Origin of the sequence: Enterococcus sp. AZ067 (assembly GCF_051715005.1) — a bacterium.
GTDB lineage: Bacteria > Bacillota > Bacilli > Lactobacillales > Enterococcaceae > Enterococcus_D > Enterococcus_D casseliflavus.
In genome coordinates this window covers 943187-1000857 of record NZ_JBIOSY010000001.1, presented here as the reverse complement: position 1 = coordinate 1000857, position 57671 = coordinate 943187, and the positions used below count along the sequence as shown (strand labels likewise).

Here is a 57671-nt window from a genome sequence, read left to right as displayed (position 1 = left end):
CCTAAGAAGCCTGCGTTAATGTCTTTTACTAACATACCTCCAACAAGACCAGGGGCAATCCCTAGCTTATCGGAAATCGAATAAGCAATAAATGCCGATATTACGGGAAACATCAATCCTAAAGCAATGCCACCGAATCCATCTAAGCTATGGAGTAATCGGATGATCGTATTCGCACTTTCTCCATGAGAGGCGTCCCAAATATCGACGATCCCAAATATTGATCCGCCTACTCGAGAAATCGCCATGATAACTGCTCCGGCAATCACCAGAGGAATCATATAAGATATTCCTGTTAAAACATGATTTTTCATTTCACTTGCCAACTTTTTCATCTGATTTTCCTCCTCTTTATTGATCAATCAGCTTTAATGCATCTTCAATTACTTTTTCTGCATTTTTTATAGGGGCTGCTACCGGGACTTTGAGGATCTCCTTGCCATTGAAACGCTCTTCATTTCTCACTTTCGTATCAACGGCAAAAATCACGACTTCTCCAATTTGACAATCCCGCTCGTTCAATTCATTTTCGATACCTGTTGCTCCTTGTGTCTCAACCTTGATTAAATCCCCACGTTTCGCTGCTGCTTTTTTTAGCGCCTGTGCCGCCATAAAGGTATGGGCAACTCCTGTGGCACACGCCGTTACTGCAATAATTTTTCTTTTCATTCTTCTTTCTCCTTTTCTTCGTTTTATTCGCTTAATAGTTTCGCGATAATCTCTTTATCTGTTTCGCTTTTCAGCGCTTCTGTGATGTCTTCATCCATCAATTTCATGGCAATTTCTGATAAAATCCGTAAATGGGTGTCTCCTTGATGTTCTTCAGGAATAGCAAGCATAATCACAACCGTTACTGGTTCATCATCTAAGGATTGCCATTCTAATGGTGCCTTTAACCGAGCAAAAACGATTGCGGGTTCAGAAACTGCACGACTTTTTCCATGGGGGATTGCTATATTATTGCCTATTCCTGTGGTCGAGTGATCTTCTCTTTCCATAACTGATTGAACATACTCATTTTCGGATTGAACAATTCCTTCAGTTACCAATATTTTTGCTAATTGACGGACCACTTCTTCTTTAGTGGTTGCCTCTAGACCAAGAACAATATGTTCAAAAGGTAGCAGTGTTTCTATATTCATTTTATGTTCCCCCTTGTAAATACTTTTTTAATTCCTCTTTCGTCCCTTTAAGGAGGAAGGTTCGCTCATCTGATTCCATCACATTAAGCATCGTGTCATAGATTTCCTCAAGTTCTTGTACAGATTCATCTTTGATACAGATGAAAAAGACATATTTCACCTTTGTTTCTCCCCAGTGGATCTCATTATGAAGACGTAAAAATACAATCGCTGATTTTTTCACGTATTCTGGTGTACCATGAGGTGTTGCGAATCGTCCAAAAGAAGTAAAGGAAAGCTGTTCCCTTTTTAGCGAAGAGTCAATCATTTCCTCGTTTACATACCCACGAGTAATCAATTGCTCCCCAATAAATGTAATCACCTCTTGATAATCTTCAAAATGATGATCTAAAAAAATCAAGTCCTCATGAATCAATTTCGCAAACTGGTTGAAAGAACCATTTTGTTTTTCTTCGATTTTTCCTAAAAAGGCTTCTATTTTTCGCTGCTCATCTTTATTCAGTACAGGTGAAACATGGATTGTTGGAATCGAATCGATTTTTAAATCCACTGTCGATAAAATCAAGTCCTCATAAATATTGGTCTGAATCAACTCTTGAATTGAAAGAATCCTGGAAATATCGATTTGCTCATAATTTCTCCGAATACGAGCAGCTAATAGCTGTGAAGTGCCTTTCCCACTGCTACAAACTAATAAGACACTCACTTTCTTCGGTTGTTTTTCTTCTCGTTGTTCTTTCATCACTTGGATGTGTACGGCCAGAAAGGCAACCTCATCTTCGGGGATCGAAATCGAAAAATGCCAATTTAAGGCATGAGCTAATCGAAGCGCTTCCTCAAAAGACAAAGGGAAATTCTTCTTCACATCATTTAGAAAAGGGTTATGAATGACTAATCCTTTTTGAATGCGATAAATAGCTTCTTTGATATGTGATACCAATCCTAACAAAAGACTTTCATTGCGTAGGGAGATCGTTTCATGAATCAATTTGCGTATCGTTTCATCAAGCAAATCATCGGAGTCATTCTTCTTCACCAACGAATCCCCATAGATATGAAGCGAAATATAATGAACTTCCGAAACTGGCAACGACAGAGAAAACGTTTCTTCTATTGAAGCAATAAAACGATAAAAAGCTCTATTCTCCATCAAAGGATGTCTTCTTTCTTCGAAAGTCAGATAATTCTTCTCTTTGACCCGATCAATCATGATGATTAGATGAAGCAATAGTGAGTGATAGGCAGCATCATTAAGCGTAATTTGTTCTTTTTTCAAATACTCTTGTAAGAGCGTATCAACTAAAGAAATCTTTGTCAGGTCAATAAAATCATTAACAAACTGAGGAATTCCTTGAATCGAATGCAAATAGCGTTGCTGCTCTTGTGTTATTTTCCAATTTCCACCCCAGAAATAGTAGATCAAATCAAATGCTAAACGACGTTTTTCTTGTTCTGACAAATTCAAAAAGGAACCCTTCCCCGGTAAAACTTCAATCGTAACGTTAAAATGACGAAAGATCTCGCTTACCTGCCCCATGTCATTTTCTAAAGTTGATTTACTGATGTAAAGTGCATCTTGTAGTTGTTGACGCGTAAAATACGTTTTTTGTTTCAATATTTCAAAGCAAAGAAACTGAATACGATCTTTTTTGCTCGTCGGTAAGTTTGATTCCTCGTGCCCATCAAGATACTTTAGAATTTCAGCTGAATCGCCATCAAGAAATACCCCTACTCTAGGTTTGCGAACAAGCCTTATTGCTGTTTCCTGCAAAAATTCATCAATTCTCTTTAGCGATTGCGAAACTGTCTTTTGCGAAAGCGACATATGCAACCCAATTTTAGCAACCGTTGTTGGTCCATTTTCTAAGAGATATCGAATAATTTCTTTTTCCCGTTCACTGATCATGAAACTATCACCTCATCTACATTACTAATGGTAGCTTTTTCTTAAAAAAATGAAAACACTTACTTTTACTGCATTCATTACAGTAAATCATAGGCACTGAATATATTGCGCCGTTTTTTTCATGTGTACTTTTTCGTTTAATCCAGATTATTTACATGTCCCTTGGTATTTTCATAGTATAGAGGATATTACTCAGTGGGAACAGAAAAAAAATACCAATGAACAAACGAACTGTCGTCTGTATCATTGGTATTTTAACTTTTGATTCTCTAATAACGAGACACGCTTGAAAAATTCCTTCGTTTAACGCCCCAACACCTCCGCCACCGAATATACGCCTGGGGCAAAGGTCTTGCCTGTTAGCTTCTTCGTCATGGCATTAAAGGTATAGTGCTCTTCTAAGACGACGACTTCATCGTATTGCTTTAATAGCGAGCGAAATTCTGCATCGGATAAGAGGAAATTCTCTCGGCCATCGACATTAGGTGAAAACAAGTAATATTTTCCGACATAGCCAACTAAGTAGCTATCTACTGCTTCTTTGTTAGTACTGACCACCAAATATTTTTTCTCGTTTAGGTCAAAGTGATCGCCAGTAACGGCTGAAACTTGTGCTGGAATCGAAGCAGCATATTCACGATTGGTATAACGCATGCCATTATTCTCTGAAAGGATCAGCAATGTCGCAAAAAATAACAGAATCAAGGTACTGTATTGATAGATTTTTTTCGTGGTCAAGCTGGCAAAACTACGGTAGTTTCGCCGATCGATCGCTTGTTCATGATACAAATGATCAATGCCTCTGACCATGAAAAAGGTCATTAAGCCAAGTGCTAAAATCACGATACTTGAGGCATAGCGATCGAACCCTGCCAAAGACAATGCTTCATCAGTGGGCATCGAGAACAAGAACATGGCATAGATTCCTAAATAATACCCCCCAATGATACCATCGATCAACAGCAGTTCTTTTAAAAATGGATTGCGTTTTTTCATGATAAATCGGACAAATAGCCAACTGCCCAACAGGATGACCTGGATCAAGAGAATCCCTTGCGTGGAGATCGTCGCAACATCCGTGATCGTTTTGACAAACACATCCGTAATCTGCTGCAGTATCTGAGAATCCTTTTCGCCAAAAATCTGTTTATAAGCGGTCACGCTGACTTCATGCTTCGATTTAGGAAAATTCGCTTTGACATGCAGGTTCCAAAGAATCGCTGGCAGGACAGATAGCCCAATGGCAGCTAATCCTACAATCATCATGCCCAGCCGTTGCCGCCAACGAACTGATGCCTGCCACAAGCAGACTAGTAAATAGCCGCCTAAAATCAGCAGAAAAAAGACCGCACTATTTTTGACCAAATCAAGAGAGGCGCCAATCAAAAGAAAGAAACCGATCGACGGTAGTACTTTGCCTTTTAAAGCGAATAAGCCAGCGATGCCAGCTAAAGTCAACACTGGCAGGATAAAGTCTACTAACAAATTATTCATTCGAATCGCAATATTAAAATAATTGAAAACCGCCATACTGGTGAAGATCAGGGCAAAAGCCAGCTTTCTTTTCGGATCACGAATAATCGCAAAGAAACTATACAGACTACAGAAAATCAAAATCAATTGACCAATCAGCAAGACATTCTCATGATAGCCAACGATGATCGCTGTATAAGTAACAAATAGCGAGCTGCCTAAAGGATAGGAAGTAAAACTGATGATGGCATCGGCTGCCGTTGGCAATTGTCCCTGCGTATAAAGGAATTTAACGATCGTCGCCCAATGGGAGAAGTTGTCATAGTGGGTCAAATGACTGTGAAGCAATGTTAAAACGAACAAAGCAAAATAGCCGTAAAACCACAGCATGATGGGCTCTTGTAAGCCCCACCGTACCTGATAGCGCTCCTGCCAAAAACGCCAAACGCATAATAGTAAGCCAAGACCAAATAAAACCCATGCCCCCCAGATCAACCATCCTTTGGGACCATATGCGACAAAGGAAAGAACGAGGATCGGCAAACAGCAAGCAGCGATCCAGCTGATGTGTTTGGGAAAATGGCAAACTCGTACAAAAAGATAGGCATAGCCAGCTAATGATAAACCAAAGAGACTAAATCGCAGCAGGATCTCGATCATCATCTTCCTCCTTTCTCAGCAAGCTGTCTACCCATTCTTGAAAGGCTGCTGTAAAACGCAGCTCGGAAAGATTGCTTACTTGATAAATCACTTGATTTTCTTTTGGTTGAAGCGTTGCTTTTTCAGCGTGAAGCACAAGATTACTGATCGGTAAGGTTAGATGGGCAGGCATCTCGACTTCTTCTGTTTTTACCAACGTGAGCTGGTCAAAACCAAACGTTGTGACCGCAAAGGTTCCTTCATCAAAGTTCCATTTTTGATCAATGGTCAGTATGGGCACTCGTTGAGGCGGCAATGGCTTTTGTTTGGCTTGCAGCAGATGCTTACCGAGATTTTCAAAAAGACTGTCAAAGAAGGTCATCCACGGGTCACGCAGAACTGGCAGGCTTTGATTGAAGCCATCATAAATGATCTGCAAATAAGCCAAGTAGTCTTTTTCTGATAATTGGTGTAAAGCAACCCCATAGACCCAGCGATCCTTGCCTGAAAAGACGCGGACGACGTTTCCCGTCATCTCTGCTTGGTAGCCGTTACGGGTGATTTTAAAAGTCAGTGGCACATCTGGCGGAAAATAAAGAGGAACGTCAGAAACGAAGGACAAGCCGTTTTCTGAGATATTTTCTGTCATCAAAGAATAGCTGGCGTCTTGGTCGGAAACTTCAACAGGATAATGGGCTCTGAACCGTTCCGTCGTTCGGTAAATCGGGCGACCGAGATAAAATAAGACCGCAAAGGTTAAGTTAAAGAAATGGGTCAGCAGCCAGAAGGTCAACACGCTGCCATAGAAAATCTCTGAACCGAATTTGCCGTAATTAAACTTCACTAAGCCGATAATCGTCAAAATCAACAGCAACAAATGCGGCACCACAAACAACAAGTCTTTTTTAGACTGAGTTGCTGCTTTATTGGTCACTTTGAAACGGGTCTCTTTGATGCCAATGGCTTGTAAAAAGACAGGAATCACTAGGTAAGGTGCAAAAATCGTTTCCTGGATCTCGCCCCAGCGCTGCGTTCGAATATCACTGCTCAAATCCTGCATCGCCAAATGCAAGAACGTATAGCTTGGCAGCCAAAACAGCAGCAAGACCCAAAAGTTGGTCTCTACGACCCTTACATTAAAAACGGTGTACAAAATCGGCGCGAAAATAAACAGCAACCGACGCAAAAACGACCACCAATACAAATAACTGTTTAAGAAAACCATTTTTTGCGCCAAAGACAACGTTTTGTTCTTAAAAAGATGGAGATTGTGGACACTTTGGACCACTCCTCTTCCCCAGCGAATCCGCTGCTTTAAGGCACTTGGGATATCAATGGGAGACAGACCGCTGGCCATGGGCTGCAGTGTTGATAAACTGCGATAACCTTGGCAATTGATCAAGGCACCTAATTCAAAATCCTCCGTGATCGTGTCCGTCGGAAATCCGCCGGCGGCTTCGATCGCTTCTCGTGCGATCACCGTATTGGATCCTGTATAAATAGCTGTATCATGGGCATTGTTCAAAACATTGACTTCTCTGGAAAAGAAGTCCTGCTCGTTAGGAATCGCCGCTTCTGAAAAAAGATTGTACTGAAAAAGATCCGCATTGTAAAAGCTTTGCGGTGTTTGGACAAAGCCCAACGGTTTGATGGTCTGATCTTTGCGGCGTTCCTGCTGATTTGCCACAAAATATGGCACTGTTTCCAGCAAAAAATCTGAGTAAGGGATCATATCTGCATCAAAGGTCGCCACTAGCGGCGAATTGGTTTTTGACAATGCATGATTGAGATTGCCTGATTTGGCATGCTGATTGCCTGTCAATCCGATATAGCCGATGCCAAATTTATCTGCCAGTGCTTTGACCTCTGGACGGTTGGTGTCATCTGACAAGTAGATGTGAACTTTTTTGGGATCGGGGTATTTCATATGAACTGCCGCATTGACTGTTTTTAATAAAAGCGGCACTTCTTCATTATGGGTAGCAATCAACACATCGATCGCTGGATAGTCGGCTTCTGGCACGATCGGTTTTTCAAAAGGCTTTGCTTTGTTTTTGTTCCAAATCAACAGCAAGCCCGTAAAGTTCGATACGATCTCACTGCCCCAAAGCAGCAAACCAAACAGCAGGGCAAACCAAGACTCGTGCCATGGCAATGTATACAGCCCCCGCCATGATAAATAGATCAGTGAGAAGACAAACGCCAGAAAGTAAACGACTTTTTTCGCCCAAGGCAAACGTTTTTGTTCCACCTCAATCACTCCTTAAAGATGACATTTTTTTGCACATGGTAACTAAAGAAAAAGAGCAGGCAATCGACGCCTATTTTTAACAACACAGAATCCCCGATCGGCAGGATCAAATAGATCAGGTAGACGAGGAAAGAGGACAGCAAAATCTGTACGATCACTAATAAAAAATACTGCAGCATACTGTTCTTTGTCCGTTGACCAAAAACAAGCTCGCGATTGATGTAGTAATTGACGATCGCCGAAATCAAGCGGGCACCCAACGAAGCGATCACGATGGAGGACAGATCGATGACAGACAAGAAATGGATCAATAACGCATAGGCGATCACATCGACAAAAAAGGAGACCACAGATGAAAACAAGTACTTCAAAAAGACGCTATAGATAGCGACGGAATCTGCCAAGACCCGAAAATGGGAAGAGGCATTTTCTTCAATATAGATAGTGGCGATCGGTTGCGAGAGAATCGGCCACCCCCGTTTCTGGGCTTCGATCAGCATCCGCGTTTCATATTCAAAGCGCTCACCTGAGATCGCCAACAAATCTGTCATGAATTTCCGAGGGAAAACCCTTAAGCCCGTCTGCGAATCCTCGATGGCAAGACCAGTCGCTAAACGTAGGATATTTCGGGTCAAAATGTTGCCGAACTTACTCCGCAAGGGCACTTCTTTGCCAAAGGATCGGGTCCCTAAAATAATACTGTCGGGATGGGCTTGGGCCTTTGCTAAGCAAGCCATCATATCGGTATACTCATGCTGCCCATCCGAATCAATGGTCACCATAAATTCAACAGCTGGCTGGTTTGTCAGCACTTCGGTGAGGGCGGTTTTGATGGCTGCGCCTTTTCCAAGATTCTTTGGATGGGTCAAAACCTGACAACCAAACTGCTGTGCCAATGCCGAAAAGACAGGCTGATAAGCTGCCCCACTGCCATCATCCACGACCAAAATCGGCAGGTGCTGGTTATGCAAACGAATTTTCTCCACCAGAGCCAGCAGTTTGTGGTCAGGTTCTAGCGAAGGAATCATGATTAAACTATTTTCCATATGCGCTCCTCATTTAAGGTAGTATTTTTGAAAATAAAAAAGAAAAGAAGCCAACTCCATCAGTAAAGACAGAGTTGGTCGCGACCGCTGCGCTTGGCTCGATACAATGCTTGATCGGCTCGTTCTTGTGTTTGCTGTAGCAACTCGCCCTTTTGCCGTTGTGCGATCCCAATCGACAACGTGATGCTGACCGAATCGCCTGCATCCAAGATGATCTCTTGGTAACGGATGCGCTTTTGGATTTTTTCGAGGAGATAAGCAGCAGCCTGTGCGTCTCCTTGGATCAAGATCGCAAACTCTTCCCCACCGATGCGATAGACAGGATTGCTCGCCGTACAGTAGGTCGAAAAAATACGAGCGATTTCTTGCAAAATCACATCCCCAGCACGGTGTCCGTAACGGTCATTGTAATTTTTGAAATGATCGATATCGATCAAAGCGATCGATAAGTCCACCTCGGTCGTGTCTAGGCGTTGGCGGTCATCTTGAAATTTACGGAAGTTGTTCAACTGCGTAAGATCATCGATTTTGACCAATGCCAAAATGCGCTGCATATCATTTACTATCGAGTAAAGGAAAAACGCCAATGTATAGGCGAGAATGCCATAAACTATATAAATTAGGGTCGTTTTTTGAATATCACCCGTCAGATAAAAACCAAAAAGAAAGGAGATAGCGATCAAGTAGGTAATTGATAGGAATAACTCTTGTTTGTCAGTAAATCGCCGTTTGGCCCAGGCATGCAGAAATGTCAGTGTCACTATCAAAAAAAACGTAAGATATAAGTTCAACCAAGACGATTTTGATACTTCAAACAAGAAACGCCCTAACGCTAGATTGACCATCGTCGGTACGGTCACCTTCCACCCCAGATATTTCATGGAAAAAGCGTAAAGCAAAAAGCGCAGGTCAAATCGCGTTTCATATACGACGTAAGAGAAATTCATCATCAGCATCCCCACCACGGTTTCACAAGCAATCGCAGCTGCGATCTGTTTCGCTTTGAACGTCCCTTGGCCAACGAATCCGTCACTGATTTTGAATAACAAATAAATATTGATGATAATTGCGCCTAAATTTGCGAGTGTATTGACAACCAGCGTATTTGCCATTTCCTGTGCTTCCTTTCTAAAAAAAAGAACCCTTACTTGCTGATTCGACGGGACAATTCCAGAAACATTTCATTGGAAAAGCGGACAAAGCATCAAGTAAGAATCACTATTTATTATTGACAGTTTTTATCACTCTTGATTTAGAATAATTTACCAGAAATTATACATAGTTTCAATCTTTTTGTTGATATGCGAAGATTCTCAAGATAAACAAAAAAAGCAAAATGTATATTTTTTAAATAAATAACATTATTTCTTTATTATTACTAACTTTTTGTGCATAAAGATTTAATTCTTTGTGAATTTGTGCAAATCATTTTTTCATTATTTTTTTACGTCTCAGGTAAGGTGCACACCCGATTTCGACCGCTTTGTTTTGCGAGATAGAGTGCTTGATCGGCTCTTTCGACGGCTGCCAAGATATCGCCATGACAAACGGTGCTCGCTTCAACGCCGCAAGACAAAGACATCGTCCCTTTTTCAAAATTGGCGACAGGAAACATACTGCTGGAAATAGTTTGACACAGCGTCGTCATCGCAGCTACGGTCTTTTCTTTGACATCCCCTTCGATCACGACACAGAACTCTTCGCCGCCATAACGATAAAAGGAAAAGGTCTCGGCAAAATGCGCCTCTAAAAAAATAGTTGTCCGTGTGGCAAAGGTTCTCAACAGCTCATTTCCAGCGATATGACCATAACGGTCGTTGACCTTTTTGAAGTGATCGAGATCGATCATGGCGATCGTCACAGTCTTTTTCTGTGAAACGGCTTGAAGCAGATCGTGGTTATAGGTCCCATAGTTGAAGCAGCCGGTCAACGCATCGATCTTACTATTCGCCAACTCTGCCAGTACTTGGTACTCTTCGCCTTCAATCAACCGATGCAGCCACATAAAGCCGCCCAACAGCACAAAAGAACCAACAAGTACTGCCAACATAGCTTCCCAGTCATAGGTCGTCGTATGATGGACCAACATCGAAAAACGCGGTGAGATCAGACAGGTCAAAAAATACATCAAATAAAATTGCTGTTGCGGACGCAGCGGCTTGATTTTTGATAAGAGAAAATCAAGGACAAAGACGCCGACACCTAATAGCGGTAAATAAAAGGCTTTGCCAATGTCAGAAAAACCGACAAACAGTAAATAGAAAACGACCATACACGGCGTTATCAAAATCAAGATCTTGCCACGATCACCATAGAAAAAATGACTCGCAATAAAAGCAGTTGTGTATTGATAACAGATAAACCCAACTGAATTCATTGAAAAAGAAAGAATAAAATACAAATGCGTAAACGTCAGAATACCAATAATAAAATACTTAAATGGACGAGAAACCGATATTTTTTGCACACTTCGTACAAAAACATCTGCGGTCACCAGTAAACTGGCAATCATCAGCGGCAAACCAAACGCCAAGAGCACGCCTCGTTCTAACATTCCATCACAATCGCTCTCCTTTAGACCATAAATATCCTTGTTGTAAATGAACCCCCATCTCAAGCAGCTGCGCCATCTTATCGCGGGTCTCGATGCCTTCAACGATCAACTCAAGCTGATACTTTTTGGCGACCTTCAACCAACAAGTCAAGAAACTAAACCCGATCTCCTCATCGAGCTGAATAAACGGCAGTAGTGAAAATTTCAAACAATCCACATTTTCAAGATTGGCAAAGACCAATGACAGGGTATTTTGGCCACAGCCGATGTCATCGACAGCGATCACATAGCCATAGGCTTTGATTTTTGCAAGGGCAGTAGACAAATCAAAAGAATCATGCTGACCTTTTACAGGATGCTCTGTTAATTCGATCTGCAACTGCTCTTTGTGGGCAGTCATCCCCTCAAAAAAAGTCCACGTTGACTGCCACAGCAGCTGTTGTGGATGAATATTGACACTAAAGCGGGTTTTCGGCTTTTTTTGGCACAACCGTTGCAACTCCTGGGCATACCACCCCATCAACTGCTGATTGCCGCTTTCAGATTGAATCATTGCGCTGAATTCTTGTTGCGGAAAGCGGTTGTTTTTCTCGCTGCGCAGCAAGACCTCATAGCCGTTCACCTCTTGCTGACTTAGCGATTCTACCTGCATGATTGGTTGACATAACAGATAAAAATTGTCTGTGTTTTCCCAAATTGTTTCATTTCCCATCTTCGTTAAGCCCCCATCTAGTAAAGTTATCACTTCCGAAAATTGGTCATATTTGTATCATCGCTCGTTCATAGTCCTTAGAAAAAGAAGCTTCAAAGGAACTGACTTGCCTAAGTATACCAAATAGAGCCGCAGTTCCCCAACTATTTTAGATGATTGGGCAGAAATTTTTGTGAACGATTGGACAGAGATTGTAGCTTTCACCCATAGTTCCTCTTTCTTCTGACAGTTGGAATTCTGCGCTTTTCTTGTATCAAAAACGCTGTTTCTGGCTGACTTACACGTTGGTCGATTGGCGGTTTTGACAGCTTCTTCTGCTCATCCTCATAAAAAAGCCAGCTGAACAGGAATTGTTCAGCTGGCTTCCTTTTTCTGTTAATAAATTAAATAGTCAGAGGCACCGGCTTGCTTGATCTCGATCACCAGCTTATGAGGCAGGCAAATGCTCGTCTGCCCATTGCGATAGATCCAGCTGGTTTTGACAGCAATCTGGTCGGGACTATTGTCTTCACGAACTCGGATCGCGCCATCTTTGATCTCGACGATATTGTACTGACCTTCTGCTGGATAGTAGGTTTTTTCCATCGCATCGATTTCTTCTAAGTTAAAACGGTCAACCTCTTCTCCATTGATCCGCACGATTGCATACCGATCGCCGGTATCACTTTGAGCTTGTGCTTCAAATAGAAAAAGCGGTAAAAAAGAGCCGACAACTAACAGAACAAACAGCAGATAATCATAGGGCTTTAAAAGTTTTAAAAATGGCTGGATCGTCTTTTTCATCACATGTACGCCTTTCACGGTTCATTCACTGTTGCTTTTTAGAAGGTAATCGCTCTTCAAAAAAAGCAGTTAGGTCGATGATCTCTTCCTCTGTGAAGGTTTCTTGCTCCCATTGGGCAAGAATTTGTTCTTGCAAAGCCAAATCCATTTCCCAAAAATGCTCGATCTTCTTGAAATGCTTTGAGTCAAAGGAACGAAACACGGGGTAGATCATCAAAAATTCTTCAAAGGTAAGATCCCAGTCCTCAGTATAATCTTTAACGACCCCTTCTGACAAGGCTTTTTCCGTCGGATCGCCGTTTTCTTTGATCAAGCCCGCTTCGTAAAAATGGCGATAGATTGCCTCTTTGGTGATCTCTGGATGAAATTTTTTACTGTGACGATAGGCTTCTTCAATCAATGACGGATAGATGATCTCCATTTTCCCCCTGCTTTCTGGACGGCGTCATAAGACGCCGTTAATTCTTTTCGATCGGGTGCTGCGCTTTATATTCTGCTAATGATACATGGTGGCTGCGCTTGAAGGTTCCTGTTGTCCCATCAAACGAAATCGCTGGTGCTTTGACGCCATAGTGGGTCCGGCGCTTATTCTTTTTTGCTTTTGATGTTTTTCTTGCAGGTACTGCCATGTCATTTCCAACTTTCTTTCACTTTCTCATTATGCACGCAGCTGCAATGCATTTTTTCGTTTATTTCGCTTAAATTCATGAATGATCTTTAATGCGCGTTTCCTTGTTTTGATGTTCGGGCTCTTTAAACGTCGATACGCACTAGACAAGTCCGTTTTTTCCATATTGACTCCTTTCTGTTACCAGCTTGCTTTTGTAACGCCGGGAATTTCTCCGAGATGTGCATGCTTACGGAAATTGATCCGTGACATGCCGAATTTATTCATGTAGCCGCGCGGACGACCATCGATCATATCCCGTTTCTTCAAACGAGTCGGAATCGAATCCTTCGGTAGTTTGGCCAATGCTTGGGTATCTCCTTGTGCTTTTAGTTCTTGACGTACTGCTCGGTATTGTTCGATGAGTTGTACTTGTTTGTTGTATTTTGCAATTTTTGATTTTTTTGCCATTCAGTTATTTTCCTTCCTATTTCTTGATTTCACGAAAAATCGCTCTGCGCCGCAACTTTGGTGAATATTTTTTTAATTCTAAACGTTCCGGCGTATTGCGCTGGTTCTTATTGGTCAAATAAAGTCTTTCCCCTGTCTCCACACATGCCAAAATAATATTGTTTCTCATAATAACCAGCTCCTTTCTCTTGCGTCACACCAAAAGAACAGTCAAAGTGTAACGATTACGTTTTGTATCATATCACACTAAAACACAGGAAGCAAGCAAAACTATTTCTTCTTTTTGTTATTTAACACGTGAAGAAAACGTCATATGAATTTGTTTTCAACCGTCGCTGTCATTGGTGGCAAGATAACAGAAACCTATAGCTTTTGATCCCGCAAAAAAATCACCTGATCTTTAAGGAATCACTGGTCGGTCTTTTCAAGCAGCCCAAGTCGTGATTCTTTGTCAGGTGATTTCATTCGGTTAATTTACTGATTGGTTCTCATGTGATGCAAGCCATTCACTGATCGCCTGCAAGCGTTCTATCCGCAGGTTCGGCAAGCCATTGCGTGATAAACCATGAGAGGATTGAGGAAACAGCATCAGCTTCGTATCGACGCCTTGACGTTGCAATGCCATGTAAAACTGCTGACCTTGTTCTTGCGGACATCGCAAATCATTTTCCCCATGGAGGACTAGCGTGGGTGTCTTGACTTGGCTGGCATAGGCCAAAGGCGACATCTTCCAAAGTCCTTCGGTCTGATCAAGTTCCCGCAACAATTGAAATTTGACAAAGGCAGGTCCAATGTCACTCGTCCCATAAAAGCTGATCCAATTTGAGATCGAGCGTTGCGTAACGGCCGCACAAAAACGATCGGTATGGCCAACGATCCAGTTGGTCATAAAGCCACCATAACTGCCGCCAGCCACATGGATGGTGTTCGTATCGATTTCTGGATGGTTTGCCACCACGGCATCCATCCCCAACAGCAAGTCTTGATAATCTTTATTGCCATAATCACCTAAAATCGATTTGACAAATGTTTGACCGTATCCTTGCCCGCCACGAGGGTTCAACAAGATGACCCCATAGCCATTAGCGGCATGGACTTGCATCTCATGGAAAAATGTTTCCCCATAACAGACCTGCGGACCGCCATGAATGTACAAAATCGCTGGATGATTCTCTTTTGTTTCGGTCGGAGGCAAATACCAGCCTTGAATTTGCCAGCCATCTGCTCCTTCGTACCAAAACGCTTCAGGTTTACTGATCGTTAATTGTGACATAACTGCTTGGTTGGGATCATAGAGATCGGTTACTTCGCCACTTGTTAAGTCAATCAACGCTAAGCGACTAGGGATCGTTGGCGTCGCATAAGCAACAGCAAGTTTGGCTTCTGAATAGATCGCCGCATCGAGGATATCCATTTTTTCATCAAGTAGTTTGGTCCATTCTCCTTGGGTCGTGGCACGGTACAATTGTAGCTTGCCATGTTCTGTTACGGGTACAAGGAATGTGTCATCCGTCAACCAGGTGATCGCTACGCCACGATTTTTTTGTTGAAAATCACTGATGATCGCATTGCCAAAGGCAACATCTAACTCCTTGGAAAGATTTTTGACTGCTTTCGTTTTTAAGTCGATCAAAAACAAATCATCCAAGGTCACAAATCCGTAAGAGAGATCATTGCCTAATAGTAACAGCTGATCATTGCGCGCAGCAGCAAAAGTGTAGGTTCCTTCTGGCAGGATGTTTTCTAAACTTTCTGTCTTTTTCGTCTGGCTATCAAGGAGACAAACCTTCGAGCCATAGTCCCATTCATCTTCTTCCTCTTTGTCAAAGGTGAGGAACAACGTCTTCTGATCATCCGCGATGCCAGAAAAAACAAAGGGAGAATCATGCTCAAAAATCAGTTCCGTTTCTTGTGTCGCGATCGTTTTTTTGATGATCGAATGTTTTTTTTCTTTTAAAAATCCGACGCCATCCGCCAAATAATTGACTTTCGTAGTAGCTTTTACTTCTGGAAATTCCTTTTGCTTGTCCGTCTTTTCTGTGTCGTCTTGATTCTCTGAGACCGGCTCTTCTTGTGCCAGCTTATAATAGACCGCAGTTGCGTCTTGCTTCCAAAAATAGTCCCCCAGACCCTTCTCAGTGACAAGTGCTTGGGGCTTGCCTCCGGACACTGGCATCGTCCATAACGTACTTTCACCTTTCTTTGGATCGGTCGTCACAAAACTGAGCCTTTGCTCATCTGGCGAGACCTTTAGGTTGTTGTGGGTCGACGCTTCGGTGCCCCACTCACGCCGTTCGTTGGTCTTTGGGTCAATACTATAAATCGCTGAATCATACGTATTGGTCTCTTGGTTGACTGCCGTTTCCAAGTAAAAAACTTGATTTTGCCCCACTGCAGGCTGCGCAATCGTTTTCAGTTCAAACAGTGTCTCATTCGTTATTTTTTCCATCCGTTTCCCTCCAAAGATACGTGTTTTCGCAGTAACTATCTACTAGTATATCAAAAGAAACGAATTTTTCTGCTTTTTTCCCGCCTTTTTTTAATAGTGAAATCCTCGCAGATTCGCTACTTCTTCAAAACCAGCCGACGTCCCTGTCTGCCGCAAGATCTCCTGCCCATTTTCTAAAAGGGTCAAGGCAATTTCCGTACTGGCGCTTTCGCGAATGATCCGATTCATTTGCCCAATAGAAGGTGCTAACAACGAATGGCCTTCTTTCGTCAACACTTCGATCGTCAGCAGCCACTGTTTTTGTTTGAGATGGATCACTAAACGGTCTTCCGTACGTTTGACATCATGAATCTTTGCACCATGATAAGTAGCAAAACGATATTCTTGGCTGCCGACTTGCAGAACACAAATCGTTCCCAAAAAAGCAAAACCAGCAAAGGGAATGTCGGCTGCGGAGAAAAAGAACCGAACATCTGGCGCATCAAAGCTATTGCACTGAACCCAAATATAAGCTGCTGGAAAGGAGGTACCCCAGTCTTTTTCCAAATAACCGATCCCGTTCGTAAAATCGATTGGTTCTTCGTTCCAGTACAGTGTACCTTCTAAGGTATGACTCATGCTCAAGACACCGTGGTAGCATTCCATAAATGACAGATACGAAAAAGGCCCCATGATACTCGGCGCATAACGTGTCCGCTGAATCGGTTTGTGGTCGTTGTATTTTACTGCTCCTTGTACTTGGAGATCGTTATTTTTTAAAGAAACTTGAATACCTGCTTCACTAAAGATATTGTCACCAATCGTTACTTTTCGCTCCTCTTCTGAAACCTGAAAATCAGTTTCTGGAAAGGAGAAGTAATGCGCGCCCTCATGATTGATCACTTGAATGAACACTTCTTTGGTACCGTCTTCTTGAATCGAAAGACCAGGAATAAAAGCATAGACTTCTTCACCAATTTGGTGCTTATGGTACCAGCCTTCAAAAAAAGCGGTCTGCTTGTCGTGGCCGTGAAAGAACCGATCTGTTGTCAACATCTTGATTTCCCTCCGTTTCTTTTTTAAGTGTAGCATGAAGCAGAAAGATTCCTCAGGATAATGCTTTTGTCCATGTAAAAAAGCCAGAAACAAGCAACACACTTGTTTCGGGCTTTGCTTATTGCTTTTTCATCACTCGACGGGTCCACCAGAGAAAAATAAGAAACCCTACAACGAGCAGTGTCAAAAGTCCGCCGGTCATCCACGATGGATCCCCAATGTGATAAAATGCCATGGCTTTTTGCAGGCAACCAAGCAACACAAATACCCCCAGTAGAAAAACGATCGGATAAAAAGCTTTTTCTTTGCGTGATACAACAAAAACGATCGCCGCTACCAGCAAACTGCCAACCAATACTACATCAAAAGGAAATGCGATCGTCAGGAGCCACCAGTTTGGGGTCATCAGATTGATCAGCAGTGAAAGACCAATCCAGCCACTCACAACGAGCCAAAGGGAGCCGAAACGAATCACCTTGCTTGTGCCCTTCTTTTGATAGATGGTTTTGCTGATGATCGCAAAAATCCCGATGACCGCTACCACAGTTCCCAATCCTGTTAAAAGATAATCCAGCAGGTTAAGAACCAGTGGTCCTTGATTTGTAAAATCAGCTATAAACTTGATCCCCCAACTGATACCAACCGCTAGATATGCCAATTTGAGACGCTCTTTGAGATTGCTCTTTGGCGTGTTTGCCAACAGTTCATCTGCCACCCCTTTCGGATCATTGCCAAAATAGTGTTGCGCCTCTTCTCCATGAGTTTGTGCTTCTAATAAATCCATTGCAATCGCGTATACCTGCTCTGTTACTTTATGCTCATCGTAAAAAAGGCTGGAAAGTAAGAGGTAACTTCGAAAATCATCAAAAAATTGGCGATTTTTCTCATTGAATTGTTGCTCGATCAGATTGGTTTGCTCTCGCCAATAGGTCGTCTCTTGTTTATCTGCCATGTTTCCTCACTCCTTAAATAATCCTTCGACTTTCTTCATTAGGTTCGTCCATTGTTCTCTAAATTGTGCCAAATAGTCTATGCCTTTCGGGGTGATCGAGAAATACTTGCGATCAGGTCCTTCAGGTGATTTTTTCATCTCAGAGGTAATAAGTTCTTGTTTTTCCAACTTCTGCAGCAAAGGATAGATCGTGCCGCCAACGATCGTTTCAAATCCTCTTTGCTTCAGTTCCTGTACCAGTTCATAACCATAAATCTCTTTTTGAGCAATCACTTGCAAAACACACCCTTCCAAAACCCCTTTTAGCAATTGCGTCTCTTTCACGATTTCCCTCCTTTGGCTCCCTTTATCTAGTTTGTTATACAAACTAGTGTTGTACCTAGTATACGTGTTTGACACTAGTTTGTAAAGCATACTAGTAGAATAAAAAAATCTCCTAAGAAGAATTTTCTTCTAGGAGAGTTTTTTATCAAATGATTCAACGCTTCACCCCGCGTTGATAGGAATCATTGTACGCTTGAAAGGACTTATCGTGAAGTTTAGCCGCTGCATCTGCCAACCAGTTAACATTTCTGATCAATGCGCGGCCTTGTAGGACCAAATCCACTTGATTGGTTTGCAAAAGATATTCGCAAAGATCAGGATTATCCAATAAACCGACTGCTGCTACGGGAATATCGACCACTTGCTTGATAGCTGCAGCAAAGGGCACTTGATAGCCATCATAGATCGGAATATTAGGCTTTTTATCCACCACACCGCCTGTGGAACAGTCAAGACAATCAATGCCATCTGCTTGAAGCCATTGGGCCACTTGCTGCCAATCTTCCAACGAATTTTGGCGTCCTGGTTCTTCATAGTCTGTCAATGACAAGCGCATCCACAAGGACCCAGAAAAGACTGCTCGAACTGCTTGTACCGTTTCTTTTACAAAGCGATACCGATTCTCTAAGGAACCACCATACAGGTCGGTTCGTTGATTGACGAGAGGCGAAAGAAATTGATCCATCAAGTAGCCATGAGCCCCATGAAGTTCGATCATCGTGACACCCGCATTGGCTGCTCGTTGGGCAGCCTGAACAAAACTATCTTGCACCCGTTTGATCTCCGACAGGGTCATTTCTGACGGTAATGGGTAGCGCTCGTTAAAGGCAACGGCACTTGGTGCCAAAGGATTGCTGGCATCAACTGCTTTTCGTCCTGCATGGCTTAGTTGGATGCCTACTTGCGCATCGAACCCATGCAGCAGTTCCACCAATTTCGTCAGCTCTGTTTGCTGCTCTTCATTCCATAACCCTAGATCATTGTTTGTGATTCGTCCGTCTGGTTCAACGGCAGTCGCTTCAATAATGATCAAGCCGACTTTGCTTAATGCTCGTGCCCCGTAGTGAACAAAATGAAAAGGCTCCGCAACACCGTCTTCTTTTTTTACTTCATACATACACATCGGCGACATAACGACGCGGTTGGCCAATGCTAAATTCGCTAGCTTCACTGGTGACAATAATTTGGACATGCTGACACTCCCTCAACGATTTTTCGCTTTGTATTTTTCTCTATATTCAGTATAAACAGCCCCTTCAAAAACACAAGCAATGACCCTTTTTCCCATTTTTAAAACAAAAAAATAGACGCATTCTGCTTGCTCCCATGACATTGGAACAATCAGCTGCCTCTTCCCACTATTATTATACCGCATCCAGAGTCAAAAAAATAGACTAGTATTTTTGGTGGATGCTCGTATAATTGAGATACTTTGGAGAATGGATGTGAGTCTGAATGAACGACCTAAAGGCTGAAAAGAAGCATCTCGCAGACACGTACCAGCAATTGCTGACGCGAAAGACAGTGCTGAATAGTTTATTGACTGAAGGCAGAAAAAAAGATCGCCTTGCGATGCAAAGCATCGGCGAAGAGATTCGCTTAAACTTTGATAATTTTGCTGACCGTTTAGATACTTTTGCTGCCATCGAAAGTAAGAATCGTGAGATCGACCAAATGAACGCCGCTCTTCAATCTGCTGAACGTGAATTAGCTGCCATCGACCGTCTACTGGATAGTCCCTACTTTGGTAAAATCTCCCTACAATTTGAAGATGAGGAAACGATAGAAGATTTTTATATTGGGATCAATGGTTTTGTTAATGAAAATAAGGAAGGGTTGATCTATGATTGGCGCTCCCCTATTGCCGAATTGTTCTATGCCAAACGCTTGGGCCCGGTCTCTTATCAAGTGAACAATCAGACGATTTCTGCTGCTCTTGAACATCGCCGACAATTTATTATCGAAAAAGATCACATGAAGCAAGCCTTTGATACCTCAGTCGCGATTCAAGATGAAGTGTTACTGGCAGCCCTTGAAGCCAATAATAGTCAAAAAATGCAAGATATCACTGCTTCGATCCAACACGAACAAAACGTCATCATCCGTGACTTAGCGCATAAAAACCTACTGGTCAACGGTGTTGCTGGAAGCGGAAAAACGTCTGCTGTCATGCAACGGATCGCCTTTTTGCTGTACCATTTTCGTGAAGAGATGACCGCAGAGAATGTCTTGATCCTCTCCCCGAACTCTCGGTTTATTGATTATATTTCGCAAGTGCTGCCTTCCCTCGGTGAAAAAAATCCATTGACGTTGACCATGCGGCAGTTTTGCCAAGCATTTCCTAGTGTTGACTTAGAATCGGAAGAGGCGTATTTTGACCGCATCCAGCAAACACCCAGTGAAGCGATCGACCTTTTGCGCAGTGCGGACTTCAGCCGCTTTCTTCAATCCTTGAGCAAACAGCTGCCAGAAGAACTTGTGCTTCAGTTTAAACCAATCAAAAGAAAAAACGTCGTCCTTTTTTCTGAAGAAACGATCGACACTTTCTTCCAAGAGACACCGAAACAGGCATCCTTGCGCGATCGCATCCAAGCAGTCAAAAAGAAATTGGCTTACGCTTGGGAGGAACGACTGCAAAAAAATGCCTTAGCAGCAAATGTTCACGACCAAGTTCGTTCTTTGGCTGAAGACGAACAGCGCTCCCTATTAGGGACAGTTTTAAAGGATGATTCAGAAAAAAGGATTCAGAAAGCAGCCATTCGCCTCCTGAAGAAAAAATACGCAACGGTTTCCAAACAAATCAACGACCTTACTTGGTTTGATACAAAACGATTGTTAGCAGACAGTGCCGACTATTTTACTCACGGACAGATCACTTTGACGCAAACAACAGATAGTTTGGATTATACAGTTTGTCTATTGCTGATTCGTCATTTGCTCGCCGAAAAACAACCTGTCCCTGCGTTACGCTATCTGTTTATCGATGAAGTCCAAGATTATACGCCAGCACAAATTCAGTTTCTATTATGTCTTTTTCCTATGACCGCTTTTACCCTCGTGGGGGATCAGCAACAGGCGATCTTTACAAGTGCCATCACCGTATCAGAAATCCAAACGTTATTTCAACAACAGGCGAAATTCCTCGAAACGTATCAGCTGACTACGAGTTATCGTTCTAGCGGTGCAATCACGCGGTTATTTGCCCAAATGCTACCAAAAGAAACCAATTTAAACATCTCTGCCGTTCGACCAGAAGGAAAGTTGCCACAGTTTTATGCCAATCTGCCTGACGTTGCGTTAGTAGACATAATAAAGGAACTTAAGCAACCAGTAACGATCATCACCAAAGATAGTCGATCCAGTGAGGAGCTCAAACAGGTCTTCGATAAACAGGCCGTGTCATTTCATGGAACGGTTTTACCGATTCATCTTGCCAAAGGATTGGAATTTAAGCAGGTCCTCTTATATGATGTCTCAGAAGAAAATTATCATACCGATCAAGACCGGCGAATTCTCTACACGGCGATTTCTCGTGCAATGGAAGAACTGGTGGTAACTTCAAAAGGAACCTTTTCGCCGTTTCTCACTCCTTGAATAGTAAAACGAGAAACCTCCTACTTTCTATAGAATCTTGATGAGATTTGAGAGAACCCTGTCTTGCCTCTCTGAGTAGTTCTCTTATCTGATTGATTTAGAAAGCTATCGATCAAATAAAAAAGCATCAACGCGATTGCGTTGATGCTTTGCTTTTGAATTGATTAGCGATGGATGTAAGTATATCCAGATGCGCTCATTGTTGCAGTGTTTGGTCCACCAGGACTGTCAAAGCCCATTCCGCCTTGAGAGATTGTGATGGTATTGTTTGATGGGTTGTATGATTCAACATAGGCTACGTGTCCATAAGTTGGATCAGCAGTCCATTCGCCACCAACTGATTGACCAGCGGCAAAGACTACCACGGCACCGGCTGCTGGTGTACCATTGACAGTGTATCCATCAGCTGCAGCTGACGCACCCCATTGTGCACCATTACCCCAGTAAGTACCTACCCAAGGAGCGCGGTTTTTCACGTACCAAGTACATTGCCCCCAAGCATACATGTTACCTGAGCTTGAATGATCTTTTCCGCCGCCAGTAGAAATACTTCCGGTAGAATTATTGTTTGATGAAGAGTTTGAGTCTGAGTTACTTGAGCTTGAATTGCTTGAACCAGTGTTTGAAGAGCCTGCGTTCGATGAACTTGAGCTGTTAGAACTGCTGGTATTGCTTGAGCTTGTGTTGCTTGAAGAACTACTTGTTGCTGTTTCAGTAGAAGCAGTTGTATTCTCTGTCGTGCTTTCAGTTGATTGAGCAGCAGCTTCTTGTTGTGCTTCTTTCAAAGCAGCAGCTTGTCTTTCTTCTTCTGCTTTTTGAGCAGCAGCAGCTTCTTGTTGTTCTTTCAAGATACGGGCTTTTTCAGCTTCCGCTTCTTGTTTTTTCTTGTTCAAAGCATCTTTGTCTTTTTCAGCAGTCGCTTGTTCTGCTGCTAAGTTTGCTTTCAAGACATTTAAATCAGCTTGTTTTGCTGCAATGGCATCTCTTTGTTGGCTAAGTTCTGCTTGGTTCGCAGCAACTTCTTGAATTTTGCTTTCGTTTTCTTTGACTTTGTCTTCAACATCTTGTTTGTCTTGTTTTTGTTGTTCAACTAAATCATTGTTTGCATTGACGATCGTTGTCATCGCTTGTACGCGACCGATAACATCCGTTAAAGAATCTGCTTCTAAAACAGCATCAATGAAATTGGTGCTTTGACCGTTAACTTGTACATCACGGGCTTGCTTTTGGATTGCTTCTTCACGTTTGGCAATACGCAATTTCAATGTTGCGATTTTGTCTTGCAATTTCTCAGCTTCTTGACCTAACTCAACTTGTTTCGCTTCTAATGAAGCAACTTTTGCACTCACTGTTTCAATTTCTGCTTCTAGAGAATCGATCTGTGATTGGGCGTCAGCTTGCTGACCTTTAAGAGAATTGATTTTTTGGTCTTGCTGCTCGATTTGATCATCAATGGAATCTGCAAATGCTAATGCAGGTGCTGCAACTGCTGTTAATGTTAGTGAACACACCATTAATGCTGATAACAAACTATTCTTCACTCGTTTTTCCTCCGACTAGCTGGTTGATTTGACAGATGAACTGCCTTTATAAAAACTTAATTTTGTCTAAGAAAGTTTAATGTTCGATTTAACGACAAATGAATTCTACCATAATGATATGACACACAGATAAAGGAAATGTTACAAAAATGTTTCAATCTAACACTCCCTTTATCTCAACGATAAATAACAAAACAATTAAAGACCGTTAAATCAACGTTTCTGAATAAATTACTGCGTTTTCTTTTCATTTTCATCATCAAAAATAAAATCAATTCATGTTATCTTTATCGAAAGTAAAGCTAATTCGTCAGGGTTTAAAGCTTGATCACACTTTTTTTAATAAGAAAAACTATGAAAACAAGAAATCATTCAAAAAAAGACCATTTATGTGACAAGATCCCTATTCCTTTCTATAATAAATAAAACAAGCGAGGAGGGAATCGCGATTCGTACACACAAAAAATGGTTTTGGCCATTGGCACTACTTACACTTTTTGTCACCTGTTTCCTGTTATTCTTTCAATTTCGTAAGGTGCATGAAGCCGATACTCCATTGCAACAGGCTAGCAACAGTGAGTTTTGGCTCTTAAGTGATATTCATTTTCTTTCCTCCACGCTCCATGATAACGGCGCAGCCTTTCAGACCTTCACAAAGGGAGCTGCTGGCAAAGAGATGACGTATCAAGAACAATCGATCGAGGCCTTCACCGCTCAAGCCTTAAAAGAGAAACCCACGGGAATTATTTTGACCGGTGATATGACGCTCAATGGCGAGAAAGCAAGTGCTCAAGAGTTGGCAAGATTGCTTGAACCATTGCAAGAAGCTGACATTATGGTTTTAGCATTACCTGGCAACCACGAGATTTACAATGGTTGGGCGCGAGCATTTAAAGGTGAAAAGGAATACTACGCAGATCAAATCAGTCCTGAGGATTTTCAAACGATTTTTGCTGAAGGTTACGAAAAAGCCAACAGTATCGACAAGTCTTCCCTTAGCTACAGCATTCAGTTAAACGACAAGTATCGTCTCTTTTTGCTCGATTCATGTATCTACGATTCTGAGGTTAATTGGGATGATCCTACTACGAATGGTGAGTTGAAACCGGCTACTCTAACTTGGTTGGAGGAGCAATTAACCCTGACGAAAGAAGCGGAGCAAGTACCACTGGTCTTTTTGCACCATAACTTGTTTGGTCATAATGAACTCTTACAAGACGGTTATGTTCTCGATAACGCCTCTGAGACTGTCGCTTTGTTGGAACGCTTCAACGTGCCAGCCGTTTTCTCTGGTCATATCCACATTCAAGACATTAACGAAGGGAATGATTCGCTTTATGAAGCAGTTACTGGGTCTTATTCAACGGCAGAATTAGGCTACGGCGTCCTTTCTCTTTCTGACAAGGAAATCAACTATGAAGCTCGGCAGATTGATCTCGATGCTTGGGCGGCTGAAACGAAGCAAACTGATGAACAGTTGCTGAACTATCAAAACTACCAGAAAAGTATTTTTGAAAAAGACACCGACCAACTGGTCCGTGACCAATTGTCCGCAGTGTCTGAACTGTCAGATGCCCAGATGACAAAACTTTGCGCGTTTGTCACGAAGTTGAACACCGCCCTTTTTACTGGCAATGATACTTACTCAGCCGAAGAAAAAACTGCTATCAAAGACTCCGAGGAGTATCAGTGGTTAGCGACCTATTCTTACTTTTTGAAGCAATATGTCGATTCAATGCTCGACGATCAAACCGATGATCGCAAACTGACGATCCCCCTCACAGCAGAATAAAGCCAAAAAGTGTCTTCTTCCTTTCTTTTAGGAAAAAGACACTTTTTCTTTTCTAATGAACGATAGCCCTCTCGTTTGGGTAAACGAGAAGGCTATCTGACGAGTCAATATTTATTCTTTGAAAGTGCAGCATACTATTACTACTATTATTTATTTCTCATTTAAACGATACAATCCCTAACCTCTATTGTATCCTTGTAACTCTGAAGTTACGCCAGGTTTGAATAAATTTCTTCAAAACAAGTAACGTGTGGTACAAAAATATTTGTCGCTTATCAATAACTATACCACGCAACTAGGCGCCGACGGAAGTAAACTAGCTTATTCTTAATCATTACTTAAACAAAAGGTATTGTTTTCAAACAGTGTTGCTCCTTTAAGAATTCTACGTGAAGCGATCAACCTTCCTGTCATGCATATCTGCTAACCATTCCTATAAGGGAATTCCTTTTATTCAATAGGCAAGTCGTGCTGTTTTAAGAAAGATAATTTATCCCAGTAGCCTCTTTGAAATAAAATTTTATCATTTACTATTTGAAAAAAACCGCAACCTCTCAAACCTAAGGGGTCACGCCACTCTAAAATTGCCCATTGTCCATCTTCGAAAATATTCTCAACGATACAAACCATTTTTGCGTTAGAAAATTCTTGCTCAAACATCTGCTTGATCGCTTGTTTCCCAACAACTGGCTCATTAGCAACCTGGTGGTTTATTGCATTCTCATCATATAATTCTGAAATAATTTCAACATCTGCCTGATTAAACGCATCAACCCATTGGCAAAGTATTTCTTTTGGCTTCATATAAATCCCCTCGAAATGTAATCATCTTTGTTCCAATCGCAATAAAAAAAGTAGCTAATTTGTATCAATATATTCTACTTTTACAATTCATTCAAGACAATATCGATGAAACGAATAAGAATTATCGACCTTTCACATCGATTACTCTTGTATAAGTACGGGGTACCTGAATCGTGGCATGTTCCGCTTTACCTGTTTCTTTATTCCATTCACGTGAGTCATGCCATTTGAATCACTAGTAATCATTGCTTTTAATGGTAGCAACGCCACTAAACCTATTCAACCACTTTATTAATTTATTGAATACGGTATACAGCCTCTCTTTCTTTTTATATGCTTATCATCGAATGAGAAATAATAGGTAAGTAAACCGCGACGCTTAGGGCTAGATGAATAGTGAAATCAAAGATGTACTATTTACCATGTCAGGTCCTCAAAACCTGCAACTATTCTCTTGTAGCAGATCATCAACACCCGATCCATTTCAATATTTATATAAAATAAAACAAAAAAAGCGAGAACCCAATGGATTCTCGCTTGTTAACGTCAATTAACCTTTAACGATGTTTGTTGCTTGTAAGCCACGTTGGCCTTCTTCAACGTCGAAAGTCACTGCTTGACCTTCTTCTAATGTTTTGAAGCCGTCGCCTTGGATAGCTGAGAAGTGAGCAAATACATCATTGCCGTCTTCACCTGTAATAAATCCAAAACCTTTATCTGCATTAAACCATTTTACTGTACCGTTATTCATAAACGTATACCTCCATATTACACATCGACTGTGTTTATTTGTTTGTAATAGAAAATGATGTGTAATTGAAGTGTGTATCAATAGAAAAGATAAACAAGTATTAACATATCAGAACTTTACCTATTCATCATAGCATGGTTAAAATAAAATAGCAAATAAAGTTGGCTTTTTTTCTTGATAAAAAGGTAAATTGTTAAGAAACCTTATGATTAAGCCTAGCAATTGCTTTATCTGGAAGAATCAAAAATCAAAGAGTTGCGCCGTTTGAAGCAATTACTTTTTTATACCAATCAAATGACGCTTTCTTGATGCGCTTCTTTGTGCCATTGCCTTCATCGTCTTGGTCAACATAGATAAAGCCATAACGTTTCGACATTTGTGAGGTTGAGGCACTAATGATATCGATACAGCCCCATGCCGTATAGCCAAAGACCTCGACGCCATCATGCAACGCTTCATTGATTTGTTCAATATGCTGACGCAGATAGTCGATTCGATAAAAATCATCGATGGTGCCATCTTCGTTTACGACATCTTCTGCTCCCAAACCGTTTTCGGCAATAAACAAAGGTTTTTGGTAGCGGTCATAGAGTTGATTCAATGCTGTTCGCAACCCTTTGGGATCGATCTGCCAGCCCCATTTACTGCTTGGCAAATAGGGATTTTTAATCCCACCAGTGATCAGATTCCCAACAGCACTTTCCAATCGTTCTGGATGTGCGCTGACTGCACTGGACATATAGTAACTAAAGGAAACAAAATCAACCGGGTTTTCTCGGATGACTTCTAAGTCTCCTGGTTCGATCACCAATTCCACTCCTTTTTCTTCAAACATGCGGTTGGCATATGCTGGATAATAGCCTCTTGCCTGCACATCACTGAAAAAGAGTGAGGTTCGTTGACTTTCGACTGTTTTTTGGACATCGTCCGGATCACAGCTGTACGGCGTTAATAATTGATAGCTGATCATACAGCCGACCTTGGCATCGGGAATCAATCGATGGCAATAGTCAGTCACGATTGCGCTGGCGACAAATTGATGGTGCGCCCCTTGGTACTTGTCTTGTTCAATATTAGGATGACCTTCTTCAATGATCCCGACACTAACATATGGATGGTGTTTAACACAGTTGATTTCATTAAAAGTTACCCAGTATTTGACTTTCTTTTGGTATCGCTCAATCACCGTCTTGGCAAAACGGACATAAAAGTCGATCACTTGCCGGTTTGGCCATCCTCCATACTCAGTCACTAAATACAAAGGCATCTCATAATGGGATAGTGATACCACTGGTTCGATCCCATACTTCAAACACTCATCAAAGACTGCGTCGTAAAATGCCAATCCAGCTTCGTTTGGCTCTACCTCATCCCCCTTTGGAAAGATCCGTGTCCAGGCAATTGACATCCGATAGGCTTTGAAGCCCATCTCAGCAAATAAACGAATATCTTCTTTAAAGTGATGATAAAAATCGATTCCCTGTCTTTTCGGATAGTATTTCGTGCTGTTTGGATCCTGGGCTTCTGCAACTTGCTGATGAGTCATCATATGCCATTGGTCAGTCCATCGTTCTTTCGGCATTGAGGAATCGAATAGATAGACATCAGAAACCGACAAGCCTTTTCCATCGATTCCAGAACCTCCTTCAACTTGGTTGGCAGCTGTTGCTCCTCCCCAGAGGAAATCTTTTGGAAAATAACTTTTCATTTTACTTGCCGCCTTTCAAAAATGATTCGTATGCCAACGCTTCCCCATTCGTGGCGATCACTTGCTGATAATACGCAAAACTAGCTTTTTTCTTGCGGGAAAGATCTCCGCTACCATCATTTTGCTTATCGACATAGATAAAGCCGTATCGTTTTTCCATCTCTCCTGTCCCCGCAGAAACGATATCGATCGGTCCCCACCATGTATAGCCTAGAATCGTTGCGCCATCTTTGATCGATTCCGCCATTGCTTCTACATGGTCTTTCAAATAGGCCATCCGTTCTTCATCGACGATCGATCCATCTTCATTGACAACATCCTTTAAACCAATTCCATTTTCAACGATAAATAATGGTTTTTGATAACGATCAGTCAATTCGCTGCAAACATAGCGTAATGCCAGCGGATCGATCGGCCATCCCCAAGCAGTTTCTTTTAGGTAAGGATTCTTTTTCCCTAGTAATCCGCCAGTATTGCCTAAAATTTTCATGCCTGCTTCATGCAATGAGCTGCGGTAAAAACTAAAGCCTAAATAATCGCAGGTCCCCGCTTTAATGATCGCTAGATCTTCTTCTGTAATGTCCAGCAACAGATGATTATCCTTCACGATGCGGTCGAAGTATTCCGGATAGGCTCCTCGCAATTGCACATCACTATAGAACAAGGAACGACGGCGCAGTTGATACGATTCAAAAACATCTTGCGGGTTGCACGTCGCAGGGTAAATCGGGCTCAGTGACAGCATACAGCCAATCTGATTGTTTTCATCTACTGCCTTCCCATTCAGAACTGCTTTGGCACTTGCAACAAACATATTATGACTTGCTTGATAAAGTGCCTGTAATTTTTCTTCTTCAGTCTCGAAAGAAAACACATCGATACCTGCTGCGAGTAACGGGATCGTATGGGTATGGTTGATTTCATTGAAAGTCATCCAATATTTCACTTTCCCTTTGTAGCGTGCAAAAACCACTTTTGTATACCGATCAAAAAAATCGATCAGTGCACGATTTTGCCAACCACCATATTTCGTCACCAAATGCAGTGGCGTCTCAAAATGAGCTAATGTAACAACTGGTTGGATCCCTTTTTCATTCAAGGCATCAAATAAATCATCATAAAATTGTAAACCTGCTTCATTGGGTTCCGTCTCATCCCCATTCGGAAAAATGCGACTCCAAGCAATTGAGGTACGCAAACACTTCAAGCCCATTTCCGCAAACAGTTCAATGTCTTCTGGGTACCGATGATAAAAGTCGATGGCTTCATGGCTCGGATAAAAGTTATCCTCTTCAAGCTGCAGTGAAACTTGCTCAATACGTTTTTCACCAACTGGTAAAATATCTGCTACACTTAATCCTTTTCCTCCTTCCAAATAAGCTCCTTCGGCTTGATTTGCGGCGATCGCGCCGCCCCATAGGAAATTTTTTGGAAATACACTCATGAAATCGCTCCTTTTAATAAATCATTTGCTACCAAAGCGGTAACGTCTTTTTTCGCTTGATCCACAACTGTCAGTGCATCTTCTTTGATCACACTGGTAAAGACCAACATGGTTGTCGGATCATATCCTTTTTCAATAATTTTTGCTAAGTCAAAGGTGCCAATTTTTTGCCCCTTCACGACTTGATCCCCTTGTTTCACCAAAATCTCAAACACGCCTTTTGCTAAATCAACCGTGTCTAAGCCGATATGAACCAACACTTCCGTCCCAGCAGCCGATTGGATCCCAAAAGCATGTCCAGTTGGAAAAACTGTCACAACCGTACCAGTAAGTGGCGCATAAATATCGCCGGCTGATGGATAAACGGCTAATCCATCCCCCATTGCTCGAGAAGAAAATACTTCATCTTTGACATCATCAAGCGTGATCGCTTCACCAGCAACTGGTGTCATCACTTGCAGCCCTGCACCTTCTTCTAAAACAGGTTCTACCGTTTCTTCAAATCCTAATACATAGGTCAAAATAGCAGTACCGAAGAACGCAAAGGCAATGCCGATCAAATAGTACACAAAGGTGTCCCCAAAGAAAGCTGGCAATGTCGTTAATGCTGGGAAAACATAGACGATGGCCTTGGTTTGCATCATTCCCATAAACGCACCAGCAAGGGCACCAACGATGGTTTGAGCAATCAACGGCTTTTTAAATTTTACCGAAAGTCCATAGACGATTGGCTCTGTAATTCCTCCAAGCAATGCTGGAAGCAAAGAAGATAGCGCCAGGCCTTTGGTTTCTTTTCTGCGAGAGCGTAAAAACACACCTAAAGCAACCCCAGCACTCGCAAATGTTGCTGCTGCGATCATCGGGCGCAGCGTATCATAGCCATATACCGCTAGGTTATTGACCATAATCGGTACAACTCCCCAATGGATCCCGATCATTACTAAGAATGTCCAACCGCCACCGATCAACAAGCCAGCCAACAGCCCGCTCTTGTCGCTGATAAAGTTCATGGCATTGCCTAAACCGTCCCCAAGCATTACACCGACCGGTCCAATGATCAAAACGGTCAAAGGCACCATGATCAAAAGAGCTACTAGTGATAGAGCAAAAATCTCGATACTCTTAGGAATGATCCGTTTGAGTAGTCGTTCCAAGTGCGAGTAGATATAGATCGAAACGATCGCTGGAATCACGGTACCCGAATACCCCATCAACACAGCTGGGATGCCAAAGAAATCGACCGTCACACCGTTTTCCGTCACCATTGCTGTAAAATTCGGCTCCAGCAACGCCCCAACGATTGCTAAAGCAATAAACATATTGACTTTGAAAATCCGCGCTGCACTGATCGCTAAAAATAAAGGCAAGAAATAAAAGACACTATTGCCAGCAGCAGCTAATATTTTATAGGTACTTCCTTCCGCATCCATCAAATGATAGGTTGTAAAAACAACTAGCAAAGCTTTTAACATCCCTGCCCCTGCAAGAGCAACAATGATTGGATTAAAGATCGCAGACAATACATTGAAGAATCGGATAAATACATTGCCTTGTTTTTCTGTTGATTCTTCGGCATCCCCATCACTTTCCAAAGCATTTTGGATCGAATACTTACTCATGATCGTTTGAAAAACATCCGCTACATGATTACCGATCACGACTTGAAACTGGCCATTTCCTTCAATGACAGACAATACCCCATCAAGCTGCTGAATCTTATCCTTATTTTTTCGTGCCAACTCGACATCTTTCAACTTAAAACGCAATCTAGTGATGCAATGATACAGGCTAACGATATTTTGTTCCCCACCGACCTGTGCTATAATTTCACTAGCAAGTTTTGAATAATCTTTTGCCAAATGACTCACTCCCGTGTTTGATTTATAAAGCGCTTTATGGCGTTACTATAGCAGATTTTTTTCTCTCACCTGCGAAAGTTCGCAATTTGGAAACTGCTTACAAGAAAGGAAAGAAAATGGGCCTCTTAATCATTCGTTTATTGAATCTTTTAAATAATGCACCCACTGATTCCACCAACTACTATATCGGTTTGACCATGATCAACCATTATGATCAGATCCAAACTCTAAGCATTGGTGAATTCGCTGCTCTTTGCCATGTGTCAAAGTCAACCGTTTCAAAATTCGCTCGCACCTTGGGCTTTGATGATTATGGCGATCTAAAAGACAACGCTGCCTTTATCGAAAACCGCTTCAACAATCCCCTGAATTATCGTTCGAATATTTTGTCTGCCTTAGAGCAAGAGGGCGTAGACTCCTATTTTGACGCAGTTGTACAAGACATCGATTATCTGCGTCATCATCTTAATCTGCCAGCCATCGAACGGGTCGCAAAAGCCATTGTGACGCATAAAAATGTCTTTGCTTTTGGAATTTTATTCTCAGAATCGGCTGCTATTGATTTCCAGATCAAACTAGCATACAACGGCAAGTTCATTCGGACCTTCCAAGACGATCTCGTACAGGAAGAAATCATCAAGACCGCTGATGAAGAATCGCTGTTTATCATTTTTACCAACTCCGGTGACTACCTAACGAAACAGCAAATTCGAAATGGAACACCACGGAAAGATTTCTTCGATCGAACCAAAGCCAAAGTCATCGTGATCACCGCTAATCCACAGATCTCGGAACTGCCCTTTGTCCAAGAAGCAATCATCTTCCCTCACCAAACCCATTTTCAAACCCATGCTTTTATGTATCAGTTCATCATGGATTTGATCGTATCGAAGTTCAAGCAGTTGACGGATCGAAAGCGCATGTAGTAATGACCCTCCATTATAGAAGAAGGGCATTTCTTCCATAATGGAGGGTTCTTTGTGAATGAGATGTCTCATTCTTTCGTAAGCGTCACTCATTTATTCCTAGTTTCTTTGAAATTTTTTTAATCCTAGGCTGCTATTTATTAAATTTCTCCTCATTTATGTTTTTTGTTTCACAAACTTCACCTCGGTATGGTATAATCATTTTGTTTTTAAGAAAACTATGGGAATACAAAGGAGAAGGAAACATGAAAAAAACTAAAATCACTTTAATCGCTGCATCATTGCTTATGGGAGGCACTCTTTTAGCTGCATGTAGTTCAGATAACGATACAGCTGCAAGCTCATCATCATCAACAGCAGCTTCAACTGCTGCATCAACTGAATCATCAGATGACGTTGTTTCAACTGCTTCTATCAGTGACCAAACTTCAGTGATCGAAAAAGCATTGAGCGCAGATGGTAACTGGATCGTTGCTGTAACTGGCGACATGACATTTGATAACGATGTAACCGTTGATGGCGAATTCCACGACAAAGGTGACGACTCTGCTGATATCTACCGTAAATTTGCATTGTACTCACAAGATGAAGACCGCAACGTAACAGCTGAATACACAGTAACTGTTCCTAAATTGATCGTTAACTCAGAAAACTTCAACATCGTTCACGGTGTAATCAAAGGTGACGTTGAAGTGAATGCTAACGGCTTTGTATTGAACGGTGCAAAAGTTGAAGGTAACGTAACATTCACTTCAAAAGAATTCCAAGATTCAGCAACACTTGACGAAGATGGCGCTTCTGTAACAGGTGACGTAACAGTTAGCGAATAATCTTTCACTGGATTTCTGTGAAATAGATGAACAAAAAACGAGGTTGGCAAGTCGATCGTTGATCCCTTGCCAACTTTTTTTGTTTTTTTATAAACAATTGCATCCGCTCTCATTACTAACATTGTGTAAGTAAGAACAAAGCCCTAGAAAAAAAAACTGGCTTGCTTACGCAAAACCAGTTTCTTCTTTAGGCGCTTATTCTTCAATAACTGCCCACTTGTAGTCATATTGCGCACCAGCACCGTGTGATACGACCCCTTTTACTTTTGGTGCACGTAAATGAGCTTCAACGTTTTGGTACACAGGGATGACCCCTTGTTGATCCATAATGATTTTCTCTGCATCTAACAAGTCTTGCCAGCGAGCATCTGGATTGCCAGCGTTTGTCGTGGCAGACGATTTCACTGCTGCATCGTACTCCTCACTTGTCCAACGACCGCGGTTGTAGGAATTGTCGGTAACAAACAAATCAGTAAAGCTACTAGCATCCGCATAGTCAGCTCCCCAACCACCCATGACGATATCAAAGTCACCTGAGTTCGAACGATCTAAACGAACGGAGAAAGGAACAGGACTTAGGCTAACTTTCACCCCATCCAGCGTGTCTTGAATCGCACTTTGAATATACTCAATGGCCTTTTTGGTTGAATCTGTATCAGAAGCCAAAATTTCAAAGCTCAAGGAATCGATTCCTAACGCCTCTTTGGCTTTTTCCCAATGTTCTTTGGCCTTTTCTTGATCGTATTCAATGACACTTTCCGCTTCATCGACAAAATCAGTATTATCAGTTGGGTTAAATGTCATTCCTTTTGGTATCAATCCTGTGGAAGCCAATGAACCGTCCCCTAAAATCGATGTCACTAATGCATCACGATCGATGGCATAAGAGATTGCTTTACGCAGATCCTCATTGCGGAATGGCGAATCTTCTTCTCGCTGATTCAACTCGATATAGGAAGTACGGGCTAATGGTTCTGAAACAAACGCTTCATCATTGGCCATCTGCTGCGCCAATTCTCCTGTTAAGATGACGTCGTCTGCTTGCCCATCTTGGAATAGATTCAAGGAAGTTGATGATTCTTTTACGACACTAACATTGATGGTATCAAGTTTCACCGTCTCTTTGTCCCAATATTGGTCATTCTTTTCATATGACCATTCTGTATCGGTTCCTGGCCCATCAAAGCCAGCTAACACAAAGGGTCCATTGTAAACGGCATTGTCGCTTGTTGAAGCATATTGATCGCCGTTGTCTTCTACAACTGCTTGGCTTTGTGGGAAGAAGGATGGAAACGCCAATAAGTATTGGAAGTATGGCGTAGGCGTCGTCAGCGTGATTTCTAATTCATAGTCACTGACTGCTTTGATCCCTAATTCTGAGGCATCTTTTTCACCTGCTGTTATCGCTTCGGCATTGGTTACGGGCGCAAATAAGTACGCATACTCAGAACCTGTTTCCGCACTTACAGTGCGTTGCCAGCCAAAGACATAATCCGCTGCTGTTACTGGTTCTCCATTTGACCATTTGGCATCTTCTCGTAATTTCAATTTATAGGTCAGACCATCTTCACTGACTTCCGCTAATTCGGCGGCACCTGCTGGTTCGGGCTTACTATCAGCATCTAAGCGGTACAACCCTTCATACACATTATTTAAAGCACTGAAACTGATCGTATCGGTGGCTAAGGATAGATCGGCACTCGGCATTTCTTGTTGAACCACAACATTAAAAATTTGTTCGGCAGCTGCTGTCCCACTACCACTTGAACTTTCACCTGTACTTGATGTCCCTCCTGTTGAGCAACCTGCTAATACGATTCCACAAACAGCGACGACACCATATCCCCATTTTTTCTTCATCTTACCTACCCCTTATGAAAATCCAAAATTTTCAGAATTATTACAAAACTCTGAATGTAAATAAGATTTTAATAAATATTAATTATAAAAGCAAGCTATTTTTCTCATTTTATTATTATTTATTTTTTATATTAACACTGCATGTTATTATTTATGACACAAAAACAAAAAACACAAAGCGAACAAGATCTCGCTTTGTGTTTTTTTATCTTTGGATAGAAACGTGGATTACTCCATTTTATAGCTTTGACGCGTCACTTTCCCCTCTCGTACCGTAGCGATAATAGTTGGCACAGCCCCAATCGCCGTAAAGAGATAGACCAGACCTAAGTTCCCGTAATATTGACTCGCTTCCAAATATCCTTCACGAATCAAATCAGGTAAAATACGGAAGGCATAGAAGACATCAACGTCCGTGTAATAATTCGCTACACTGATCGACCAGTCGATACGATTCCCAACATAGACCATGATGATCATGACGATAATACTACTAATAATACCTTTTGTGCTGAGTTTTCCACCTAATAATTCATACCCTTTGATGGCACAGATCGCCATCGCGATCCCAGACAATGCAGCAACATACCCCAGTTGTCCTAATAAAATAATTGCGCCGGCACCAATCAGTGAGCCAAGAAACGCACCCACGGTTCCAGCTAACCAATTTTCTTTTTTCTGCCCTTTTTCCCGTTCTTGCGCAAGGACTGCTTCTTGTTGTTTCTTAAAGCAAGCTTCACAGGCAATGACGGGAGCGCCGCCAATAGCATACAGCGAGACCGGCTCAGTGACCGCGCCGCAGAAGGTACAAGCATTTTGGAAGCCTTTCGTCTTCAAAAAATTCGTCAACTGGTCCAACGCAGTACGTAACTTGTCCACGGTTTTCCCTGCAGTCATCGCTCCGCGTAAAGTATAGGCAACTTGATATCCTTGGATCACACAGTCGATGATCTCTTTTGACTCACTTAAAACTTCTTTGACTTCTTCTTGGTTGGGAAGTTCGCCATCTTTGCTAAGTGAAAAATGAGCCACTAGAGAATAACTATTGTTATTCTCTTGAACTAAAAAAAGTTTATAACTATGATACGTTCCATAAATCACCCCAGTGGAAGTATCAACGGAGAGCCCCAACGGCTCGGCAAATTTGGTCAATGTCTTCTCGATCTTCTTATTCATTTTTCTCCTTCTTTCCAACAAACACTTACCTTTTTAGGTATAGCTAAAAGTTTAAGGAGAGTAGAAATGAAAGTCAATCAATTTGTTCAAAAAACCTAGTTTTTTTATCTATACTGTGACAAATCGTCGCAACGCATCAGTAACCCCATGATCTGTATTGCTATCCGTCACAAAATCAGCTTTTGCTTTGACCAATTCGGGCGCATTCTCCATCGCAACACCAATACCAGCTGAAGCAATCATTGGCAGGTCGTTAAAATTATCGCCAATCGCTAAGGTTTGCGCCAGCGGCACTTGAAAATAGGCCGCCAATTCATTTAGCGCCTTATCTTTTCCCACAGCTTGATGAGTGACTTCCAAATAATTCTCTTTGGATAAGTAAAAGGCGCTTTCTAAAAATCCAGCGTTCTGGCAGGCAGCATGAAGTGCTTGGATTTCTGCCGTTGTGCCGATCAAAAGAAACTTATGAACCTCAAAAGCTTCTTGTGCCAACAGTTGTTCTAATGAAGTCTCCACAGGAGTCTCTTTGGTGATCGCCGCTTCTGCTCGTGCCCATTGGTCCACTCTTTCGCAATACCACTGATCACCAGAGTAGACATTGATGGAAACACCAGGAAAATCAGCTTTGATGCGCGCAACCAAAGTTTTTGCTTCTGCTTTTTTGACCTCATGACTGAAAATCGGTACCAGTGTGCCCTTTTGATCGTACCCTCCAATCAGGGCACCGTTGTAACAAGCCAAGGGCCAGTCTGCTATCCCTAATTCTTGAGCTATCGGTAGCATTCCTTTCGGGGAGCGAGCGGAAGCCAAAACAAAAGGAATCGCTTGCTGCTTCAATCGTTTGATTTCTTCAATCAAATCCAGATCGATTTGATGCTTATGATCCAAGATCGTCCCATCAATATCACTTAAAATAAACCCTATCTGCTTTTTTTCCAAATAAACCATCCTTTCCCATTCCCCATCCTTTTTACGAAAGCGGATTGAGCCATCGCTTTCGACCAAAACAAGCGCCGTTTCCATAAAACGAAAACAGCTTCCTTGACCTTCTTTGCTTCCAGTTTACCATACTAGCCAATGAAAAAAGAGTGCATCGCTGCACTCTTAGGAAGTATAGATATAAAACTCGATTTCCTTCTTCATCGGTTTTTTGATCCAGCGTTTCACAGCAGCTGCCCGCTTCAAGCCCATATGCTCATAAAAACCGTAATTACAGGTGGTATCGGTATAAAGGAAAAACGGAGCCGTTTTTTCCTGCTGGACCATCGCTAAAAAGGAAGTAAAGAGCTGCTTGCCTACACCCAATCCTTGTGTTTTGGGACTAACGGCAAACAAACCAACTTCGGTCTGAAAAGGAGTTTGTAAGTCTTTCAACATCGCTTGATTTAACTCAGCCACCTCTTTGGCATAATGCAACAGCGTATTTCTCCCTTCTTTCGTAAGCAGTAAGCAGCCAGCATGCCAAATCGTTTTCCCCCAATAGCGCATTGGATGAAGCTTCTTCCCGCTTTTACTGTCTGCTAATAAGATGCCGACAGCTTCACCATTTAAAAGAGCCACCCGCGAATAGGTCGCACGGGCAAGTTCATAACACAAAAAGACATGAGCAAAGTGCTTGGCGGTCTTCTTGTCAAATTGCTTGTCGTAGTTCCAGCTATCAATAATCACTTGCACAAGCGCAGGCAGATCTTCTCGTTTAAATGGTCGATACGTTACTTTTTTATTCATTCTATCTTCCTCCCAGTAGTTGACTATCCTTAGTATAAAGTTTACAGTAACTGTAAAGTCAAGGAGGATCTTCATGAAAACCAAATTAAAAGTATCGGAAATGGCACGCTTAGCGCGGATCAATCCTCGGACACTCCACTATTATGACGAGATTGGGCTATTTCAACCAAACAGCAAAGACGAGAACGGGTATCGGTATTATTCCCTTGATCAACTTTTGGATCTCGGATTGATCCTGTCATTGAAAGAATTATCGATGCCCTTAAAAGAGATCCAAACAGCGCTGCAGGGGGATGCCGAGACCATGAGAAACTTATTGGAAGCCAAGCGGCAAACCATCGATGAAAAAATTCAGCAGTTGACTAACATCAAAAAAATCATCGAACGAAAAGCTGCGGATTTGCGCCTGGCTGCAGAAAAAACTTCCCCCTTCACCTTGAAGGAACAGCCAGAGGAGTATTTCTCCCTCAGTCCTAGATTAAACGGCAGCTCCATCCCAGAGATGATCACCCAAGCCTACGATCTTTTGATGGCACAGCCGTATCTTTTTTCGAATAACGAGTACGGTTTTATGATTCGGACGAACAAAGACGATACGCAAGACATCGACTACGTTTACGTACGGCAAGATGAGCCGCAAAGGACTTCCTTCGTGAAACCAGCAGGATGCTATTTAACCGCCATTTATCAGGGGGATGACGAAGGATTGAAACAGTTTTATCAAAAACTCAAGCAGCTGATTGCGACGCACCAATGGCAAATCGATGACTACTTCTATGAACGATCGATCCACGAAACGACCCTTAGCAACGAGCAAGCTTATTTGACAGAGATCCAAGTTCGGATTTTATCTGAGGAATAATGATTCGTTCAAACTGCGCTAAAAAGTAAATAAAAAACGCAACGACAACGAGCAGCTTCTTTCGCCTCGTTGTCGTTGCGTTTTATTTAAATCAAATGGTTTTCTTTCAACAGATCGCCAATGTAGGTATGTTCGGTTTTCTTAACGAAGCCTTCCAAGAGTTTCCGTTCGATAAACGGCAGCTCCATTTCCGTAATTTTTTTCTTATCGGTCAGATAATAGACAGCTTTGGCCAAAGTACGTAGATCATAAGCGGAAGCAAACACTTCTGGTACCCCACGTTCCACATCTAATAGCTGATAAACAGCCTCCATTGCAGTCCGAACGGAATATTCTGTTGTAAAAACAGTGTCTCGTTCAGTCTCTGCGAAATTACCGATAAAAGCTAAGTTTTTGGAGCCATTTGGAATAACCAATGGCCGATCCCCTGGTTCACGCAGCATGAAGTAAGAAGTGATAAACGGCATGTAGACTGGAACTGCCACACTTGATTCTTTTGAAATGCGTTGGATTTCTGCTTCTGGCACGCCTAAATGGTAAAGCAGTTCTTGCACGATTTCTTGTCCAGAACATTGTTCAATTGGTTTTTTGATGTAGTTCCCTGGTGTATTTGACAACAAGCCATACACCCATGTGATCGTTTGTTGGTCTTTTTGTTCTTTAAAGTGCGGTTGGCGATGGGTCGCAAAGCTCATCATCCAATTGGAATCTTTGATGGTGATGATCCCGCCAGTGACGATTCTGCCTGTTCGTAACTTGCGATGGGTCAATTTTTCTAAATAAGGTTCCACATCAAAATTTTGCCAAGTCACGGTTGCCGACACAAACCAGCTTTCTTCAGGCAAGTTTTCATAAAAGACTTCTGGATGACCAAACTCAGGCGATTGCGCCGCCAAGTTTTTCCATAAACGCCAGCTGCCACCAGGTGCTTTTGAGATAGGCGCTGGAGTATAATGGTCCCCTTGCGTGGAACTTTCAGTGATCGATCCGTTGGTAACAAAGACCAAGTCATCTTCTGATAAAGGAATTTCTTCGATTGCCCCCGCTTTTTCTAGCACAAGTTTTTGAGCAACTTTTTCCTCGCCCACGATCCGAACATCGATATTGCTGACGGTGCATTCATATTGGAAGTCAACTCCTTGTTCTTCCAAATAAGCAAGTAGTGGTTTGACCAATGACTCATATTGGTTGTAACGAGTAAATTTTAACGCAGTAAAATCAGGCAAGCCATCGATATGGTGCACAAAACGCAACACATAGCGGCGCATTTCAATCGCCGAATGCCATTTTTCAAAGGCGAACATCGTACACCAGTATAGCCAAAAATTAGATTCAAAGAATTCTTCGCCAAAAACATCTTCGATTTTTTTCCCGATCAATTGATCTTCTGAAGTCATAAATAATTGGGTTAATTCTTTTTGTGCTGTCGCAGACAAGGTAAATTCTCCATCATCTGCTGCTCGTTGGCCGCGATTGTGGATGATCCGACAGTTAGACGAATTTGGATCATCGTGGTCCAACCAGTAAAACTCATCTAGCACCGAAGCATCTTCCACCTCCAAAGATGGAATCGAGCGAAATAGATCCCACAGACACTCAAAATGATTTTCCATTTCTCGACCGCCGCGGGTCACAAATCCATCATGGGGAATGAATTTTCCGTCTAATGAACCGCCTGATAAAGAAAGTTCTTCAAGGACGTGGATTTTCTCACCCGCCATATGGCCGTCACGGATCAAGAAGACTGCTGCAGCAAGTCCTGCTAATCCCCCACCAACAATATAGGCTTCTTTCTTTTCGACATCTTTCGGTTTTCTGCTTCTTGCAAAAGCTTCGTAATTTCCGTTCGTATATCTCATGTAGATCCCTCCTAATATTGGTACGTTTTTATGGTATCAGTAACTATTTTTTTTGACAAAAATTTGTACTAGTAAAAACAAGTGATTTTGACAAATCGGCCTTTTTGTCAAAAAAACAGGGCAAAGGCCCACCTTTTAAAAAGATCTGCGCCCAACCCAAAAAGCGCCCCTAAGAAAACTGATGGCAGCTTTCTTAGGGGCGTTTCTAACAAAGGACAAACCCTTTGCTTTTTCAATGAAACATTTATTTCACTCGTAGAGCGAAGCTAGCAGTCGAAAAGCCTGATTGTGCTTCGGTGACTGTATAACCCGTGCTTGGCGCATGGATATAGCTTGTATTACTGGTAGCGATCGCTACGTGGTAGGTATTCCCTTTTTGACCCCAGAACAGCAAGTCGCCAGCTTGTGCTTGCGAGACAGGAATGATTGTCCCTGCGCTTTCTTGTGGGACTGTCCAATCACCGATGTTTTTGCCCGTCACTTTTAAGAAGACGTAGCGTGTAAACCCGGAACAGTCGAAGACATCTGGTCCTTTGCCTCCCCATTGATAAGGAGTGCCGATATGTTTTCTAGCTTCTGCAACGATCGCTGCTCCGTTCACGCTCATCGGAACATTGGTATTGCCTGCGTTGTTATTGTTGCCAGGAGTCGTTGCACTGACTTCCTTCACATACGCTGCAGATACCCAGCCACCCGTTGATAACTTATACCAAGTGGCATTGCCATTGACTGACGTTCCTTGTTTTTGAGCGACTGCTTTGAAGGTCGCATTGCTGCCCAAACTGCTGACTACACTTGCAGAAGTCGATGCATTTGAGCGGACATTCATACCAGTGGTTGTTTGGAACGTTTTATTGATGGCTTGCTCACTCGCATTGCTTGAGCCGTTTGATGAACCAGTGTTGCTTGAACCTGTGTTTGAATTATTGTTATTACTTGTATTTCCAGAACTAGACGTGACGTCACGTACATATGCCGCTGTGATCCAGCCACCAGTCGATACTTTGTACCAAACATTGGTGCCGCCAACGGATGTGCCATTTTTCTGGGCAACGACCTTCACCGTCGTGCTGTTGCTTAGGCTGCCAACGACACTACCACTTGTTGAGGCACTCGAACGGACATTCAATGCCGCTGTTGTTTTCACATTCTTGTTGATAGCCGTTTCTGCAGAAACACTTGTGTTGCCGCCAGAAGAACTATTTCCTGTCGAACTGCTGGAAACATCTTTGACATAGGCCGCCGTGATCCAACCACCTGTGGACAATTTGTACCAAGTGGTCGTGCCATTCACCGACGTTCCACTCTTTTGTGCAACGACTTTCACCGTCGCATTGCTGCCTAGTCCACGTACGACACTAGAACTAGTCGTTGCATTTGAACGGACGTTCAATGCAGTAGTCGTTTTCACTGATTTCGAAATTGCTTTTTCCGATGAAGACGACGACGAATTGGACGAGCCAGTATTGGCAGAAGAAGAGCCTGAGGTGCTTTTCACATAAGCCCCTGAGATCCAGCCGCCTGTTGATAGCTTATACCATGTTGTATTGCCATTCACTGAGGTACCGTTCTTTTGAGCCACCGCAGTGATTGTTGTATTTGCTCCTACGCCACTTACGATAGAGGCACTTGTTGAAGCATTTGAACGAACATTCAGTGAAGCTGTTGTTTTAAATTGTCGATTGATCGCCGTTTCAGCTGACGATCTGGCAAGAGTAGCCGTTGTGTTGGTTGATGACGAAGCGTTTGTCGTTTCGGTCGCATGAGCAAGAGACGTAAAGACACCTGAAGTCGATGCTAACGCTGCTGTGATACCCAATCCTTTTTGTACGAAAAGGGACCGTTTTTGTTTCACTAAACGCTTACGTTTGATTTTCCGAGATTCCAATAAAACACCCCCTGTACCCCATTTTAACAAAAATTAATATTTTTTGATATTGTTTTCGTTTTGTATTTTTTTAATTTACGTTTAATAAAACGTGTCATTTATTTTCCTGCGTTATTCTTTTTGATCACTTTCTCTTTGGTGTTGCTCAATGGCACTCTATTTACAAAGATTTCTATAAACTACAGAAAAACGCTATTTCATTAAACGTTATTTTAATTCGCGAATAAAAACAGGAATTTTTTTGCAAATAAACCCACTTTTTGAAAAACAAGACTGTTATTTGAATAACATTTCTTTCCAGATCCCCTTTTTCAAAAATCGATACTAAAATCACCCATTTATCATTCCTTTTTTACACGAGGGATTCTGTGAAAAAGTTGCTTCAAAAAGAACGCCGCTTCCACCTGTGTGATCGACGCTAAGATGAGATCCTGTTACCTCGACTCCAACCGGATGCGAATTTCTTGATAGAGAAGTCCCTCATCTCTGCCAAAAGAAACATTTTCACAATGTATATTACGGGAAAGATTATAACACCAAGGAGAAAACCAAGGATTTGCATAAGTTTGTGAAATCGTGCTATACTTAAAAAAAGGAAGAGGTGACCGAGTATGAAAACAAAGACGAAAGAAAAAGTGTATGCTGAACGTCAACATAACTATAAAACGAAAAAAGAAGAGATTTTCAAAAAAGCCCTAGATTCCGTACCGACCACAGACAAGAAAAAAGAAGAACAGAAAAAGAAAGCGTAGACTCCTGCGTTTTCTTTTTCTGTTGATTTATAAAAAAGACGAGACTTCACCGATTTTGGCGAATCTCGTCTTTTTTGACGATTACTATTTTTGTCTAAAAAATACTTAGTCCGATCACTTTTTTTGAACTTTGTTGGGTTCGATATAGATTGTAGGATTCCCCAATGCAGAGTGGGAATCCATGAAAGCTAAGATTATTATAGGGATAAAATTTTCATGCCAGCTCTTCACCATTGGTCGCTATCACTTTTTGATACCAATAAAAAGAGTCTTTACGAATTCTTTCCAAGGTTCCTTTTCCATCATCATCAAGATCCACGTATATAAACCCATAACGCTTCGACATTTCACTTGTACTAGCACTGACTAAGTCGATGCATCCCCAAGGAGTATAGCCCATCACCTCAACTCCTTCTTGAATCGCTATACCGATTTGCTCGATATGGTCACGTAAATAATCAATTCGATACGCATCGTGAATCCGTTTATCCTCTGTCACCACATCCTCAGCACCTAAACCATTCTCAACGATAAAGAGAGGGACTTGATAACGCTGATACATTTTTTTCATGGTGATTCGTAAACCTACTGGATCGATCTGCCAGCCCCAATCACTTGCTTTTAAGTAAGGATTCTTGATGGATCCAAAAAGATTCCCGCCAGTTTCTTCTTTTGATTCTCCTACAACCATTGACATATAATAACTAAAGGAAAGAAAATCCACTGTTCCTTCTCTCAAAATATCACGATCGCCTTCCTGAACGTCGATCACAATTCCATTCTCTTCAAAAAATGAATCCATATATGCTGGATATTCTCCACGTATTTGAACGTCAGTATAAAAGAAATTCATTTCATCTGCTTTTACAGAAGCCAAAACATCTTGCGGATTACATGTTTCAGGATACGCCTCCATTCGAGCCAACATACAACCGATTTTGGCATCTGGGATAATTTCATGGCATTTCTTTACAGCCAAAGCACTTGCAAGGAACTGATGATGTCCTGCTTGATATTGTGCTGCTAACATATTGTCAATTCCGTCTGCCAAAATCCCTCCACTCAGATAACCAGTCATCCCAATTATATTGATTTCATTAAACGTCAACCAATATTTGACCTTATTCTTGTAACGGTTAAACAGCGTTTCTGCATAGCGAACAAAATGATCAATAGTATCCCGTGAGAGCCAGCCATTTTGAGTCAGCGCTAAGTGCAATGGGAACTCGTAATGTGAGATCGTCACCAACGGTTCGATTCCATGCTTTAGACACTCATCAAAGACTGCATCGTAAAAGGCTAAACCAGCTTCATTGGGTTCTTGGTCATTGCCATTTGGAAAGATCCTTGGCCAAGAGATTGATAAACGAAATGTTTTAAATCCCATCTCTGCCATAAGCGCGATGTCTTCTTTGTATCGATGATAAAAATCGATACCATGCCTTTTTGGATAATGTCCCTTTTTATCCTTCATAGCAAATTCGACTTGGTCTCTAGTCATAGGTTCCCCTAACAGCATTTGTGTCCGTGCCTCTTTTCCAATGTAAAGGGCAGTATCCGCAGTTGACCATCCTTTTCCATCCTCAAGAAATGCTCCTTCTAATTGATTCGCAGCAGTTGCGCCACCCCATAAAAAATTATCTGGAAATCGTTTATTCATTCTGTTCGCTCCTTTATTCTTGTTCTGCTACTACACCAAATTGTTCCTCTTGTTCCGCCAACGCTTCTTTGGCGATCAATTGTTTTTCATATGCTTTGAAAAATGGATAATAAATTAAGCCTGCAGGAATCAACATTAGATAATCCCAGATAGCATTTTGCCATTTGAGCGTACTGAGATAACTTGCCATCCCCATTGGCAGCAAAGCAGAAATGGAAATCCAACCAGGTGTTAGAAAACCGATTCGATAGCCAATTAATGTCAGTAACATCACCACAGGAATATTTAGCACATATGGAATACAAATGATTGGATTGTACATAATCGGCATACCAAAAGTCAGCGGTTCATTGATGTTAAACCATCCTGGCACAGCTGCGATTTTTGATATCGCGCTGATTTGTTTCGATTTTGATTTTAAACCCATTAAAGCTAGTGGTAACGTGTTCCCTGTTCCTCCGGCAATTGCCATCCCACCAAACAAAGCCACGGGATAAAAAACGAGTGGCTCGCCTGCAGCAGCAGCAGCGCCATTTGCGGTTGCAGCTTGGATTCCAAGAGGCATAATAATCGGCACTAAGATCATCGTGCCATGAATCCCAAAACACCATAATAACGCTGCAAATACACACATGATAAACATCCCAACGGTGGAAGACAATGCAGACAATGGAATGCCTAAAAGCGCCATAAAACCGGAGGCAATCGTGTAATTGCCGTTGGTAAAGATATCTACCGCAGCACTGCACGCTAAGAAAAAGCAAGCGCTAATTGCTAACGGTACGATCGAGGCAAAGCCATCTTGTAAAAATGGCGGTACTACGTCTGGCATTTTGATGCGAATATTATGATCCGCACAATATTTTTCAATTTGAACAGAAAGGAAGACAACAACAAATCCGATAAACATGCCAGTCGATCCTAAGTAAGTCATATCGATACTAGTAACTCCTGCTTCACTGATCATTAACGTGCCAGCAACCAAGAAAAAACAAATCAATGCATCAACTGCATTCATAATGGGCGACTTCATTTTTAAGTTTTTGGCATAATTAAAAGAAAATAGAATGACGACCCATACAGATAAAAGGTCCATTGTGAACTTATAAGGCAGATAAATAATTTCGTAGAGCTGACTTTCCGCAGCGATCACATGAAACATCGTAGGACCTAAAACCGAAACAGTGATTTGAGAGATTGCCCCAACCATAATGATGCCCATCAAAGACATCATACATGCTTGCAAAGCTGCTAGAAACTTATTACTCCCGAGTTTCTGTCCAAAATCTTGTAATTTTATCATCACTGGACTATCAAAAAGTTTTTCCATATTATGATCCACACTCCTTTTATTATTGTGTCTTACTTTTGACCATACAATTTCGTTGCGAGCTTCATAATATTCGAGCAATTTGCCATTGCATAATCAAAAGATGGAATGGCTTCAGTTGGCAAACCAGTATTTTCCACGATTTCTTTCAAACGATAAGAGACCTGTGGTCCCACCATCACTACATCATACTCTTGATAAACATCCTGATATTCCGATAGTCCGACGGCCTTAATGTCTAACTCCATATCATTTTCTTTCCAGTACTTACTCATTTTTTGCATCAAAATACTGGTAGACATACCTCCAGCACAAACCAATAAAATTTTCATCTTCTTCATGAATTCCCCTTCTTTCCATTTTATTTTTGATAGAATCGAATGATTTCTTTGATCAATTCATTGGCTAACATACTTGTCATAAAATGATCCTGTGAGTGTATCAATAGGACATTGATTTCTTGCTTTTCCCCCCTTGCTTCTGAAAATAATAGCTCTGTTTGTGCCTGATGGGCTTTTTTGATCGCATCATCCGATTTTCTCAATAAAAGATTACATTCTTCCAAATTGCCGTTACGCGCTTCCTCTAATGCTTGGAATGCATAGGAACGCCCATCTCCTGAGTTAGCAATCAAGTTCATGGCTGCCGACTCTGTATTGTTTATTTTTTCCATAGTGACTCTTCCTTCCCAATTTTTTTCTCACTTACAAAATCAAAACTATCATAAACACCTTTTTAATCAAGCGCTTACATTTTGCGAAAAAAATTTTTTTATACACTAAGTTTCACAAAAACAACCTTTAAAATCTGAAAAAATCAAAATAATACCTTCATTCATCCATTTCTATAACTAGTGTATAAAGAAGTAAATCAATTTCTTCCTACTGTATAATCCTATAAAATAGTTGTATAAAATTTGTAAATTTCTAGAAAATACCGTCGGTTGCACCCTCAATTAATTCCCCCTATAATACACTCATGAAAATCAAACGAACGTTACAAATAAGCGAAAACGAATTCTATGACTATCTTGAAAGTGAACTCATTCGCGAATGTCAGCTCACGAAAACAAAGATTGAGAAAGGACTGAATTACAAAAAAACTGATTCCAAAACCCAAATGGAAATTTCAGTTTTCGTGATCAACTATATTCGTGGCACACTTTATGAAGTCAAAATCTCCTCTTCCTATGAGACATATTTTCTTAAGTACACAACACAAGAAAATGAAAACGGTTTAGAGATACAATTCGAACAGCACATCGAAAGTTTTGAAATGAAAAAACAAAACCGACTGATGCGGCTCTTTAGCGAAGGTGTCTATTTAGGAAGAATGTCTGATACTCTATTCGATATCCAAAAAAAAATCCATGAGAAGAGGAGGACTAATTTGTCCTGATGAATTGACATAGAATGGGGATAGGCGATTTCTAAGCCAATACATTGAGAATGTTTCAAAGGAGTAAAACTATGAGTAGAATGAAAGCTATCGTATTTGACTTTATCCAAAATCAAATCTACACCAATCAAGAACAAGTGAATGGTCTGACTACAAAGCAGGTTGCTGAGGCATTGAATCTACAAAGATCGAATGCCAGCACCCTTCTTAATCAACTTGTTCAAGAAAAGAAGTTAGTGAAATCCACATCGAGACCTGTTCTCTATTCTTTAGCAGAACCAATCGCTGAAAAGGATGCATTTGACGTCATCATTGGTGCCAATCAAAGTCTTAAAAATGCGATTCAATTGGCAAAAGCCGCCGTCTTATATCCAAAAAATCCATTAAATGTGCTGATTCAAGCCAAACCAGGCTGTGGTACTAGTTACTTTGTTGATACACTAGTAGATTTTGCCAAACAGCGACAGGTGCTGACTAAAGAAGCTCCTTATATAAAAATTAATTGTCGAAATTATTCCAAAGATCCTCATTTGCTTGATGAGGATCTTTTCGGAACCAACGAGGATTATGCCAATAGCGTATTTGAGAAAGCTTGGTCTGGTATTCTTTTTCTAGAAGCATACGATTCATTAAACACGAAGCAGCAAAACAAAATTTTAGATTTTTTAAACAACAAAATCCCCCTATTTCAAGAAAAAAAGCAATCTCAGCCGAATAATGTGATGGTGATCTTATCAATCATGCCTTCAAAAGAACTTTTAATTAATCAAGCGATTCCACTGACGATCGAATTGCCTGAAATAGAGAAGCGCTCCTATAAAGAACGTTTTGACTTGATCAATCATTTCTTTTCCAGAGAAGCCGTTCATTCTAGACGTACAATCGTTGTTCCCTCAGAAGTGATCCGAGGTCTATTGTTAGCAAATTTTTCTTATCAAGTAAAAGAGCTGAAAATGGATATTACAGCTGCTTGTGCCAAAGGGTATGTTCGCGTAATCAATGAGGGTGACCAAGATATTGCTCTTTCCCTCGCTGATTTCAAACCAGAAATCAAACAGAGCTTGTTACGGGTGAAAGAAAATGCGATGGTTTTCGACGAGCTATTCGGAAATGTTGAGCATATTATTTATGATAAGAATGAGGGTTACTTAAAAGAATTTGGAAAAAATGAACGCTTATACCTTTATGAGGAGATTCGCAATCAATATCAATCACTTTCGGAGAGCGGCATCAATGAATTAACGATCACTCCCCTAATGAACAAGTATGTGCAAAATCTTTTTAATAAGTACAACTATTACAATGTCTTTGATGATCAATATAACATTACTCAATTAGCAAAAATCGTCGATGCTAAAGTCATTCAAATTGTTGATTTCTGGCTAAAAACCTGTAAAAAGGAACTCAACAGAGAATTTAAATCAAGCGTATTTTATGGGCTTTGTCTTCATATCAACTCCTTATTGACACTGGCTTCCAATCGACAAACCCTCTCGCAAGAGGAAGTCACTCAATTTATTCAACAATACCCTGAGGAATATGCGCTAAGTGTTCAGCTTTCGATTGAATTAAAAAAGCAGCTCAACTTGAATTTACCAAAAGATGAGATCATTCTGATTTTACTTTTTCTGATTAACCAAGAGCAGACTCAATTAACCGGTCATCCAGTATTGTTATATATCATGCATGGAAATCGAACAGCTTCTTCATTGGCTGAAACAACAAACATGCTGACTCAGACAAATAACATTTATAGCTACGACATGAAACTTGATAGTACACCTCGCCAGTCGATGATCGAAATTAAACAAGTCATCAAACGAATTGATCAAGGACAAGGTGTGATCGTTCTTTATGATATGGGTTCAATAAAAACGATTGTTGAAACGATCGCTGAGGAATTAAATTGTAAGCTTCGACTGATTTACTTACCTATAACTCTTATCGGCATCGAAGCAGCTCGAAAAAGTGCAATGGAAACCGATATTGATTATGTCTATCACACGGTCAGTATGAGTATGAACGACTTGTTACAAAAAGCGGAAAAAGGATATGAATTGATCATTACTTTATGCCATACCGGAGAAGGAGGCGCAGAACAACTAAAACGGTACATCGAAAGTTACTCGAAACTTGGTATGAAAGTTAAAGCACTGGCTATCTCTTCGAGAAATGAACTAATCAAAGAAGTGAGTAACTTAAAGAAAGTCTATAAAGTACATGCTTTTGTCGGGACTTATGATCCTAACATTTTCGGTATTCCCTTTATCTCAATTGGGAAAGTATTTGAGACACCAAAGGAAACACTCGATCGCTTACTTTTATTTGAGCCCGTAAAGACGCAATTCTTTGATTACACAGAAGTCTATAATTACTTAGCTGATTCGTTCAAGTATACCGACATTGGCAAATTAAAAATGGTCTTGCCAGAAGTCATTGATGAGATTTGCACCCTTTATCCTCTTTCCCTTGATCAATCCATTGGCTTATTCATGCACTTAGCTTGTCTGATCGAACGGTTATTAGAAAATCGTTCACCCAACATTGCCAAAGCAAATCTCGCTGTAATGAAAACATTTAAGCAAGATGCTTTGATTATTGCAAAGATCTTAAGAAAATTAGAAAAAAGCTTCGATGTTTTGATCAACGATTTGGAACTTTCCACTATCCTTCTCATCATCAAAAAACTTTAAACATATAATATTTAGTAGGCGAAAATAAGTTCTCCTAATATTTGGTGGGTAACCCTTTTGATATGGGTATAACAAAAAAAACTCTCTATGATCCTTCATTGATAAAGGATCATAGAGAGATTTCATTATTCTATTACTTCATTACTTAACTCACTCCATATTTTTTTGTAAACACATGATGCTCCCTATAACTGCCATAAATCCTACTAGCTCCACCACTGCGAAGTGATCATGAAAAACAATGATCGATAAGAAAGCAGCCAGCAATGGCTCAACTGCCGTTAAAACTGTTGCAAGTGTTGAGGATAAATAGCGTAAACTTGTTAAAAAAATCAAATACGCTAGTGCTGTTCCAAATAAAATGACCACCAGCAAATAAAGAATCACTTGAACGTTCAGTTGACTATCAATCTGCCACATTGGATGAACCACATTCGCCAAGCCTCCACCAATCAACATCCCCCAGCCGACAATTGGTAAACTCCCATATTTTTGCAAGAGTTTACGCGGCTGTATAGAATAAAAAGCTAGTGATATCGCTGATGCTAACCCCCAGCCTAGCGCAGATTGGGAAGTCGCTAATTGCTCAATCTGTCCTTTTGATGCCACAGCCGTCACACCAAGTAAGGTTACCAGTAACCAGAAACATGTCTTTAAAGAGGGGAGCTGCCTTTTGGCTATCCCAGCATAGAGTAAAACAAAGAAAGGTCCAGTATATTGAATAATCGTTGCAAACGAAGCATTGCTTTGCTCAATCGTTTTAAAGTAGGTAAATTGAACGAGAAACATGCCTAAGAAAGAAAACAAGAGCAGCTGAATGAAGTCCTTTTTCTCACGAAATGGGGAAATCAAACGGGCGCGATCCTTTAACCCAATACTTAGCAACAAACACCCTGAAAGAACCAATCGTGTTGAAACGAGCCAATTTGCTGAAATACTATATTTCGTAAATAAAATTTGTCCAGCGATGCCAGAAACTGCCCACAAAGCTGCTGCTGAACAAGCATAAACAATCCCAACTGTTTTTTTCATAAAAACACCTTTTGTCTTTCACTTTACTTTGTTAGTATTATACCGAATCAGATAGTGAACTTTTGTCAATATCCTGATTGTTTTTAACACTATTCTGTAAAAAGGTGGTGCGGTATGTACTTTGAACGCACAGAAGAAAACGAAGAAACGACCAAACATACAACTACAAATCGCTCCTTCGCAATTTATCAACGTTGCTTGCAACAAAAGCGTGGCGACCAATTGCCTCTGCATTGGCACGACGAGCTGCAAATTGTATGGGTCGAAGAAGGTAGCTTCGTGTATACGATAGACGACGAGCAAATTTTGCTAAGCAAGAATGAGGCGATCATTATTAATAGCCGTGTACTCCATGGTGCTGTTTTAGCTTCAGAAAACGTCCGATATTGCTGCTTTGATTTTTCTTCAGGCTTTATTGCTGACCCTGTTTTTAAAGAAGCGATCGAACAATTAGTCCACGATCGCACCCGCAGCTATCGGCGCTTAACCTTAACCGCCCAACATCAAGCATTTGTTCAAACCGTGCGTCTGCCTCTGCTTATTGAACAACGATTTACTCTCTATGAATTGTTTTTAGCTGCCCTTTCACAGCTAATGGCTGCAAGACCTGCTTCACCCAAGAAAGAAACTATCTACTTAATGCTGGCATTTGTCCATGAGCGTTATCAAGAACCATTAACGGTTCCTGCGATCGCTAAAGCTGCTGCCATCAATACACGTACTTGTACCGCCCTTTTTCGGCAATACACGACATTGACCCCAATCAACTATCTGATTGATTATCGATTGTCTCAAGCCAAAAACCTATTGATCGAAACGGATGAGCCGATCTCAACCATCTGCTACCACGTTGGCTTCAATCACTTGAGCTACTTTAGCAAAAGATTTCAGCGTAAATTTGGTTTAACGCCGCTACAGTATCGCAAAACCTATCGCGAAGATGATAGAAATTAGCTGATCGGTACCAACAGAGCCTCTCATCTAGATAAATTTTGCTATATTCTATAAGCGTTTCAGTACTTTTTTCACTTTTACGCTCATTGGTCCATAAGAATCTCTTTGAAATCCTTTTCTAAAAACCACACACCCAATATTTAGTAGGCGAAAACATGTTCCTACAACATATTGTGGATAAACCTGTTGAAACTGTGCATAACTAAAAAGCCTGCGATTTTTTCGCAGACTTTTTTATTTATTGACATGCTTGGATTAATCTAGAGATAAATAATAGCTCACATTATCTGGTAGTGGTTTAAAGCCATTCTTTTTATAAAAATCCGCTGCTGGCATACTTTCTTCGGTATCTAACAAAATCGTTGGAATCTCTTTCTTGAGCAGATCCTCTTTGATTCTTTCTAAAAAAGTGGAACCAAGGCCTTTTCCTTGATGCGTGCCAGTAATTAAAAAGGTATCGATCACATACTCTTTTCCTTGATACCAGGGCTTGATAAAGCCTAATGAAAGACCAATCAATTCATTCGATGCTCGGTCTGTTAGTCGATAACCAATAAAAGTATTCATTGCCATCATTGAAGATACATAGTCGGTGATTTGCGGCACTGTCAATTGGTCATTCCATGGTTCTGCTGAAAATACGGCAATATAGTGGTCCACAACTTCTGCTAAATCCGCCGTGGTTAATTCACGCATGCTTACATTCTTTTCCATCCTATCTCCTGCTTCCATCTATATTTCGGTAAGGGCCTATACTCGAGGAATCCACTAGTTTTTGTGCGTGTATCAATTATCGATTCGTTTGGCATAGCCATTGCCATAACTCGTATAACGACGCTTTTGGTTGACGGCCATTTTTTTATGAATCTCTGCTTCAAGATCGATGGAAAGGATTTCCGCTAACCCAAGAAGATAAATCGCCACATCCGCCAATTCTTCTCCTACCTCTTGTTGCTTCCGATACGCGTCAAAGGCTTCCCCTACTTCACCATATAAAGCTAAAAACTCTTTTTCAATATTTGTGACATTGAATTGGTGATCGATTTTGTTTTGATAGACCGCTTTTTGCATTTCTGATAGTTTCATAGTCGCTCCTTTTGGGATAGTATACCATTTAATTAAAGTTCAAAATAGAAACTTAGTAAAAAAATCACCTCAAAAAATAGTGACCCCCCAAAACGTTAGAATTTTGTTCTAACTTTTGTAGGTCACTCTAGTATAGGATTCATCCTGTTTTGTTTATTCTGCCCGCTCCAATTCAGCAGATTTGATTGCAACCCGTTGAGCGATTTTTAAAAATGGAAAATAGATTGCTACACAGACGACGATGATGATCACTTGAACCAAAACAACTTTAAAATCCCCTTTTGATGCCAACAATGCACTAAGAATTGGTGGTGTCGTCCAAGGAACCATCACAGAAAGCGGCTCAATGAATCCTACTGCGGTAGCAAAGTAGCCAATCAACGTCGCAACAATTGGACTTGCAACGAAGGGAATGATCATGGGTAAATTGAAGACGATCGGTAAACCAAAGATGATTGGCTCGTTGATATTAAAAATACCCGGAGCTAGGGATAGATTGACGACATCCCGAAAAGGTTGGTAATTGCGGACGAATAAGAGCACTGCAATGATCAAGCTGATCGTAAATCCAGTCCCGCCTAGTTGTGCGAAAACCGTCACGAATGCTGAATTTAAGATATTGGGTGGCGTAGCGCCTTCTTGCACGGCTTGCATGTTTTCATTCATATTGACTAACAGCAATGGATCTAACAAGGTGCCATTGATGACGGTTTGGTGAATGCCTAAAGTAAACAGAAAATTGCCCGTTGAATAGATGATCAAGAACCCAAAAATCGATGTGTTCAATAAACGCAGTGGTTCTTGGATCACTGTTGAAATGATTTGAATCAGGTCGGTATCAAAGGCTGCTAGCACGGTCGCAACTACGGCAAAGAAGGAAATGACCAAAATAGCAGGGATCAACGTGCTGAAGGATTTGCTGACGGCAGGAGGAACTTGATCCCCTAAATTGATTTTTAGGTGCTTGTTTTCTGACAGTCGAATAAATAATTCCGTGGCAACTAACCCACAAATGATTCCAGAAAACATTCCTTTGGTCCCGACATCGTCAAATAGCATCACACCACTGATGGTCACTTCTGCTTGAGCGCCTTCTGGCAACACGGCATGAGCCATCGCCAACATGACCACTAAGCAAGTCGTTGCCACAAAGGTTGCATTGATGGCGCTCGGATTGTTTTTGTTGCGGCAAAGAAAATAAGCGATCATCGGGGCGATCAGCAGACCGGCGATATTCAATGTTCCATTGGTGATGGAATTGCCAAACACTTGCATTCGAGCCAAGGCAGCCCCTTCTAAAAACCATGGAAAGAAGACATTATTAAACAACACAGCGATCCCTGCGATAATAAAGGCAGGCATTAAGGTCGCAAACGCATCACGAAGACTTTTGAGATGAACCTGATTGCCGAGACGGACCGAAAACTCTGTAAATTTATCTAAAAACGTGCGCTTTTCTGCTGCCATTTTTGTTCCTCCTATTCTGTATATGGGTTTGTATAGATCGTACCACCATTCGTTTTGATCACTTCTTTGAACCATTCATACGATTTTTTCGGTACACGTTTCATATCTCGCAACTCATGGTTGCCACGATTGACATACACGAGTCCGTATCGTTTCTCCATATCACCTTGCGAGCTCAAAATATCGATCAGTCCCCAACCAAGATAACCAAGACAGACCACTCCATCTTCCACCATCGCTTCAAACATCGCTCGAATATGCTCTTGATGATAGGCAATACGGTAATCATCTTGAATCGGTTCTTTGCCATTCCAATGCTCTCTGACCCCAATCCCGTTTTCAATCGGAAACACTGGCAACCGGTACCGCTGATAGACTTTATTTAAGACATCACGGAAGCCGAGCGGATCAATTTGCCAATTCCATTCCGTCGTTTCAATATAAGGATTGTCTTGTTTTCCAAAAGTCATGTACCGATTCGGCGGCGTTCCTTCAGGAATTTTTTCAGCGTTCAAGGTAGAAGAAGCATAATAGCTAAAGGCAATGTAATCATTTTTCTGCGCTGCGATCGCTTCTAATTCCCCAGGTAAAATATTCATATTGAGTTGATGATTTTTCACGTATCGGTCTTGTGCTGTCGAATACTTGCCGTGCACATAGCAATCTAATAAAGTAAAATTCGCAAATTCATCAAACTCTCTTGCTGCTTTGATGTCTTGTGGACGACAAGTCGCTGGATACGCCTCAGAATACGCCAGCATGCCGCCGATCTTCGCATTTGTTGTTTCATGAAGATAATTACAGAGTTCTGCATGGCAAACCATGACATTGTGGAAAATCTGATACAATTCTTCTGTCGTTTCTTCCCCTTCTAAATAGCCGCTGATCTTAAAATCATGGTCTTGGTGGAAAAGATTTTGTTCGTTAAAGGTTAACCAATAATGGACTTTATCCGCAAAACGATCCACCATTTCTTTTCCGAAACGAATGAATGCGTCCTTCACTTCTTTGCTGATGAACCCGTTATAGGTTTTCGCCAGATGCAGAGGCATATCAAAATGGTACAAACAAATCATAGGCTCGATCCCTCGAGCTAACAGATCATCAATAAAACGATCGTAATAGGCGATCCCTTCTTCATTAAAGGCACCATCTCCATCGTGAACGACCCTTGACCAAGAAATTTGGAAACGATACATGTTCATCCCCAAATCTTGCATATAATCAAAATCTTCTGTATACGCATGATAGTTATCATTTGCTACATGCCAATCGCTAGCCTGTTCCGAAGCTTCCCGTATATCATAAACGGATAAGCTTTTACCGCCTTCATTCCAACCACCTTCTGTCTGCATACTGCTGACACTGTTCCCCCAATAAAATTTTGTCATATTGATTCCTCCATCATTTGTATTCGCTTACAAAACCTATTATAATTAGGTGAAATAGGCATGTAAATTTTTCAAAAACTCATGTAAAGCTTTTTCTATACATGTGAATTTCAGCTGATTCTTTAGTGATAGACCTTGTTTTTATCCCCCTCAAACAAAACTCAAGTCCATAAATTTCTTTACATAAGGAGTGATGACTATGACAAAATACAAAGAGATCGTTGATCAGTTGCGGACGAATATTTATGAAGGTGTTTTTCCAGCTTTATCAAAACTACCGGAACAAACGGCGTTAGCCAAACGATTTCAAACCTCGCGAATGACGATCCAAAAAGCGCTAAATCAATTGAAGCAAGAAGGCCTGATTTCTACCAAAAGAGGTCATGGCACCTATGTCAATTCAGCGACCTACCAAGGACAGATCAATGAGTATATCGGTTTAGTCAACCGATATGGCGGACGGCATAAAGTGCAAAGTAAAATCATTAGTTTCAATGTACGTTTTCCAGAAGCCAACGAAATGGATTACTTGTCTTTGCGAGAAAACGAACCTGTTTATGATATCGTACGACTGCGCTATGTTGATAACGAACCCTTTGAATTGGAATACACGATCATGCCCATCAAAACCATTCCCGATATTGATATGGCGATCCTTGAACACTCGATCTATCGATATATCACTGATTCCTTACATCTCAAAATAGGTCCCGCCATACGTAAAATCCGTGCCGACAAAGCGGATTCCTATGATATCAAATATTTAGAAGTCGATCCCAATGATCCGATCTTAGAATTAGAACAAGTTGCTCGTCTCTCCGACGGACGACCTTTCGAATTTTCGCAAACTCGTTATCCATACCAAAATCGTGAGATTTACTATCTTTCTGAACCTTAATGGCAAAAAAACAAGTCTGAAGAAAACTCAGACTTGTTTTTTAT

The 57671-nt window shown here is 41.4% G+C and carries 52 protein-coding genes (1 of these 52 cut by a window edge); 10 read left to right on the top strand and 42 right to left on the bottom strand.

All coding sequences use genetic code 11. The annotated features are described in order from the left end of the window. The 21 genes from IGI82_RS04800 to IGI82_RS04700 form a co-directional block, all read right to left on the bottom strand. Positions 1-362, bottom strand: the start of a protein-coding gene (locus IGI82_RS04800; protein WP_438841798.1) for a PTS fructose transporter subunit IIC. 775 nt of this gene lie to the left of the window's left edge; 362 of the gene's 1137 nt are visible here — the first part of the coding sequence; it begins with the start codon at positions 360-362; its stop codon lies off the left edge, out of view. Then, a complete protein-coding gene (locus tag IGI82_RS04795; RefSeq protein ID WP_008380922.1) occupies positions 352-669 on the bottom strand; it encodes a PTS fructose transporter subunit IIB in 318 nt (105 codons plus the stop codon). The genes IGI82_RS04800 and IGI82_RS04795 overlap by 11 nt, the downstream gene beginning before the upstream one ends. 23 nt (positions 670-692) lie before the next feature. After that, positions 693-1142, bottom strand: coding sequence for a PTS sugar transporter subunit IIA (locus IGI82_RS04790; protein ID WP_086297724.1), 450 nt, complete (start codon positions 1140-1142; stop codon positions 693-695). Between the two features lies 1 nt (position 1143). After that, the gene (locus tag IGI82_RS04785) at positions 1144-3048 is read right to left on the bottom strand and encodes a BglG family transcription antiterminator (RefSeq protein ID WP_195961672.1); all 1905 of its coding nucleotides are present in this window, start codon (positions 3046-3048) and stop codon (positions 1144-1146) included. 303 nt (positions 3049-3351) lie between these two features. After that, positions 3352-5181 carry a lantibiotic ABC transporter permease gene (locus IGI82_RS04780; RefSeq protein WP_413158509.1) on the bottom strand — a complete coding sequence of 610 codons (1830 nt, stop codon included), beginning with the start codon at positions 5179-5181 and terminating at the stop codon, positions 3352-3354. Further along, a complete protein-coding gene (locus tag IGI82_RS04775; RefSeq protein WP_413158508.1) occupies positions 5156-7420 on the bottom strand; it encodes a glycosyltransferase family 2 protein in 2265 nt (754 codons plus the stop codon). The genes IGI82_RS04780 and IGI82_RS04775 overlap by 26 nt, the downstream gene beginning before the upstream one ends. Further along, a complete protein-coding gene (locus tag IGI82_RS04770; RefSeq protein WP_005225347.1) occupies positions 7417-8457 on the bottom strand; it encodes a bifunctional glycosyltransferase family 2/GtrA family protein in 1041 nt (346 codons plus the stop codon). The genes IGI82_RS04775 and IGI82_RS04770 overlap by 4 nt, the downstream gene beginning before the upstream one ends. A gap of 59 nt (positions 8458-8516) precedes the next feature. Further along, complete coding sequence (locus tag IGI82_RS04765; protein ID WP_005225346.1) at positions 8517-9569, bottom strand: GGDEF domain-containing protein; 1053 nt, start codon at positions 9567-9569, stop codon at positions 8517-8519. Positions 9570-9901: 332 nt separating this feature from the next. After that, on the bottom strand, positions 9902-11011 hold the full coding sequence (locus tag IGI82_RS04760) for a GGDEF domain-containing protein (protein WP_123834635.1): 1110 nt from the start codon (positions 11009-11011) through the stop codon (positions 9902-9904). Between the two features lie 4 nt (positions 11012-11015). Further along, positions 11016-11723: an EAL domain-containing protein gene (locus IGI82_RS04755; RefSeq protein WP_074932405.1), complete on the bottom strand. Its 708-nt coding sequence runs from the start codon at positions 11721-11723 to the stop codon at positions 11016-11018. A gap of 375 nt (positions 11724-12098) precedes the next feature. Further along, complete coding sequence (locus IGI82_RS04750; protein WP_005237322.1) at positions 12099-12506, bottom strand: NusG domain II-containing protein; 408 nt, start codon at positions 12504-12506, stop codon at positions 12099-12101. A gap of 25 nt (positions 12507-12531) precedes the next feature. Continuing rightward, positions 12532-12927: a hypothetical protein gene (locus tag IGI82_RS04745; RefSeq protein ID WP_015509167.1), complete on the bottom strand. Its 396-nt coding sequence runs from the start codon at positions 12925-12927 to the stop codon at positions 12532-12534. Positions 12928-12964: 37 nt separating this feature from the next. Beyond that, positions 12965-13135 (bottom strand): 50S ribosomal protein L32, encoded by a 171-nt coding sequence (gene rpmF, locus IGI82_RS04740; RefSeq protein ID WP_005225341.1) that lies wholly within the window; start codon positions 13133-13135, stop codon positions 12965-12967. A 29-nt stretch (positions 13136-13164) separates the two neighbouring features. After that, entirely contained in the window at positions 13165-13299 is a 135-nt protein-coding gene (locus IGI82_RS04735) for a putative metal homeostasis protein (protein WP_005237325.1), read from the bottom strand. A 15-nt stretch (positions 13300-13314) separates the two neighbouring features. After that, positions 13315-13584 (bottom strand): 30S ribosomal protein S14, encoded by a 270-nt coding sequence (rpsN, locus tag IGI82_RS04730; RefSeq protein WP_270290616.1) that lies wholly within the window; start codon positions 13582-13584, stop codon positions 13315-13317. Positions 13585-13600: 16 nt separating this feature from the next. Continuing rightward, entirely contained in the window at positions 13601-13753 is a 153-nt protein-coding gene (gene rpmG, locus IGI82_RS04725; RefSeq protein WP_005225339.1) for a 50S ribosomal protein L33, read from the bottom strand. Positions 13754-14053: 300 nt separating this feature from the next. Then, positions 14054-16033, bottom strand: a complete 1980-nt coding sequence (locus IGI82_RS04720) for a S9 family peptidase (protein WP_325836404.1) — start codon at positions 16031-16033, stop codon at positions 14054-14056. Positions 16034-16123: 90 nt separating this feature from the next. Further along, on the bottom strand, positions 16124-17068 hold the full coding sequence (locus tag IGI82_RS04715) for a tocopherol cyclase family protein (RefSeq protein ID WP_034858240.1): 945 nt from the start codon (positions 17066-17068) through the stop codon (positions 16124-16126). A gap of 118 nt (positions 17069-17186) precedes the next feature. Then, positions 17187-18020, bottom strand: a complete 834-nt coding sequence (locus IGI82_RS04710; protein ID WP_128488065.1) for a hypothetical protein — start codon at positions 18018-18020, stop codon at positions 17187-17189. Positions 18021-18026: 6 nt separating this feature from the next. Beyond that, positions 18027-18344: a PadR family transcriptional regulator gene (locus tag IGI82_RS04705; RefSeq protein WP_008377296.1), complete on the bottom strand. Its 318-nt coding sequence runs from the start codon at positions 18342-18344 to the stop codon at positions 18027-18029. 154 nt (positions 18345-18498) lie between these two features. After that, positions 18499-19536, bottom strand: coding sequence for an NADH:flavin oxidoreductase/NADH oxidase (locus IGI82_RS04700; protein ID WP_128488063.1), 1038 nt, complete (start codon positions 19534-19536; stop codon positions 18499-18501). Between the two features lie 263 nt (positions 19537-19799). Between IGI82_RS04700 and IGI82_RS04695 the strand changes: the two genes are divergently transcribed. Next, positions 19800-21938, top strand: coding sequence for a HelD family protein (locus tag IGI82_RS04695; RefSeq protein WP_438841797.1), 2139 nt, complete (start codon positions 19800-19802; stop codon positions 21936-21938). A 164-nt stretch (positions 21939-22102) separates the two neighbouring features. On the opposite strand, the gene IGI82_RS04690 is transcribed toward IGI82_RS04695, so the two are convergent. Continuing rightward, complete coding sequence (locus IGI82_RS04690) at positions 22103-23479, bottom strand: CHAP domain-containing protein (protein WP_060792881.1); 1377 nt, start codon at positions 23477-23479, stop codon at positions 22103-22105. A gap of 391 nt (positions 23480-23870) precedes the next feature. On the opposite strand from IGI82_RS04690, the gene IGI82_RS04685 reads away from it, so the two are divergent. Further along, positions 23871-25271, top strand: coding sequence for a metallophosphoesterase (locus IGI82_RS04685; protein WP_413158505.1), 1401 nt, complete (start codon positions 23871-23873; stop codon positions 25269-25271). A 450-nt stretch (positions 25272-25721) separates the two neighbouring features. Here the strand turns inward: IGI82_RS04685 and IGI82_RS04680 are convergent, their stop codons facing one another. The 5 genes from IGI82_RS04680 to IGI82_RS04660 all read right to left on the bottom strand — a co-directional run bounded on the left by IGI82_RS04680 (position 25722) and on the right by IGI82_RS04660 (position 31846). After that, positions 25722-26075: a nuclear transport factor 2 family protein gene (locus IGI82_RS04680; protein WP_154694199.1), complete on the bottom strand. Its 354-nt coding sequence runs from the start codon at positions 26073-26075 to the stop codon at positions 25722-25724. A gap of 550 nt (positions 26076-26625) precedes the next feature. Then, positions 26626-26826 carry a cold-shock protein gene (locus IGI82_RS04675; protein ID WP_005225331.1) on the bottom strand — a complete coding sequence of 67 codons (201 nt, stop codon included), beginning with the start codon at positions 26824-26826 and terminating at the stop codon, positions 26626-26628. 247 nt (positions 26827-27073) lie between these two features. Continuing rightward, on the bottom strand, positions 27074-28534 hold the full coding sequence (locus IGI82_RS04670) for a glycoside hydrolase family 1 protein (RefSeq protein WP_074536531.1): 1461 nt from the start codon (positions 28532-28534) through the stop codon (positions 27074-27076). A 1-nt stretch (position 28535) separates the two neighbouring features. After that, the gene (locus tag IGI82_RS04665; protein ID WP_016610579.1) at positions 28536-29978 is read right to left on the bottom strand and encodes a glycoside hydrolase family 1 protein; all 1443 of its coding nucleotides are present in this window, start codon (positions 29976-29978) and stop codon (positions 28536-28538) included. Further along, positions 29975-31846, bottom strand: coding sequence for a beta-glucoside-specific PTS transporter subunit IIABC (locus tag IGI82_RS04660; protein WP_413158504.1), 1872 nt, complete (start codon positions 31844-31846; stop codon positions 29975-29977). The genes IGI82_RS04665 and IGI82_RS04660 overlap by 4 nt, the downstream gene beginning before the upstream one ends. 107 nt (positions 31847-31953) lie before the next feature. Here IGI82_RS04660 and IGI82_RS04655 point away from each other — a divergent pair, with 107 nt between their 5' ends. Then, positions 31954-32763 (top strand): MurR/RpiR family transcriptional regulator, encoded by an 810-nt coding sequence (locus IGI82_RS04655; protein ID WP_413158503.1) that lies wholly within the window; start codon positions 31954-31956, stop codon positions 32761-32763. A 245-nt stretch (positions 32764-33008) separates the two neighbouring features. Next, on the top strand, positions 33009-33593 hold the full coding sequence (locus IGI82_RS04650) for a polymer-forming cytoskeletal protein (RefSeq protein WP_010747631.1): 585 nt from the start codon (positions 33009-33011) through the stop codon (positions 33591-33593). 195 nt (positions 33594-33788) lie between these two features. Here the strand turns inward: IGI82_RS04650 and IGI82_RS04645 are convergent, their stop codons facing one another. The 4 genes from IGI82_RS04645 to IGI82_RS04630 all read right to left on the bottom strand — a co-directional run bounded on the left by IGI82_RS04645 (position 33789) and on the right by IGI82_RS04630 (position 38357). Further along, entirely contained in the window at positions 33789-35453 is a 1665-nt protein-coding gene (locus IGI82_RS04645; protein ID WP_413158502.1) for a peptide ABC transporter substrate-binding protein, read from the bottom strand. 228 nt (positions 35454-35681) lie between these two features. Next, positions 35682-36629: a hypothetical protein gene (locus IGI82_RS04640; protein ID WP_060792887.1), complete on the bottom strand. Its 948-nt coding sequence runs from the start codon at positions 36627-36629 to the stop codon at positions 35682-35684. A 108-nt stretch (positions 36630-36737) separates the two neighbouring features. Next, positions 36738-37577 (bottom strand): Cof-type HAD-IIB family hydrolase, encoded by an 840-nt coding sequence (locus IGI82_RS04635; protein ID WP_413158501.1) that lies wholly within the window; start codon positions 37575-37577, stop codon positions 36738-36740. 156 nt (positions 37578-37733) lie between these two features. After that, positions 37734-38357: a GNAT family N-acetyltransferase gene (locus IGI82_RS04630; protein WP_413158500.1), complete on the bottom strand. Its 624-nt coding sequence runs from the start codon at positions 38355-38357 to the stop codon at positions 37734-37736. Positions 38358-38430: 73 nt separating this feature from the next. On the opposite strand from IGI82_RS04630, the gene IGI82_RS04625 reads away from it, so the two are divergent. Next, positions 38431-39219 carry a MerR family transcriptional regulator gene (locus tag IGI82_RS04625; protein WP_413158499.1) on the top strand — a complete coding sequence of 263 codons (789 nt, stop codon included), beginning with the start codon at positions 38431-38433 and terminating at the stop codon, positions 39217-39219. A gap of 86 nt (positions 39220-39305) precedes the next feature. Here the strand turns inward: IGI82_RS04625 and IGI82_RS04620 are convergent, their stop codons facing one another. Beyond that, entirely contained in the window at positions 39306-41078 is a 1773-nt protein-coding gene (locus IGI82_RS04620; RefSeq protein WP_008377255.1) for an oleate hydratase, read from the bottom strand. 244 nt (positions 41079-41322) lie between these two features. Next, complete coding sequence (locus IGI82_RS04615) at positions 41323-42966, bottom strand: C40 family peptidase (RefSeq protein WP_252708592.1); 1644 nt, start codon at positions 42964-42966, stop codon at positions 41323-41325. Between the two features lie 611 nt (positions 42967-43577). On the opposite strand from IGI82_RS04615, the gene IGI82_RS04610 reads away from it, so the two are divergent. Further along, positions 43578-43718: a hypothetical protein gene (locus IGI82_RS04610; RefSeq protein WP_005237363.1), complete on the top strand. Its 141-nt coding sequence runs from the start codon at positions 43578-43580 to the stop codon at positions 43716-43718. A 214-nt stretch (positions 43719-43932) separates the two neighbouring features. Here the strand turns inward: IGI82_RS04610 and IGI82_RS04605 are convergent, their stop codons facing one another. Genes IGI82_RS04605 through IGI82_RS04590 form a run of 4 tightly spaced genes read right to left on the bottom strand, consistent with a single transcriptional unit; the run spans position 43933 to position 47381 of the window. Beyond that, on the bottom strand, positions 43933-45378 hold the full coding sequence (locus tag IGI82_RS04605; protein WP_128489024.1) for a glycoside hydrolase family 1 protein: 1446 nt from the start codon (positions 45376-45378) through the stop codon (positions 43933-43935). Between the two features lie 13 nt (positions 45379-45391). Further along, the gene (locus IGI82_RS04600) at positions 45392-46708 is read right to left on the bottom strand and encodes a PTS sugar transporter subunit IIC (protein ID WP_034868338.1); all 1317 of its coding nucleotides are present in this window, start codon (positions 46706-46708) and stop codon (positions 45392-45394) included. Between the two features lie 32 nt (positions 46709-46740). Beyond that, positions 46741-47049 (bottom strand): PTS sugar transporter subunit IIB, encoded by a 309-nt coding sequence (locus IGI82_RS04595; RefSeq protein WP_005225316.1) that lies wholly within the window; start codon positions 47047-47049, stop codon positions 46741-46743. Between the two features lie 20 nt (positions 47050-47069). Continuing rightward, positions 47070-47381 carry a PTS lactose/cellobiose transporter subunit IIA gene (locus tag IGI82_RS04590; RefSeq protein ID WP_005225315.1) on the bottom strand — a complete coding sequence of 104 codons (312 nt, stop codon included), beginning with the start codon at positions 47379-47381 and terminating at the stop codon, positions 47070-47072. 305 nt (positions 47382-47686) lie between these two features. Here IGI82_RS04590 and IGI82_RS04585 point away from each other — a divergent pair, with 305 nt between their 5' ends. Further along, complete coding sequence (locus IGI82_RS04585; RefSeq protein WP_005225314.1) at positions 47687-48106, top strand: DUF3284 domain-containing protein; 420 nt, start codon at positions 47687-47689, stop codon at positions 48104-48106. A gap of 71 nt (positions 48107-48177) precedes the next feature. Further along, complete coding sequence (locus tag IGI82_RS04580) at positions 48178-50799, top strand: PRD domain-containing protein (protein ID WP_252704840.1); 2622 nt, start codon at positions 48178-48180, stop codon at positions 50797-50799. A 150-nt stretch (positions 50800-50949) separates the two neighbouring features. On the opposite strand, the gene IGI82_RS04575 is transcribed toward IGI82_RS04580, so the two are convergent. Continuing rightward, entirely contained in the window at positions 50950-51831 is an 882-nt protein-coding gene (locus tag IGI82_RS04575) for a DMT family transporter (protein ID WP_438841796.1), read from the bottom strand. 114 nt (positions 51832-51945) lie between these two features. Between IGI82_RS04575 and IGI82_RS04570 the strand changes: the two genes are divergently transcribed. After that, positions 51946-52785 (top strand): AraC family transcriptional regulator, encoded by an 840-nt coding sequence (locus IGI82_RS04570; protein WP_016610560.1) that lies wholly within the window; start codon positions 51946-51948, stop codon positions 52783-52785. A 255-nt stretch (positions 52786-53040) separates the two neighbouring features. Here IGI82_RS04570 and IGI82_RS04565 read toward each other — a convergent pair whose 3' ends face one another. The 4 genes from IGI82_RS04565 to IGI82_RS04550 form a co-directional block, all read right to left on the bottom strand. Beyond that, complete coding sequence (locus tag IGI82_RS04565) at positions 53041-53499, bottom strand: GNAT family N-acetyltransferase (protein ID WP_081118375.1); 459 nt, start codon at positions 53497-53499, stop codon at positions 53041-53043. Positions 53500-53571: 72 nt separating this feature from the next. Next, a complete protein-coding gene (locus IGI82_RS04560; RefSeq protein WP_413158495.1) occupies positions 53572-53871 on the bottom strand; it encodes a MazG-like family protein in 300 nt (99 codons plus the stop codon). Positions 53872-54024: 153 nt separating this feature from the next. After that, the gene (locus IGI82_RS04555; RefSeq protein ID WP_194195587.1) at positions 54025-55338 is read right to left on the bottom strand and encodes a PTS sugar transporter subunit IIC; all 1314 of its coding nucleotides are present in this window, start codon (positions 55336-55338) and stop codon (positions 54025-54027) included. Positions 55339-55349: 11 nt separating this feature from the next. Then, on the bottom strand, positions 55350-56729 hold the full coding sequence (locus tag IGI82_RS04550; RefSeq protein ID WP_438841795.1) for a glycoside hydrolase family 1 protein: 1380 nt from the start codon (positions 56727-56729) through the stop codon (positions 55350-55352). 199 nt (positions 56730-56928) lie between these two features. Between IGI82_RS04550 and IGI82_RS04545 the strand changes: the two genes are divergently transcribed. Continuing rightward, positions 56929-57627, top strand: a complete 699-nt coding sequence (locus IGI82_RS04545; protein WP_034868333.1) for a GntR family transcriptional regulator — start codon at positions 56929-56931, stop codon at positions 57625-57627. Positions 57628-57671: the final 44 nt, after the last annotated feature.

Excerpts from the sequence above, each read along its gene's own strand:
- IGI82_RS04795 (WP_008380922.1), bottom strand. The coding sequence starts at position 669 with ATGAAAAGAAAAATTATTGCAGTAACGGCGTGTGCCACAGGAGTTGCC.
- IGI82_RS04790 (WP_086297724.1), bottom strand. The coding sequence starts at position 1,142 with ATGAATATAGAAACACTGCTACCTTTTGAACATATTGTTCTTGGTCTA.
- IGI82_RS04785 (WP_195961672.1), bottom strand. The coding sequence starts at position 3,048 with ATGATCAGTGAACGGGAAAAAGAAATTATTCGATATCTCTTAGAAAAT.
- IGI82_RS04780 (WP_413158509.1), bottom strand. The coding sequence starts at position 5,181 with ATGATCGAGATCCTGCTGCGATTTAGTCTCTTTGGTTTATCATTAGCT.
- IGI82_RS04770 (WP_005225347.1), bottom strand. The coding sequence starts at position 8,457 with ATGGAAAATAGTTTAATCATGATTCCTTCGCTAGAACCTGACCACAAA.
- IGI82_RS04765 (WP_005225346.1), bottom strand. The coding sequence starts at position 9,569 with ATGGCAAATACGCTGGTTGTCAATACACTCGCAAATTTAGGCGCAATT.
- IGI82_RS04760 (WP_123834635.1), bottom strand. The coding sequence starts at position 11,011 with ATGTTAGAACGAGGCGTGCTCTTGGCGTTTGGTTTGCCGCTGATGATT.
- IGI82_RS04755 (WP_074932405.1), bottom strand. The coding sequence starts at position 11,723 with ATGGGAAATGAAACAATTTGGGAAAACACAGACAATTTTTATCTGTTA.
- IGI82_RS04750 (WP_005237322.1), bottom strand. The coding sequence starts at position 12,506 with ATGAAAAAGACGATCCAGCCATTTTTAAAACTTTTAAAGCCCTATGAT.
- IGI82_RS04745 (WP_015509167.1), bottom strand. The coding sequence starts at position 12,927 with ATGGAGATCATCTATCCGTCATTGATTGAAGAAGCCTATCGTCACAGT.
- rpmF (WP_005225341.1), bottom strand. The coding sequence starts at position 13,135 with ATGGCAGTACCTGCAAGAAAAACATCAAAAGCAAAAAAGAATAAGCGC.
- IGI82_RS04735 (WP_005237325.1), bottom strand. The coding sequence starts at position 13,299 with ATGGAAAAAACGGACTTGTCTAGTGCGTATCGACGTTTAAAGAGCCCG.
- rpsN (WP_270290616.1), bottom strand. The coding sequence starts at position 13,584 with ATGGCAAAAAAATCAAAAATTGCAAAATACAACAAACAAGTACAACTC.
- rpmG (WP_005225339.1), bottom strand. The coding sequence starts at position 13,753 with ATGAGAAACAATATTATTTTGGCATGTGTGGAGACAGGGGAAAGACTT.
- IGI82_RS04720 (WP_325836404.1), bottom strand. The coding sequence starts at position 16,033 with ATGGAAAAAATAACGAATGAGACACTGTTTGAACTGAAAACGATTGCG.
- IGI82_RS04715 (WP_034858240.1), bottom strand. The coding sequence starts at position 17,068 with ATGTTGACAACAGATCGGTTCTTTCACGGCCACGACAAGCAGACCGCT.
- IGI82_RS04710 (WP_128488065.1), bottom strand. The coding sequence starts at position 18,020 with ATGGCAGATAAACAAGAGACGACCTATTGGCGAGAGCAAACCAATCTG.
- IGI82_RS04700 (WP_128488063.1), bottom strand. The coding sequence starts at position 19,536 with ATGTCCAAATTATTGTCACCAGTGAAGCTAGCGAATTTAGCATTGGCC.
- IGI82_RS04695 (WP_438841797.1), top strand. The coding sequence starts at position 19,800 with ATGAACGACCTAAAGGCTGAAAAGAAGCATCTCGCAGACACGTACCAG.
- IGI82_RS04680 (WP_154694199.1), bottom strand. The coding sequence starts at position 26,075 with ATGAAGCCAAAAGAAATACTTTGCCAATGGGTTGATGCGTTTAATCAG.
- IGI82_RS04675 (WP_005225331.1), bottom strand. The coding sequence starts at position 26,826 with ATGAATAACGGTACAGTAAAATGGTTTAATGCAGATAAAGGTTTTGGA.
- IGI82_RS04670 (WP_074536531.1), bottom strand. The coding sequence starts at position 28,534 with ATGAAAAGTTATTTTCCAAAAGATTTCCTCTGGGGAGGAGCAACAGCT.
- IGI82_RS04665 (WP_016610579.1), bottom strand. The coding sequence starts at position 29,978 with ATGAGTGTATTTCCAAAAAATTTCCTATGGGGCGGCGCGATCGCCGCA.
- IGI82_RS04655 (WP_413158503.1), top strand. The coding sequence starts at position 31,954 with ATGGGCCTCTTAATCATTCGTTTATTGAATCTTTTAAATAATGCACCC.
- IGI82_RS04650 (WP_010747631.1), top strand. The coding sequence starts at position 33,009 with ATGAAAAAAACTAAAATCACTTTAATCGCTGCATCATTGCTTATGGGA.
- IGI82_RS04645 (WP_413158502.1), bottom strand. The coding sequence starts at position 35,453 with ATGAAGAAAAAATGGGGATATGGTGTCGTCGCTGTTTGTGGAATCGTA.
- IGI82_RS04640 (WP_060792887.1), bottom strand. The coding sequence starts at position 36,629 with ATGAATAAGAAGATCGAGAAGACATTGACCAAATTTGCCGAGCCGTTG.
- IGI82_RS04635 (WP_413158501.1), bottom strand. The coding sequence starts at position 37,577 with ATGGTTTATTTGGAAAAAAAGCAGATAGGGTTTATTTTAAGTGATATT.
- IGI82_RS04630 (WP_413158500.1), bottom strand. The coding sequence starts at position 38,357 with ATGAATAAAAAAGTAACGTATCGACCATTTAAACGAGAAGATCTGCCT.
- IGI82_RS04625 (WP_413158499.1), top strand. The coding sequence starts at position 38,431 with ATGAAAACCAAATTAAAAGTATCGGAAATGGCACGCTTAGCGCGGATC.
- IGI82_RS04620 (WP_008377255.1), bottom strand. The coding sequence starts at position 41,078 with ATGAGATATACGAACGGAAATTACGAAGCTTTTGCAAGAAGCAGAAAA.
- IGI82_RS04610 (WP_005237363.1), top strand. The coding sequence starts at position 43,578 with ATGAAAACAAAGACGAAAGAAAAAGTGTATGCTGAACGTCAACATAAC.
- IGI82_RS04605 (WP_128489024.1), bottom strand. The coding sequence starts at position 45,378 with ATGAATAAACGATTTCCAGATAATTTTTTATGGGGTGGCGCAACTGCT.
- IGI82_RS04600 (WP_034868338.1), bottom strand. The coding sequence starts at position 46,708 with ATGGAAAAACTTTTTGATAGTCCAGTGATGATAAAATTACAAGATTTT.
- IGI82_RS04595 (WP_005225316.1), bottom strand. The coding sequence starts at position 47,049 with ATGAAGAAGATGAAAATTTTATTGGTTTGTGCTGGAGGTATGTCTACC.
- IGI82_RS04590 (WP_005225315.1), bottom strand. The coding sequence starts at position 47,381 with ATGGAAAAAATAAACAATACAGAGTCGGCAGCCATGAACTTGATTGCT.
- IGI82_RS04585 (WP_005225314.1), top strand. The coding sequence starts at position 47,687 with ATGAAAATCAAACGAACGTTACAAATAAGCGAAAACGAATTCTATGAC.
- IGI82_RS04580 (WP_252704840.1), top strand. The coding sequence starts at position 48,178 with ATGAGTAGAATGAAAGCTATCGTATTTGACTTTATCCAAAATCAAATC.
- IGI82_RS04575 (WP_438841796.1), bottom strand. The coding sequence starts at position 51,831 with ATGAAAAAAACAGTTGGGATTGTTTATGCTTGTTCAGCAGCAGCTTTG.
- IGI82_RS04570 (WP_016610560.1), top strand. The coding sequence starts at position 51,946 with ATGTACTTTGAACGCACAGAAGAAAACGAAGAAACGACCAAACATACA.
- IGI82_RS04565 (WP_081118375.1), bottom strand. The coding sequence starts at position 53,499 with ATGGAAAAGAATGTAAGCATGCGTGAATTAACCACGGCGGATTTAGCA.
- IGI82_RS04560 (WP_413158495.1), bottom strand. The coding sequence starts at position 53,871 with ATGAAACTATCAGAAATGCAAAAAGCGGTCTATCAAAACAAAATCGAT.
- IGI82_RS04555 (WP_194195587.1), bottom strand. The coding sequence starts at position 55,338 with ATGGCAGCAGAAAAGCGCACGTTTTTAGATAAATTTACAGAGTTTTCG.
- IGI82_RS04550 (WP_438841795.1), bottom strand. The coding sequence starts at position 56,729 with ATGACAAAATTTTATTGGGGGAACAGTGTCAGCAGTATGCAGACAGAA.
- IGI82_RS04545 (WP_034868333.1), top strand. The coding sequence starts at position 56,929 with ATGACAAAATACAAAGAGATCGTTGATCAGTTGCGGACGAATATTTAT.